At 44.6% G+C, this 55,161-nt stretch carries 62 protein-coding genes, 1 tRNA gene, 1 other RNA gene, 1 pseudogene and 1 riboswitch (1 of these 66 only partly in view); of the genes and pseudogenes, 63 read left to right on the top strand and 2 right to left on the bottom strand.

Annotated elements, in window-relative coordinates; all coding sequences use genetic code 11:
* Window positions 1-285: the 3' portion of an anaerobic ribonucleoside-triphosphate reductase activating protein gene (gene nrdG / locus HZY94_RS00405; RefSeq protein WP_179924492.1), read on the top strand. 273 nt of this gene lie to the left of the window's left edge; only the last 285 of its 558 coding nucleotides appear in the window; the start codon falls outside the window, past its left edge; its stop codon occupies window positions 283-285.
* Between the two features lie 225 nt (window positions 286-510).
* Here the strand turns inward: nrdG and ssrA are convergent.
* Window positions 511-858: a transfer-messenger RNA gene (gene ssrA, locus HZY94_RS00400) on the bottom strand.
* A 131-nt stretch (window positions 859-989) separates the two neighbouring features.
* On the opposite strand from ssrA, the gene HZY94_RS00395 reads away from it, so the two are divergent.
* The 56 genes and pseudogenes from HZY94_RS00395 (at window position 990) to HZY94_RS00120 (ending at window position 47,539) form a co-directional block, all read left to right on the top strand.
* Window positions 990-1,077, top strand: a tRNA-Ser gene (locus HZY94_RS00395).
* Between the two features lie 272 nt (window positions 1,078-1,349).
* Window positions 1,350-2,669, top strand: coding sequence for a haloacid dehalogenase-like hydrolase (locus HZY94_RS00390; RefSeq protein ID WP_160333224.1), 1,320 nt, complete (start codon window positions 1,350-1,352; stop codon window positions 2,667-2,669).
* A 15-nt stretch (window positions 2,670-2,684) separates the two neighbouring features.
* Complete coding sequence (locus tag HZY94_RS00385; protein ID WP_160333223.1) at window positions 2,685-3,122, top strand: EutP/PduV family microcompartment system protein; 438 nt, start codon at window positions 2,685-2,687, stop codon at window positions 3,120-3,122.
* Window positions 3,119-4,216 (top strand): threonine-phosphate decarboxylase CobD, encoded by a 1,098-nt coding sequence (gene cobD, locus HZY94_RS00380; protein ID WP_160333222.1) that lies wholly within the window; start codon window positions 3,119-3,121, stop codon window positions 4,214-4,216. Before HZY94_RS00385 ends, cobD begins: the two co-directional genes overlap by 4 nt.
* Window positions 4,197-5,054: a kinase gene (locus HZY94_RS00375; RefSeq protein WP_179924491.1), complete on the top strand. Its 858-nt coding sequence runs from the start codon at window positions 4,197-4,199 to the stop codon at window positions 5,052-5,054. The genes cobD and HZY94_RS00375 overlap by 20 nt, the downstream gene beginning before the upstream one ends.
* The gene (locus HZY94_RS00370) at window positions 5,051-6,154 is read left to right on the top strand and encodes a nicotinate-nucleotide--dimethylbenzimidazole phosphoribosyltransferase (RefSeq protein ID WP_160333220.1); all 1,104 of its coding nucleotides are present in this window, start codon (window positions 5,051-5,053) and stop codon (window positions 6,152-6,154) included. Before HZY94_RS00375 ends, HZY94_RS00370 begins: the two co-directional genes overlap by 4 nt.
* The gene (locus HZY94_RS00365; RefSeq protein ID WP_160333219.1) at window positions 6,118-6,714 is read left to right on the top strand and encodes a cob(I)yrinic acid a,c-diamide adenosyltransferase; all 597 of its coding nucleotides are present in this window, start codon (window positions 6,118-6,120) and stop codon (window positions 6,712-6,714) included. Before HZY94_RS00370 ends, HZY94_RS00365 begins: the two co-directional genes overlap by 37 nt.
* A 232-nt stretch (window positions 6,715-6,946) precedes the next feature.
* Window positions 6,947-8,086, top strand: a complete 1,140-nt coding sequence (locus HZY94_RS00360) for a 1-propanol dehydrogenase PduQ (protein ID WP_160333218.1) — start codon at window positions 6,947-6,949, stop codon at window positions 8,084-8,086.
* 17 nt (window positions 8,087-8,103) lie between these two features.
* Window positions 8,104-8,448: a BMC domain-containing protein gene (locus tag HZY94_RS00355; RefSeq protein WP_160333217.1), complete on the top strand. Its 345-nt coding sequence runs from the start codon at window positions 8,104-8,106 to the stop codon at window positions 8,446-8,448.
* A gap of 18 nt (window positions 8,449-8,466) precedes the next feature.
* Window positions 8,467-9,042, top strand: coding sequence for an ANTAR domain-containing response regulator (locus tag HZY94_RS00350; protein WP_179924490.1), 576 nt, complete (start codon window positions 8,467-8,469; stop codon window positions 9,040-9,042).
* Window positions 9,032-10,438, top strand: a complete 1,407-nt coding sequence (locus HZY94_RS00345; RefSeq protein WP_179924489.1) for a histidine kinase N-terminal domain-containing protein — start codon at window positions 9,032-9,034, stop codon at window positions 10,436-10,438. The genes HZY94_RS00350 and HZY94_RS00345 overlap by 11 nt, the downstream gene beginning before the upstream one ends.
* Window positions 10,439-10,536: 98 nt before the next feature.
* Window positions 10,537-11,973 (top strand): ethanolamine ammonia-lyase reactivating factor EutA, encoded by a 1,437-nt coding sequence (gene eutA / locus HZY94_RS00340; protein ID WP_160331954.1) that lies wholly within the window; start codon window positions 10,537-10,539, stop codon window positions 11,971-11,973.
* A gap of 14 nt (window positions 11,974-11,987) precedes the next feature.
* A complete protein-coding gene (locus HZY94_RS00335) occupies window positions 11,988-13,358 on the top strand; it encodes an ethanolamine ammonia-lyase subunit EutB (protein WP_160331953.1) in 1,371 nt (456 codons plus the stop codon).
* 15 nt (window positions 13,359-13,373) lie between these two features.
* Entirely contained in the window at window positions 13,374-14,279 is a 906-nt protein-coding gene (eutC, locus tag HZY94_RS00330) for an ethanolamine ammonia-lyase subunit EutC (RefSeq protein WP_160331952.1), read from the top strand.
* A 13-nt stretch (window positions 14,280-14,292) separates the two neighbouring features.
* Window positions 14,293-14,946, top strand: a complete 654-nt coding sequence (gene eutL / locus HZY94_RS00325) for an ethanolamine utilization microcompartment protein EutL (RefSeq protein WP_179924488.1) — start codon at window positions 14,293-14,295, stop codon at window positions 14,944-14,946.
* Between the two features lie 18 nt (window positions 14,947-14,964).
* Entirely contained in the window at window positions 14,965-15,459 is a 495-nt protein-coding gene (locus HZY94_RS00320) for a BMC domain-containing protein (protein WP_160331950.1), read from the top strand.
* Between the two features lie 6 nt (window positions 15,460-15,465).
* Window positions 15,466-16,959 carry an acetaldehyde dehydrogenase (acetylating) gene (locus HZY94_RS00315; RefSeq protein WP_160331949.1) on the top strand — a complete coding sequence of 498 codons (1,494 nt, stop codon included), beginning with the start codon at window positions 15,466-15,468 and terminating at the stop codon, window positions 16,957-16,959.
* Between the two features lie 18 nt (window positions 16,960-16,977).
* Complete coding sequence (locus tag HZY94_RS00310) at window positions 16,978-17,265, top strand: BMC domain-containing protein (protein ID WP_160331948.1); 288 nt, start codon at window positions 16,978-16,980, stop codon at window positions 17,263-17,265.
* 16 nt (window positions 17,266-17,281) lie between these two features.
* A complete protein-coding gene (locus tag HZY94_RS00305; RefSeq protein WP_160331947.1) occupies window positions 17,282-17,554 on the top strand; it encodes a BMC domain-containing protein in 273 nt (90 codons plus the stop codon).
* Window positions 17,555-17,592: 38 nt separating this feature from the next.
* Window positions 17,593-18,192, top strand: a complete 600-nt coding sequence (locus HZY94_RS00300) for a hypothetical protein (protein WP_160331946.1) — start codon at window positions 17,593-17,595, stop codon at window positions 18,190-18,192.
* Between the two features lie 13 nt (window positions 18,193-18,205).
* Window positions 18,206-18,835, top strand: coding sequence for an ethanolamine utilization phosphate acetyltransferase EutD (gene eutD / locus HZY94_RS00295; RefSeq protein WP_160331945.1), 630 nt, complete (start codon window positions 18,206-18,208; stop codon window positions 18,833-18,835).
* Between the two features lie 10 nt (window positions 18,836-18,845).
* The gene (locus tag HZY94_RS00290; RefSeq protein ID WP_160331944.1) at window positions 18,846-19,442 is read left to right on the top strand and encodes a hypothetical protein; all 597 of its coding nucleotides are present in this window, start codon (window positions 18,846-18,848) and stop codon (window positions 19,440-19,442) included.
* A gap of 9 nt (window positions 19,443-19,451) precedes the next feature.
* Entirely contained in the window at window positions 19,452-19,736 is a 285-nt protein-coding gene (locus HZY94_RS00285) for a EutN/CcmL family microcompartment protein (RefSeq protein WP_179924487.1), read from the top strand.
* A gap of 89 nt (window positions 19,737-19,825) precedes the next feature.
* A complete protein-coding gene (locus tag HZY94_RS00280) occupies window positions 19,826-20,959 on the top strand; it encodes an ethanolamine utilization protein EutH (RefSeq protein ID WP_179924486.1) in 1,134 nt (377 codons plus the stop codon).
* A complete protein-coding gene (locus HZY94_RS00275; protein ID WP_160331941.1) occupies window positions 20,932-21,384 on the top strand; it encodes a cupin domain-containing protein in 453 nt (150 codons plus the stop codon). Before HZY94_RS00280 ends, HZY94_RS00275 begins: the two co-directional genes overlap by 28 nt.
* A gap of 160 nt (window positions 21,385-21,544) precedes the next feature.
* Window positions 21,545-22,900 (top strand): cobyrinate a,c-diamide synthase, encoded by a 1,356-nt coding sequence (locus HZY94_RS00270; RefSeq protein ID WP_179924485.1) that lies wholly within the window; start codon window positions 21,545-21,547, stop codon window positions 22,898-22,900.
* A gap of 1 nt (window position 22,901) precedes the next feature.
* A complete protein-coding gene (gene cbiB / locus HZY94_RS00265; RefSeq protein ID WP_179924484.1) occupies window positions 22,902-23,840 on the top strand; it encodes an adenosylcobinamide-phosphate synthase CbiB in 939 nt (312 codons plus the stop codon).
* A 33-nt stretch (window positions 23,841-23,873) separates the two neighbouring features.
* Window positions 23,874-24,548: a precorrin-8X methylmutase gene (locus tag HZY94_RS00260; protein WP_179924483.1), complete on the top strand. Its 675-nt coding sequence runs from the start codon at window positions 23,874-23,876 to the stop codon at window positions 24,546-24,548.
* Window positions 24,514-25,188 (top strand): precorrin-8X methylmutase, encoded by a 675-nt coding sequence (locus HZY94_RS00255; RefSeq protein WP_228064515.1) that lies wholly within the window; start codon window positions 24,514-24,516, stop codon window positions 25,186-25,188. Before HZY94_RS00260 ends, HZY94_RS00255 begins: the two co-directional genes overlap by 35 nt.
* 3 nt (window positions 25,189-25,191) lie before the next feature.
* Window positions 25,192-26,337, top strand: coding sequence for a cobalt-precorrin-5B (C(1))-methyltransferase CbiD (cbiD, locus tag HZY94_RS00250; protein ID WP_179924482.1), 1,146 nt, complete (start codon window positions 25,192-25,194; stop codon window positions 26,335-26,337).
* The gene (locus tag HZY94_RS00245) at window positions 26,328-26,987 is read left to right on the top strand and encodes a cobalt-precorrin-7 (C(5))-methyltransferase (protein WP_179924481.1); all 660 of its coding nucleotides are present in this window, start codon (window positions 26,328-26,330) and stop codon (window positions 26,985-26,987) included. Before cbiD ends, HZY94_RS00245 begins: the two co-directional genes overlap by 10 nt.
* Window positions 26,932-27,489 carry a decarboxylating cobalt-precorrin-6B (C(15))-methyltransferase gene (locus tag HZY94_RS00240; RefSeq protein ID WP_160331934.1) on the top strand — a complete coding sequence of 186 codons (558 nt, stop codon included), beginning with the start codon at window positions 26,932-26,934 and terminating at the stop codon, window positions 27,487-27,489. Before HZY94_RS00245 ends, HZY94_RS00240 begins: the two co-directional genes overlap by 56 nt.
* Window positions 27,490-27,497: 8 nt before the next feature.
* Window positions 27,498-28,271: a cobalt-precorrin-4 methyltransferase gene (locus HZY94_RS00235; RefSeq protein WP_160331933.1), complete on the top strand. Its 774-nt coding sequence runs from the start codon at window positions 27,498-27,500 to the stop codon at window positions 28,269-28,271.
* Window positions 28,258-29,322: a cobalt-precorrin 5A hydrolase gene (locus tag HZY94_RS00230; protein ID WP_160331932.1), complete on the top strand. Its 1,065-nt coding sequence runs from the start codon at window positions 28,258-28,260 to the stop codon at window positions 29,320-29,322. The genes HZY94_RS00235 and HZY94_RS00230 overlap by 14 nt, the downstream gene beginning before the upstream one ends.
* 71 nt (window positions 29,323-29,393) lie before the next feature.
* Window positions 29,394-30,119, top strand: coding sequence for a precorrin-3B C(17)-methyltransferase (gene cobJ, locus HZY94_RS00225; protein ID WP_160331931.1), 726 nt, complete (start codon window positions 29,394-29,396; stop codon window positions 30,117-30,119).
* On the top strand, window positions 30,116-30,874 hold the full coding sequence (gene cobK, locus HZY94_RS00220) for a precorrin-6A reductase (RefSeq protein ID WP_179924480.1): 759 nt from the start codon (window positions 30,116-30,118) through the stop codon (window positions 30,872-30,874). The genes cobJ and cobK overlap by 4 nt, the downstream gene beginning before the upstream one ends.
* A gap of 3 nt (window positions 30,875-30,877) precedes the next feature.
* On the top strand, window positions 30,878-32,317 hold the full coding sequence (gene cobA, locus HZY94_RS00215) for a uroporphyrinogen-III C-methyltransferase (RefSeq protein ID WP_179924479.1): 1,440 nt from the start codon (window positions 30,878-30,880) through the stop codon (window positions 32,315-32,317).
* Complete coding sequence (locus HZY94_RS00210) at window positions 32,314-33,084, top strand: sirohydrochlorin cobaltochelatase (protein ID WP_160331928.1); 771 nt, start codon at window positions 32,314-32,316, stop codon at window positions 33,082-33,084. Before cobA ends, HZY94_RS00210 begins: the two co-directional genes overlap by 4 nt.
* A 3-nt stretch (window positions 33,085-33,087) precedes the next feature.
* Window positions 33,088-33,789 carry a cobalt-factor II C(20)-methyltransferase gene (locus HZY94_RS00205; RefSeq protein WP_160331927.1) on the top strand — a complete coding sequence of 234 codons (702 nt, stop codon included), beginning with the start codon at window positions 33,088-33,090 and terminating at the stop codon, window positions 33,787-33,789.
* 4 nt (window positions 33,790-33,793) lie between these two features.
* A complete protein-coding gene (locus HZY94_RS00200; RefSeq protein WP_179924495.1) occupies window positions 33,794-34,531 on the top strand; it encodes an energy-coupling factor ABC transporter permease in 738 nt (245 codons plus the stop codon).
* Window positions 34,528-34,812 (top strand): energy-coupling factor ABC transporter substrate-binding protein, encoded by a 285-nt coding sequence (locus HZY94_RS00195; RefSeq protein ID WP_160331925.1) that lies wholly within the window; start codon window positions 34,528-34,530, stop codon window positions 34,810-34,812. The genes HZY94_RS00200 and HZY94_RS00195 overlap by 4 nt, the downstream gene beginning before the upstream one ends.
* A 21-nt stretch (window positions 34,813-34,833) precedes the next feature.
* The gene (locus HZY94_RS00190; RefSeq protein WP_179924478.1) at window positions 34,834-35,535 is read left to right on the top strand and encodes a CbiQ family ECF transporter T component; all 702 of its coding nucleotides are present in this window, start codon (window positions 34,834-34,836) and stop codon (window positions 35,533-35,535) included.
* Window positions 35,513-36,316 carry an energy-coupling factor ABC transporter ATP-binding protein gene (locus HZY94_RS00185; protein WP_160331923.1) on the top strand — a complete coding sequence of 268 codons (804 nt, stop codon included), beginning with the start codon at window positions 35,513-35,515 and terminating at the stop codon, window positions 36,314-36,316. The genes HZY94_RS00190 and HZY94_RS00185 overlap by 23 nt, the downstream gene beginning before the upstream one ends.
* Entirely contained in the window at window positions 36,317-37,807 is a 1,491-nt protein-coding gene (locus tag HZY94_RS00180) for a cobyric acid synthase (RefSeq protein ID WP_160331922.1), read from the top strand. It begins immediately after the preceding gene.
* Window positions 37,804-38,388 (top strand): cob(I)yrinic acid a,c-diamide adenosyltransferase, encoded by a 585-nt coding sequence (locus HZY94_RS00175; protein WP_160331921.1) that lies wholly within the window; start codon window positions 37,804-37,806, stop codon window positions 38,386-38,388. The genes HZY94_RS00180 and HZY94_RS00175 overlap by 4 nt, the downstream gene beginning before the upstream one ends.
* Window positions 38,388-38,870, top strand: a complete 483-nt coding sequence (locus HZY94_RS00170; protein WP_160331920.1) for a precorrin-2 dehydrogenase/sirohydrochlorin ferrochelatase family protein — start codon at window positions 38,388-38,390, stop codon at window positions 38,868-38,870. The genes HZY94_RS00175 and HZY94_RS00170 overlap by 1 nt, the downstream gene beginning before the upstream one ends.
* Window positions 38,830-40,062 carry a glutamyl-tRNA reductase gene (hemA, locus tag HZY94_RS00165; RefSeq protein ID WP_179924477.1) on the top strand — a complete coding sequence of 411 codons (1,233 nt, stop codon included), beginning with the start codon at window positions 38,830-38,832 and terminating at the stop codon, window positions 40,060-40,062. Before HZY94_RS00170 ends, hemA begins: the two co-directional genes overlap by 41 nt.
* A complete protein-coding gene (gene hemC / locus HZY94_RS00160) occupies window positions 40,059-40,991 on the top strand; it encodes a hydroxymethylbilane synthase (RefSeq protein WP_179924476.1) in 933 nt (310 codons plus the stop codon). The genes hemA and hemC overlap by 4 nt, the downstream gene beginning before the upstream one ends.
* Window positions 40,966-41,697 (top strand): uroporphyrinogen-III synthase, encoded by a 732-nt coding sequence (locus HZY94_RS00155; protein WP_160331917.1) that lies wholly within the window; start codon window positions 40,966-40,968, stop codon window positions 41,695-41,697. The genes hemC and HZY94_RS00155 overlap by 26 nt, the downstream gene beginning before the upstream one ends.
* The gene (gene hemB / locus HZY94_RS00150) at window positions 41,687-42,679 is read left to right on the top strand and encodes a porphobilinogen synthase (protein ID WP_160331957.1); all 993 of its coding nucleotides are present in this window, start codon (window positions 41,687-41,689) and stop codon (window positions 42,677-42,679) included. The genes HZY94_RS00155 and hemB overlap by 11 nt, the downstream gene beginning before the upstream one ends.
* The gene (hemL, locus tag HZY94_RS00145) at window positions 42,660-43,958 is read left to right on the top strand and encodes a glutamate-1-semialdehyde 2,1-aminomutase (RefSeq protein WP_179924474.1); all 1,299 of its coding nucleotides are present in this window, start codon (window positions 42,660-42,662) and stop codon (window positions 43,956-43,958) included. Before hemB ends, hemL begins: the two co-directional genes overlap by 20 nt.
* A pseudogene (locus HZY94_RS00140) lies at window positions 43,946-44,509 on the top strand (bifunctional adenosylcobinamide kinase/adenosylcobinamide-phosphate guanylyltransferase). Before hemL ends, HZY94_RS00140 begins: the two are co-directional and overlap by 13 nt.
* On the top strand, window positions 44,506-45,228 hold the full coding sequence (gene cobS / locus HZY94_RS00135; protein ID WP_160331914.1) for an adenosylcobinamide-GDP ribazoletransferase: 723 nt from the start codon (window positions 44,506-44,508) through the stop codon (window positions 45,226-45,228). The pseudogene HZY94_RS00140 and the gene cobS overlap by 4 nt, the downstream one beginning before the upstream one ends.
* A complete protein-coding gene (locus HZY94_RS00130) occupies window positions 45,225-45,797 on the top strand; it encodes a histidine phosphatase family protein (protein WP_160331913.1) in 573 nt (190 codons plus the stop codon). Before cobS ends, HZY94_RS00130 begins: the two co-directional genes overlap by 4 nt.
* A gap of 85 nt (window positions 45,798-45,882) precedes the next feature.
* Window positions 45,883-46,977: an NADH-dependent flavin oxidoreductase gene (locus HZY94_RS00125; protein ID WP_160331912.1), complete on the top strand. Its 1,095-nt coding sequence runs from the start codon at window positions 45,883-45,885 to the stop codon at window positions 46,975-46,977.
* Window positions 46,978-46,981: 4 nt separating this feature from the next.
* A complete protein-coding gene (locus HZY94_RS00120; RefSeq protein WP_160331911.1) occupies window positions 46,982-47,539 on the top strand; it encodes a flavin reductase family protein in 558 nt (185 codons plus the stop codon).
* Window positions 47,540-47,664: 125 nt separating this feature from the next.
* Window positions 47,665-47,813: riboswitch (adenosylcobalamin (AdoCbl) riboswitch) on the top strand.
* A gap of 325 nt (window positions 47,814-48,138) precedes the next feature.
* Here the strand turns inward: HZY94_RS00120 and HZY94_RS00115 are convergent.
* A complete protein-coding gene (locus tag HZY94_RS00115) occupies window positions 48,139-48,309 on the bottom strand; it encodes a DUF3042 family protein (RefSeq protein ID WP_160331910.1) in 171 nt (56 codons plus the stop codon).
* A gap of 249 nt (window positions 48,310-48,558) precedes the next feature.
* Here HZY94_RS00115 and miaA point away from each other — a divergent pair, with 249 nt between their 5' ends.
* The 6 genes from miaA to HZY94_RS00085 all read left to right on the top strand — a co-directional run.
* Window positions 48,559-49,443, top strand: a complete 885-nt coding sequence (gene miaA, locus HZY94_RS00110; protein WP_160331909.1) for a tRNA (adenosine(37)-N6)-dimethylallyltransferase MiaA — start codon at window positions 48,559-48,561, stop codon at window positions 49,441-49,443.
* Window positions 49,436-50,674: a GTPase HflX gene (gene hflX, locus HZY94_RS00105; RefSeq protein WP_179924473.1), complete on the top strand. Its 1,239-nt coding sequence runs from the start codon at window positions 49,436-49,438 to the stop codon at window positions 50,672-50,674. The genes miaA and hflX overlap by 8 nt, the downstream gene beginning before the upstream one ends.
* Entirely contained in the window at window positions 50,667-51,320 is a 654-nt protein-coding gene (locus tag HZY94_RS00100) for a cystathionine beta-lyase (RefSeq protein WP_179924472.1), read from the top strand. Before hflX ends, HZY94_RS00100 begins: the two co-directional genes overlap by 8 nt.
* Window positions 51,302-52,231: a ribonuclease Z gene (gene rnz, locus HZY94_RS00095; RefSeq protein ID WP_179924471.1), complete on the top strand. Its 930-nt coding sequence runs from the start codon at window positions 51,302-51,304 to the stop codon at window positions 52,229-52,231. The genes HZY94_RS00100 and rnz overlap by 19 nt, the downstream gene beginning before the upstream one ends.
* A 14-nt stretch (window positions 52,232-52,245) precedes the next feature.
* Window positions 52,246-54,480, top strand: a complete 2,235-nt coding sequence (gene recJ, locus HZY94_RS00090; RefSeq protein ID WP_179924470.1) for a single-stranded-DNA-specific exonuclease RecJ — start codon at window positions 52,246-52,248, stop codon at window positions 54,478-54,480.
* 182 nt (window positions 54,481-54,662) lie between these two features.
* On the top strand, window positions 54,663-55,161 hold a 499-nt coding region (locus HZY94_RS00085; protein WP_179924469.1), incomplete at its 3' end, for a transposase.

The raw sequence follows: 55,161 nt of genomic DNA, 5'->3' as shown, positions 1-55,161 counted from the left end.
TTAAACACCGGAACCCTTCTTCCTTTGGTTCAAAAAATCCGTCAAGAATTGCCGACCAAGGACATCTGGTCCTGGACAGGTTACACCTGGGAGGAGCTGATGCTGGAGACAGCGGATAAGCGTAAACTGTTGGAGCAGCTGGATATCCTGGTGGATGGTCGCTATGATGCTACCAAAAGGGATCTGAGCCTTCAATTTCGAGGCTCTTCCAATCAACGGATTATCGATGTCCCCAAATCCCTCAAAGCCAAGCAGGTGATTCTCTGGGAAAACTTGCAACACTAAAAGTCCGCGAATGAACTGACCGCCCCAAATCCAGGGCGGTTTCTTAGTTTTCTAGAATTTAAATAAAACGGCGGAGTTTTTATTTTAGGGTCGGGTTTAGGGTCGGACTTTTCTAAAAAGTTATAGAAAGTTATAAGAAGGAATTGGGAAGGAAAATAGAAAAAACCTTGATTTCTCAAGGTTTTCATGAAGTTATAAGAAGTTTTAGAAACTTATAAGAAGGTAAGATGGAGCCGGTGGGAGTCGAACCCACGTCCAAACACCTGCCAACATATTTGTCTACAACCATAGGCTATGTCTTAATTTAACAATTCTTCCACACATAGCTCAAGTGAAAGGATTGCGAGCCTATTCGTCTCTTATGAAGGTACTAGGCTGACCTTCATCGTAGCTTGTTAATAATAAGACCGCAGTTTAACACAAGCAATCAAACCTTGGTCACGCCTGCTGGTTTTTAGGCAGCTAGAGCGTAAGAAGTGTTATTTTTTGCAGTTATATTTAACTGGCATTTTTACATCTGCCGATGAGTCGCAAAATATGCCTCATAATGCCTGTCGAATCCGTAACGACCCCTTACATTACTTGGACTAGTATATCACTCTTTAACCTGAAAAGCTAGAAAAAACTGTAAAAGTCTCTCAAAATTTTTTCAAAAATACTTGCACCTGGTTGAAAATGTGGTATACTAATTAAGTCAGTGATATGGAAGATTACTCAAGAGGCTTAAGAGGCCGTGTTGGAAACGCGGTAGGCGTGTAACAGCGTGCGTGGGTTCGAATCCCATGTCTTCCGTCAGTTTTAAGGGATTTTGATCCCTTTTTTAGTGCTTTATGGAAATTCTGAGAAACGTTGATTGAGTAGCGTTTCTTTTTTCTTCTAGTAATAAGCGCCATGTCCCTCTCAAAAATATCTTGACAAGAGCTGTGGGCTGGAGTATAATGTAAATGCTTACAAAATATAAGGGATGGCAAGGAAGCCGACTTGAATCGCAATGGAGCGGATACAGATTCAAGGGCTTTCCCTGCCATTTTTTGCTATAGAGAGGATATTTGGAGGTTCGTTTCATGCGAAAATACGGTATGTTAGTGGTTTGTGGTCTGGCTCTCACCTTGGGAGCTTGCCAGTCACAGGAAAAAGAGGCAGCTAAACCAAAGGGGGCTGAGATGAGTCTGCAGCAGAAGGAGAAAAAGGAAGATTCGATTTTACTAGAAGGAAATTGGAAGCCGGAGATTCATCAACGCTTGCAGAAATTGATTGAGGAGTATGGGGTAAAGAGTTCCGCTTATGACAAAGATCAAAAACCTTATGCGGTCTTTGATTGGGACAACACCACCGTTATCAATGATATCGGTGAGGCTACCTTAACTTATCAAATTGAGCATTTGGCTTTTAAAATGACTCCGGATGCATTTGAAGCAGCTATTCGGAAGGATGTTCCTTTAGAGACTTTTGGTGAGGAACTGCGGAACAAGGAAGGGCAGGATGTATCTATCGAAGAAATTGCTGCTGATTTACGTTCCGATTATGAGTATCTTTATAGCCAGTATAAAGGATTTGAGGGCGATAAATCCTTGGAGGCTGTGAAAAAATCCAACGAGTACAAGGATTTCAGTAGTAAACTGCGTTACTTATATGAAGCCATTGGCGATACTTTTAGTTCGGATATTAGTTATCCTTGGGTAACTTATTTATATGCTGGGATGACCTCCGAGGAAGTTCAAGAGTTGGCCAAAAAATCGATAGAGGTAGCCCATGGGGAAGAATTGACCAAGGAAACCTGGACTAGCCCTGAGAGCCTCAAGGGGCAGGCTGGTCAGGTTAGTGTTGACTTTAAACGAGGCGTTCGCTCGGTTCCAGAGATGCAGAACCTTTATCAAACCCTGATGGCCAATGGAATCGATGTCTATGTCAATTCGGCTTCTTATATCGATGTGATTATTCCTTATGCGACTTCTAAAGAATTAGGCTATGGAGTACCAGAGGATCATGTTTATGCCATGCGTTTGGCAAAAGATGAAGAAGGGAAAATTCAAGCCCAATTGGATGAAAACTATCCGCAAACGCAAGGGGAAGGAAAAACCGAAACCATAAACAACTTTATGGCAGTTCACCATGGAGGCCAAGCGCCACTCCTAATTGGTGGTGACAGTAATGGGGACTATGCCATGTTGAAGGATTTCCCAGATCTGCAGGTCGGCTTGATCTTTAACCTCTTACGAGATCCAGAAAAGGGCATTGGGCTCTTGGCAACCGAAGCAATCAATACCATGGATCAAGAAGAACGTCTCTACTATTTGCAGGGACGGGATGAAAATAAGGGTGTTTTGCGAAAGAGCTCAGAAACCGTTAAGCTGTCAGAAAAAGAGGCACGCTTGCAAAAGTAGAGAGGAGACGGAGTGATGAAAAAAGTAATGTTTGTGGGGCCCGTGGGAGTTGGGAAAACAACCTTGACACAACGGTTACATGGATTGAGTCTGGATTATCAGAAGACACAAACAATCCAATTTCATGACTCCATTATTGATACTCCAGGAGAATTTCTGCAATACCGGAAATTTTATAACGCCCTTAGTGTCACAGCCATGGAGGCAGATGTCATTGGCTTGCTGTGTGCAGCGGATAGCCGCCAACAATTTTTCCCCGAAGGTTTTGGAGCCTTGTTTTCTAAGGAAGTTGTCGGGATTATTACCAAGATGGATCGGGTATCTTCCGTTGAGGAAGCCGACTTTGCAAGACGGCAGTTGGTGGGAGCGGGAGCTAGTCAGATTTTTGAGATCTCCTCGGTAGAGGATCAGGGCTTGGAGCCTTTGAAAAGGTATTTGGAGGGAGAAGTATGATCAAGGCGGTTGAGCATGGTGGAAATTTAGCACATCTAGCTGCTCTTGCAGGCTATGAACCCACAGACTGTATTGATTTTAGTGCCAATATCAATCCGCTGGGCTTATCAAGGGCAGTGAGAAATCATCTCATTCGAGAATTGGATCATTTAACTGTTTATCCCGATGTAAAGCAGCGTCAAGCTCGAGACTACCTAGCAACTTATCATGGCTTAGAACCTGAGAATTTCCTCTTATGTAATGGTGCTGTGGAAGCTTTTTATGATTTTGCTCGTTGGTTGCAACCGAAACGGGCCTGGATTCTTGAGCCGACGTTCCTAGAATACCGTAAAGCTTTTGCAAGTACTGGAGCTCAGATTCAATCAATCCCTCTCAAAGAGCCGGCATTTACTTGGACATTTGAGAGTCTTCGTTTAGACTTGGCCGCTGTTCAAGAAGGGGATGTAGTGGTTCTTTGCAATCCGAATAACCCCACGGGTACTCAGTCCTCGAGGTCGGAGTTAGAAGAGTTGGTAATGTGGTTGGGAAGAAGAGGAGCCTGGTGCCTTCTCGATGAAGCCTTTATTGATTTTATTGAGGAAGAAGATGCTAGTTTACTTCCCCTTCTTCAGAAATTGGAGAAGTTGGTCATTGTACGTTCGCTGACAAAGTTTTTTGCGTTGCCTGGATTACGTCTGGGTTACATGGCAACAGGCCATGCTACCTGTTTAGAAGAAATTAGGCAACAAAGGCCACCTTGGACAGTGAATCATTTAGCGGCTAGTGCTTTACCGGTTTTATTGGCGGATACAGACTACCAGCGGAGAACGTACGAGTGGTTGGCTAAAGAGCAGGCCTATCTATACCAAGGGCTTAAAGCCTTCCCTTCTCTATCTGTCCACAGACCAACTGCCAACTTCATTTTTTTCCGGTACAAAGGCCAGAGAGATTTGCGCCAACGATTGTGGGAGCAGAAACTGTTGATACGTTCCTGCTGGAATTATCCAGGTTTAGGAGAAAACTACTACCGCGTCGGCATTCGGAGTCACCTAGAAAATCGGCGACTGTTAGAAGTTTTGGGGGAGGTTCTCGAAAATGAGAAGGGTGATAGCTAGTTGCCCGGGCTCTTGTGGAGAAATTTTTCAGAGCTTATACCAAGGGCAAGAGATTCTTGTTTCTCTAGGAGTGAATCTCTATAGTTGGGTTTTGTGCCAGGAATCTCCAACGGGTCAGTGTCTATGGCCTCGTCAACAAGAATTGGTGCAGCTAGGGACTTGGGGGGATTTGATCCCCGCTCATATGCAACGATTCAGTCAGTTACCAGTTGCTAAAGGGTGTGCGAGTAGTACGGCAGATTTGTTAGCTGTAGCCCAAGCTCAATTCTTATGGCGAGCAGACGAGGCCAGTGCTGGTAAATTAACGTCACTTTGTTGTCAAATTGAAGCCAGCGATTCTGTAGCTTTTGAGTCCTGGACGGTTATCCAGCCCCTGACAGGTAGGGTTTTCTGGCAGACAGATTGGAAACCAGATTTCTGGATTTTGATGTTGGAGCCTAAAGAGGAGGTAGTGACCGGTCAAATGATCAGAATGAGTCAGGATGTAAGTTATTCCCAAGAAGCGTCAGAACGACTCTTGGATGAGTTTCAAAAGGCCTGTCAGAATCAAGATTTATCAGCTCTAGGGCAAGTAGCCATTCACAGTGCCCTGCTGAACGACCAACGGCTTCCGAAGCCATTTTTGAGTGATTTGATATCTTTTGTAGAGGAATGGGGTTTGCTTGGTTTAAATGTGGCTCATAGTGGCAGTGTCCTTGGCCTTTGGATTTCGAAAGAGGAGACAGCTAGGATTCCTTTGTTAGAGGCAGCGCTAGATAGACTTCCTCTGACTTCCTACTATCAGAAAAGATCCTTACTGCAACCAGTTTATACTGGAGTAAGGGGAGAGATGTTATGAAATTGGAAGCAATCATTGAATCGATTAGACCCCTGGATCAAAAACAGATTACTCGGGCTCAAGCCTTTTGTGATCAATTAGCCAAGCCTTTAGGAGCTTTTGGCAGGCTGGAAGATATCTATGTCCGTTTATCAGCTATTCTTGGTCCACCTGTTTCCCTTTCTCCCAAGGTAACAGTCGTATATGTGGCGGATAATGGTGTAGTGGAGGAAGGGGTGTCTTCAAATCCTCAATCGACAACTTACCAAGTGGCCTGTAATATTTTACAGGGTAAGAGTGGCTTGTGTGGCCTGTCCAAATATGCTGGCTCAGATGTCCATCTCTTGGATTTGGGATGTTGTCAGCCAATTACAGGTTCTGATCACAGGAAACTTTGTTCAGGGACTGCTAATTTTTTAAAGGGACCGGCCATGAGTCGAGAAGTTGCTATAGCAGCCATTTTGGCTGGGTATGAGGAAACGGTTGCTTTGATTGATCAAGGTTATCAGGTTATTGGAACCGGTGAGATGGGAATCGGGAATACAACGACTTCTGTAGCGGTTATAGCAGCTATTTTAGGGGGAGACCCGGTTCCTTTGGTAGGTTATGGAGCTGGACTGGATCAACAGGGCTTGGCACGAAAAACAGAGGTCATTCTACAAGCCTTACAACAACATACTCCTTTTACAGATGTTTTGGATGTAGTTGCAAAAGTAGGGTCTTTAGATATTTTGGGAATGGCAGGTAGCTTTTTAGCCTGTGCTCAAAAGAAAAAAGTTGCGGTGGTTGATGGCCTCATTTCGATTACAGGCTTGTTAGTGGCCAGTCGCTTACAGCCTACTGTTTTGGATTATGTTTTTTTATCCAATGCTTCACCGGAGCCAGCTTTTGCTTATGTTTGCGAGGACTTGGGACTTGTGGCCTACTTTGATTTAGGCTTACGTCTTGGAGAGGGTTCTGCATGCCCCTTAATGTTTTCCTTAATGGATGCTGCAGTGACTGCCTTGGAAAGTTTTCCAACCTTTGATGAAGCAGGATTGTCTCAATCCGACTATATTGATATTAGAAAGATAGGTGATGAGAAATGCAACTCTATACAAAAACAGGCGACAAAGGCTTGACCAAATTGGTTGGAGGTCAGACGATCGCCAAGGATTCGGATCGTGTCAATGCCTACGGAACAATTGATGAACTAAACTCCTGGTTAGGCTATATGATTAGCCAAATGGATCAAGGCGACGAGTTAGGAGAGGAACTACTTCAGCTCCAACATTATCTCTTTGATTGTGGGTCTGATCTATCAACACCGGAAGGTGTTTATCCTTATAAGGTGGATGAAAGTCTAGTTCACTGGTTGGAGGAGCGGATTGATACCTATGCACCGCTTCCACCAGCTCTGGAGACCTTTATTCTGCCAGGGGGAGATCCGATTGCAGCCATGGCCCACGTGGCTCGGACGATTGCAAGACGAGCTGAGCGGGAAATTGTGGCGACTTCTTGGGCGGCAGACATTAACCATCAGGTTCTGATTTTTGTCAACCGTTTATCTGATTATTTCTTCGCTTTGGCACGCTTGATTAATTACCGTTCAGCTGCTCAGGATATTCCCTACGAACGCGGTGTGAAAGTTTTTCATAATATTACTAAGGAAGACATTGAGCGTTGGGCAGACCGTAATTAGTTTTTTTAGAGAAAAAGCAAAGTGGTGGATGGGTAAGGAAAAAGCCGTGTCCCTAAGTAAATAGGAAATGTCAATCTATTTTTTCTTGTTGTGAAACCGCTTTTATGATATACTGACCCTAGGTACAACGAGGTACAGAGTCAATTAGCAATGGAACTACAGAAAGATTTAGGACAAAGTCGTCTTAGTTCACTTCTTGTGGTTGATGTTATGTACAGGAAGGAGAGCCCAAGTGTATCGTATTTTTTACAAAACGGAGCTCTTTATTGGCAGTGGTTCATTGGAACAATTAAAGACTTATCAAAATCAGGCTATCTTTATTGTTGCTGATCCATTTTTAGTTCAAACAGGTCAATTGGAGGAGTTGGTAGAAACGTATCTGGATTCTTCCAATGAAATTCAAATTTTTAGTGAGATTGTTCCGGATCCTCCGATTGAGGTTGTTGTTCAAGGGATTCAGGCGGCTCAAGGGAAGGTTCCTCAAACCATGATTGCTATCGGTGGCGGTTCAGCGATTGATGCTGCTAAGGCCATCTACTATTTTGCAAAAGAGCAGGGATTGTTTGAAGACTTGTGTTTTGTCGCGATTCCGACAACCAGCGGAACAGGTTCAGAAGTGACGGATTTTTCAGTCATTACAGATACTGATCTGGGTCAAAAGTACCCTCTGGTTAGTCGCGATTTACTACCAGATGTGGCCATTTTGGATGCGAATTTAGTCAAGTCCTTGCCAAGTTCAATCACTGCGGACACTGGGATGGATGTTCTAACACATGCTTTTGAAGCCTATGTGTCAACCCAGGCCAGCGATTTTTCTGATGCTCTTGCCGAGAAGGCGGTTCAACTGGTTTTTGAGTATTTGCCCAAAGCTTATCGCAATGGTCAGGACTCAGAAGCTAGGGAGAAACTGCATGCAGCATCGACTCTGGCAGGAATGGCCTTTAATACAGCCTCTTTGGGAATTAACCATAGTTTAGCACATGCGGCAGGAGCGCGGTTTCATATTCCTCATGGTCGGCTGAACAGTATCTTGATGCCAGCTGTTATCCGCTATAATGCTGGTTACCAGCATGGCAAGATTGCGCCAGATTGTTTAGCAACAGCCAAGCGTTATCAACGCTTAGCTCAATTATTAGGGTATTCTGCTAGCAATCCTGGCCAAGGGGTCCGGCAGTTAACGGAAGCTGTCAACCGTCTCCAGGGACGGCTGAAATTGCCGAAAACCTTGTCTCAATATGGGGTTCTGTCCAGTCTTTTTCAAGAATGTCGGGAGGAATTAGCCAAGGCTGCTCTGGTCGATAAATGTAGTTTGACCAATCCAAGGCAAGCCGATGTGGCTGGTTTGTTAGCAATTTTGGATGCTAGTTTCTAAGATAGGGGGACAGATAGATGGCAGAAAAACAGCGGATGATTCAAGAGTATGTACCTGGGAAACAGGTGACCTTGGCTCATCTCATTGCGAATCCAGATAGTGCTATTTTTGAAAAGTTGGGCTTATCCAGTGATAAACGAGGGGCGATTGGTATTTTAACCATCACACCGAGTGAAGCTGCGATTATTGCTGTTGATTTAGCGAGCAAGGCAGCAGGGATTGAGATTGGTTTTGTAGATCGTTTTAGTGGTTCTGTGGTGGTGACGGGCGATGTTTCTTCGGTCGAAGCTGCCCTACAAGCTGTTCTAAGTGGTCTGGAAGAAATTTTAGGATTTTCCAGTACTGTGGTGACGAGAACCTAATCAGAAAAGAGGGGTAGTATGAAAGGGAGAATACTCATTGTCGATGATGATCCGATTGTAAGGCTGGATATTCGCCATCTCTTGGAAATAGCCAACTACGAGGTCGTGGCTGAAGCTTCGGATGGTTTTGAAGCGATTGAATACTGCCAAAAATACCGGCCGGATTTAGTGATGATGGATATTCAATTGCCCTTGTTGGATGGTTTGACAGCCACTAAGAAAATCATGGATGATCGGCTAGCGCTTAGCGTTATTTTGCTATCCGGCTTTAGCGATGACTCTTACATTCAAAAAGCGAAGTCGTATGGGGCGGGTGCTTACCTGGTCAAACCTTTACAGTCTCGCTCTTTAATCCCAATGATTGAAGTCTGTATTGAGAAGGGGAGAAAGGACCTTTCACTTTCTCAGGAAATGGAAAAACTATCGAAAAAAATTGGGGATCGGATTATTATTGAAAAGGCCAAGGGGTTATTAATGGCGCGGAACCATCTGACAGAACCGGAAGCCTTTAAGCAAATTCGGACAATCAGTATGCAAAAGCGGGTTCCGATGGCGGAGATTGCAAAATTATTGGTGCTACACGATGAGTTATAGGGAAAAAATAGAACAATTGTGTCGGGAGCAGACGGACTTAGATCCAGAAGCCATTTGTTACCTGCTCGACAAAGCTGCGGAAATGGAGCTGGGGACCTCTCATCGTCAGGAAGATGTCTTCATTGATGTTCAAACCATTTATCAAACCAATGAAGCCATGGTCATCTACCATCGGAAGCCTTTAGAGGGGCCTAGTCTCTATACCCATGAGGTTGTGGGCGAGGTAGCCAATTTGGAGAATGAGCCCGGCGTCATTCGGACCCTACAGACAGGTCAAGCCTCAATTGGTTTGTCAGCCCTGTCCCAAGAAGGCTTGGTCATTTATCAGACTGTTTACCCGATTACCTGGCAGGGACAAACGATTGGGGCTTTAATTGTAGAGGCTGTGAACCGGCAGTTTAGTTCACCAATCCTTTTTCAGAATCGCTCGCTCTTTTTAGATTCAACGGTATCGAATCTAGCGCAAGATTTTCAGTTGTTTGATTGTTTGTCTGATGGCGTTTTTATCTTTAATCAAGGAGGCCACCTGGTGTATGCCAATCCTGCGGGTCAGTGTATTTATCGTGAGCAGCTGGCTTACCGGGATTCGATTTATGGCATGCATTATGACAACCTTGTCCTTGATTCGGTGTCATTTATGGACTTCTTATCTCAAAAGAATGTATCTGTGACCTCGGTGGATTATGGCCACTACAGTTTCCAGATTAAACGTCAGTTTTTAGCCGATCGCGCCTGTTATTTAATGGAGTATCGCGATAATACAGAACAAGCTTTACTGCAACGAAAAAATCAGGAGCAACGGATGGCTTTGCGTGAAGCCAATCATCGTGTGAAGAACAATTTGCAGACCCTGGTTTCTTTGCTGAGGTTGCAAGCCTATCAAAGTGAAAGTTCAGAAGTCCAGTCAGCCTTAGAAGAAGGCGTGCAACGGATTTTATCGGTTGTCAGTATTCATGATTTGCTGGCAGCAGATGGAGGTGGTTCGGCTGGGTTAGAATTCTTATTGAAACGAGTTGTTGAATCGGTTCAGCGCTCTTTTTGGGGAAGTGAGTCTGTCCAGGTGGACTATTTATTAGAATCACGTATTTCTCTGGAAAGTAGTCGTGCAACAGCCCTGGCTTTAGTGGTTAATGAATTGGTTCAAAATTCCTTTAAACACGCTTTCAAAAAAACCGATCAGGCAAAAAGAATCCGCTTGCAATTATCGGAAAAAGACGGTATAATAAGACTGTTAGTAGCCGATAATGGAAACGGTTATAAAATTCAAGGTGACGGAAGTCACCATCGTCTAGGTTTAACTCTTGTGCAACGATTTGTTCAAGGGAAGTTATCTGGAAAACTAAAAAGTCGTTCCGGTCCAAGGGGGACAGAAACGACGATTACTTTTAAATACTAATCTCGCTACGACGTTGTGGATGAGAAAGCAATGACGCTTGAAGAAGAGGTTCCAAATAGGGAACGCTTCTTTGAGCGTCTTTTTTTTGGAGGTTTTTCATGTCTGAAAAAATCCTAAGTGTGGGATTGGATCTGGGGACTGCAACAACGCAACTGGTTCTGTCAGAGCTAACTGTTGAAAATATTGCATCTGTCTTTACAATCCCACGTGTCTATATAACGAATAAAACAGTTTTGTACAAGAGTGACATTTTGTTTACGCCTATTTCGGATCAGCTCTTGATTGAGGTTGATCAGATTAAGGATTTTGTCCAAAGAGAGTACCAAAAGGCGGGTATCCAAAAAGAAGCCATTCAAATGGGGGCTGTCATTATCACTGGCGAAACCGCTCGGAAAGAGAATGCCGCTCAAGTCTTACAGGCACTCAGCGGTTATGCTGGGGATTTTGTTGTGGCAACAGCAGGTCCGGATCTGGAAAGTATTATTGCTGGCAAGGGAGCAGGCAGTCATCAGTATTCTCAGGAGCATCATACATCGATTGTTAATATCGATATTGGCGGCGGCACATCTAATCTGGCCTTGTTTCGAGAAGGAGACCTCCAGGATACAGCCTGCTTTGATATCGGCGGTCGCTTGATCAAGCTTGATCCAAGTAGTCACCGCCTGACCTATATTGCTCCTAAGCTGCAGCAAATTATTCAGCAGGAAGGGCTGCAGTTGGAGCTTGGTAAAACAGTCAATCCTTCAGATTTGAACCGTTTGGTTCAGATTCTAACAGAGGTCCTAGAAATGGCTGTGGGGTTAGAGGGAACTTGTCCTTACTACGATTTACTGGTCACCAACCATGCCTTGAAATTGGATCAAGTTATTAGCTGTGTTTCTTTTTCTGGCGGAGTTGCAGACGCAATTTTGGCAGCTGATCAGGGTTTGGATGACTATCTGTACGGAGATATCGGTATTCTTTTGGGGCGCTCCTTGGCCCATTCGCGTATTTTCAAAGAGCGAACGGTGATTCAGGCGAGCGAGACAATCCGGGCTACGGTTGTAGGAGCAGGGAGCCATACAACAGATGTCAGTGGCAGCACCATTACCTATATTGAAAATACCCTACCTCTTCGTAATATTCCAGTCCTCAAGTTGTCGGCAGAAGATGAAGAGCTCGAGAGTTCCCGCTTGGCCCAAATTATTAAAGATAAACTGCATTGGTTTTCTTTGGAGAATGAGGTCCAGCAAGTGGCTCTGGCCCTAGAAGGGCAACGCAGTCCGTCATTTGTAAAAATTGAAGAGTATGCGGATGCCATTATTGCTGGGATGGCTGAGACCCTGGCTAAAGGTCTCCCCTTAGTCGTTGTTTTAAGGGAAGATATGGCTAAGGTTTTAGGCCAGAGTCTCTTTGTACGCCTGCCAGCTGATTATCCCTTCGTTTGTATTGATTCGGTGGATGTCCAAAACGGAGATTACATCGATATTGGCAACCCGATTGTAGCGGGTTCAGTTTTACCAGTGGTTGTTAAGACGCTGGTCTTTGATTCCTAAGGAGGAAGCCATTCATGATTTTGAAAACAAAATTATTTGGACGTGTCTATGAATTTTCTTCTGTAAAAGAAGTATTGGCTAAGGCCAATGAATATAAGTCTGGAGACCAACTAGCAGGCGTTGCGGCAACATCTGCTGAGGAGCGAGTGGCAGCCAAGGTTGTATTGGCACAATTAAAGTTATCAGACTTGTTCAACAATCCAGTTGTCCCTTATGAGGAAGATGAAGTTACACGCATTATTATTGATGATGTCAATCTTCGAACCTATGAAAAAATTAAAAATTGGACGGTCGAAGAGCTCCGTGAATGGATTTTGGATAATCGGACAACCAATACCGATATCCAATGGTTATCACGGGGATTGACTTCAGAAATGGTAGCTGCCGTTGCTAAATTGATGACCAATTTGGACTTGATCCTTGGTGCTCAAAAAATTGTTATTACCAAGACGGCCAATACCACGATTGGCCGTCCGGGAACCTTTTCTTCGCGTTTACAACCCAACCATACAACCGATGATCCAGATGGGATTATGGCTTCAACTATGGAAGGATTTGCCTACGGTTGTGGAGATGCTCTTCTAGGATTGAATCCTGTAGATGACTCTGTTGAAAGTACCAAACGTGTTTTGCACAAGTTTAACGACTTTATTGAGGAGTATCAAATCCCAACCCAGCACTGTGTACTAGCCCATGTAACCACTCAGATTGAAGCTATGAACCAGGGGGCACCAACCGGTCTTGTTTTCCAATCGATTGCGGGATCTGAAAAGGGAAATACAGCCTTTGGTTTTGATGCGAAGACTATTCAAGAAGCACGCGATACGGCCCTAAAAGTCGGGACTGCAGCTGGACCAAATGTCATGTACTTTGAAACAGGTCAAGGTTCGGAGTTGTCTTCTGATGCCCACTATGATGCTGACCAAGTGACCATGGAAGCTCGTTGTTATGGTTTTGCCAAACGCTTTGATCCGTTCTTGGTTAACACAGTGGTTGGTTTTATTGGTCCAGAGTATCTCTACGATTCAAAACAGGTTATTCGGGCTGGCTTGGAAGATCATTTCATGGGTAAATTGTCAGGTATTTCTATGGGCTGTGATATTTGTTACACCAACCATATGAAGGCCGATCAAAACGATGCAGAAAATCTTCTAGTCCTTCTAGGGGCTGCGGGCGTCAACTATATCATGGCTATTCCTCATGGTGATGATATCATGCTCAACTATCAAACAACCGGTTATCATGAAACAGCTGCGATGAGGGACTTGCTTGGCAAACGTCCAATCAAAGAGTTTGAAGAGTGGATGGAAAAGATGGGCTTGATGAAGGATGGTCGCCTAACAGATATTGGTGGCGACGGCTCTGTCTTTATGCAACCACAATAGAAGGAGGATAGTCTAGTGGATGAATTGCAATTAAAAGAAATGATTCGGTCAATGCTGAGTGAAATGACCACAAGTCCTGTGGCACCTGTGACAGAATCAGTGGAAGAAAGTCCAGTGGCTCAAGCGAGTCCTCATTTTGAAGAGAGTTCCATTGAGGACGGAATGATCCCGGATATCACGGAAGTGGATATTCAAGAGCAGTTTTTAATTCCTCATGCCTTAAACGAGGAAGCTTATCGGAAGATTAAAAAGTTTACCCCTGCTCGGTTGGGATTGTGGCGGGCTGGTTCCCGCTACAAGACACAGTCAGTTCTGCGCTTTCGAGCAGACCATGCTGCTGCTCAGGATGCAGTCTTCTCTTACGTTTCAGATGATTTTGTAGAAAAAATGGGGATGATCCCTGTCCATACAACTGCCCAGAGTAAGGATGAGTACCTAACAAGACCCGATTTAGGGCGGATTTTCCCAGAAGATCAGCAAGCCATTATTAAAGATCGGTGTCGACCACAAGCTAAGGTGCAAATCATTGTAGGGGATGGTCTCAGTTCCTCGGCCATCGAAGCCAATTTGGCAGACTTCTTGCCTGCCTTGAAGCAGGGATTGAAGGTTTTTGGTTTGGATTTTGCAGAAGTCTTGTTTATCAAACATGCGCGGGTTGGCGCGATGGATCATGTCGCAGAGCTCACGGGGGCTGAAGTTGTTTGTATGTTGGTCGGTGAACGGCCAGGGCTGGTAACTGCTGAATCAATGAGTGCTTATTTGGCTTATAAGCCAACCATGGGCATGCCGGAAGCTCGACGGACCGTTTTGTCAAATATCCATCGTGGAGGAACGCCAGCGGTTGAAGCAGGAGCCTATGTCGCTGAGTTGATTAAGAAGATTTTGGACAATAAAAAGTCTGGTGTAGACTTGAAATCTTAAGGAGGAAGGAATCGTGAAGAAAGAACGTTTAACAGCAACTGTCCTCAGTTCGCTCCTAATTTCAAATGTGGATGCAGGCTTGGCTGCTTCACTAGACTTGAAACCGCATCACCGGAGTCTGGGGATTGTGACCTCCGATTCAGATGATGTGACCTATGTAGCCTTAGATGAAGCTACAAAAGCTGTTGATGTAGAGATTGTCTATGCTCGGAGTATGTATGCCGGAGCCGGAAATGCATCCACAAAACTGGCTGGTGAGGTCATTGGAATTGTCGCTGGCCCAAATCCTGAAGAGGTGCGCAGCGCCTTGGATGTCATTGTTTATGAAATTGAAAATGGAGCAGCCTTTATCAGTGCGAATGAGGATAACAGTATTCCTTATTTTGCTCACTGTATCGCGCGGGCAGGTTCCTACCTTTCAGCCGCAGCCAATGCTCCAGAAGGAACCGCGATTGCCTATCTCATTGCTCCACCAGCAGAAGCCATGGTTGGTTTGGCTGCGGCTTTAAAAGCTGCAGATGTACAAATTGGAGCCTTCTATGGACCACCAAGTGAGACCAACTTTGCCGGGGGGTTGTTGGTCGGTTCTCAGTCAGCCTGTCGCGCAGCCTGTGATGCTTTTGCACGCACGGTTGAATCCATTGCCGATGATTCGCGGACATACTAAGGATAGAAGGTGATGGAGATGGCGGGTAGAGCACTTGGTTTAATTGAGGTCAAGGGCTTCTTAGGAGCGGTAGTGGCGGCGGATATTGCTTTAAAGGCAGCCAATATCTCGTTAATTAATATCGAGACTGTTAAGTCAGGGATGAAAACAGTTCAGCTAACGGGCGATGTTGGGGCGGTTCGAGCAGCCGTTGAAGCAGCACGCGAAGCTTTGGAGCAACAGCCTTACTATCTGACCAGCCATGTCATTGCACGGTTAGATGAGCAAACTGAGCAGTTGATGACAAAAGCTTCAGAAGAAGGGATTGCTATTGAGCCAGTCCTTGATGACGATAGCTGGACTCCTGTAATAAGTCCCAAATATGACTTGGCCCAGTTACAGAAACTAAAGGTTGTGAAATTACGAAGTCTTGCTTACAAGGAAAAGGGGATTGGGCTCAGCAAGAAGGACATTAAATTTGCCAATAAGCAACAATTGCTAGAAGCCTTGATGCAGATAGTAGAAGAGGAGTAGGATCGGATGTATATTGAAGATAGGGATCTGGTTTCAATCCAAGAAGTGCGGAACCACATTCGGAAGGCTAAAAAAGCCCAGAAAATCTTGGCCCAGATGAGTCAAGAGCAAATAGATACGATTGTTAAAGTTGTAGCCAAAGCCTGTTACGAACAACGTGTTCATCTGGCTAAAATGGCAGCAGAGGAAACTGGTTTTGGCCGCTGGGAGGATAAGGTACTCAAGAATGCCCTAGCCTCCCAGGGAATTTATGAAGAAATCAAAGACATGCGTACGGTTGGGATTCTCAGAGAGGATACTGTCAACAAGGTAACAGAAGTCGCTGTTCCGGTCGGTGTTGTAGCGGGGCTGATTCCGTCAACCAACCCAACCTCAACGGTGATCTATAAAGCTCTGATTGCCTTAAAAGCAGGAAATAGTATTGTCTTCTCACCCCATCCCAATGCTTTAAAAAGTATTGAGGAAACGGTTGAGATTATTAATAAAGCGGCTTTGGCTGCAGGCTGTCCGGAAGGGGCGGTTAGTTGTATTCACCGGGTGTCTATTGGTGCTACCAATGAACTCATGCGGCATAAGGACACTAATCTAATCTTGGCTACCGGTGGCAATGCCATGGTTCGAGCAGCTTATTCCTCTGGAACCCCTGCTATCGGAGTTGGCCCAGGAAATGGCCCAGCCTTTATTGAAAAAACAGCAGATATTCCACGAGCAGTCCAACAGATTTTGGATTCGAAAACTTTCGATAATGGTGTTATCTGTGCTTCCGAGCAGTCGATTATCGTTGAGGAAGTCAGCAAGGCTCAAGTGATTGAAGAGTTTAAACGGCAGGGGGCCTACTTTGTACCGGAAGAGGATGCGCGTAAGTTGGGAGCTTTTGTCATCCAACCCAATGGTATGATGAATCCGCGGATGGTTGGAAAACCTGCTGTGGAAATTGGAAAGGCTGCGGGGATTGACGTTCCTAATGATGCGCGTGTCTTGATTGCAGAAGAGACCGGGGTTGGGAAAGGCCACCCGTACTCCTATGAAAAACTCGGGCCAGTCCTTGGTTTTTATACCGTCAAGGATTGGAAAGAAGCTTGTGACTTGAGCTTGAAGATCCTCCATCATGAGGGAGTTGGTCATACCTTGAGCTTACATACTCAAGATGAAACGATTATTCGAGAATTTTCTTTGAAAAAACCAGTTTCTCGCCTCTTGGTCAATACAGGATCTGCCCTGGGTGGTGTCGGAGCTACAACGGGACTGTTCCCAGCCTTCACCTTAGGCTGTGGGGCTGTTGGAGGCAGTGCAACTTCTGATAATGTCAGCCCTGCAAACCTGTTCAACATTCGGCGCATTGCCTATGGGACAAAAGAATTGGCGGACTTACGGAAAGCCGAGCGCCAAGTTGCAGAGGTTAAGGAAGCTTGTTGTCAGGTAGATACCAGTCTAGCTGGTGAGGAATTGCTCGATGAACTCGTAACACGTGTTTTGGCCCAATTAAGTAAAAATCTTTAACGATAAAGGAGAAATCAGATGAACGCAAATGCACTTGGAATGGTAGAAACAAAAGGCTTAGTCGGCGCAATCGAAGCCGCAGATGCCATGGTTAAGGCTGCTAACGTAACGCTAGTTGGGAAAGAACAGGTTGGCGCAGGTTTGGTAACCGTTATGGTTCGAGGCGATGTTGGCGCGGTTAAGGCAGCGACAGATGCGGGGGCTGCAGCAGCCGAAAATGTTGGCGAATTGGTATCCGTTCATGTAATTCCACGCCCTCACTCAGAAGTAGAAGTTATTTTACCCCAATCAAAAACAGCTGAATAAGTAAAGGAGAAATCAAATGAACGCAAATGCACTTGGAATGGTAGAAACAAAAGGCTTGGTTGGCGCGATTGAAGCAGCCGATGCCATGGTTAAGGCTGCTAACGTGACACTTGTTGGCAAAGAGCAGGTTGGTGCCGGCTTGGTAACCGTTATGGTTCGGGGCGATGTTGGCGCGGTTAAGGCAGCGACAGATGCAGGCGCTGCAGCAGCCGAAAATGTTGGCGAATTGGTATCCGTTCATGTAATTCCACGCCCGCATGCGGAAGTAGAAGTTATTTTACCCAAGTAACTCGGGAGCTTGTAGCCAAAGCTTGAGGGAGTATTAAGATGCCAGTATATACAGAAGCTAAAATTCGTAAAATCCTAAAGGAGCTGGCTCTCTCTCGAGATGGTCAGCTGGAGTTAAGGAAGGAAGATCGTTTGACACCGGCTGCTAAGAGTTTTCTGAAAGAGCGGAACATCCAGATTTTCCTACAGGAGCAGGAATTGCCTTTGGAATCCTCTGAAAAGGTGGCTCTAGAGCCTGAGCATTTTTTGTATCGAATCGAGCCCTTATTGGTTCAGATTTTGTTCGTCCAAAAGTCGCTGTATGAGGCTTACGAAGACAGCCGTCTCCAGCAATTAGAGAAGTATCGACTCATCTTGACGCAAATGTATCAAGGTCACCTCCTAGATGATTTAGCTGATTATGGGAATGGTCTAAATCTTGATTTGGGGGAAGCGATTCTCAATCAAGGATTGGACAAAGCTCATCTCCTAACCGATTTTCGCTTGGATCGGTGGCAATTGGAGTTGTACCAGCTCTATAGTCTCTTTCGTCAAGTAAGGATTGATTTGGAAAATGACGGAAAGGGTGAGGTTGCTCATCGCTTAGCTCACCTCTTGCGGAATTTGGAAGAATTGCTTTGGCAATTGGTGGAAGATTAAAGAGGAGGAAACCGTGGTATTTGAATCATTAGTAGAAAAAGTTGTGTCGCGTATCCAGGAGGAACTGGATACGACCTTTGAAGTAGAGGCTAGTGGCCGCCATATCCATTTAAGTCAGGAAGCACTTGATCACTTATTTGGTCCGGGCTATCAGCTGACCAAGGCCAAAGATTTATCACAGCCGGGTCAGTATGCTTGCGAGGAGAGACTGACACTGGTTGGTCCCAGAGGTTCCTTCCAAAATGTTGTGATTCTTGGTCCTGTACGATCGGCTAGTCAGGTTGAAGTATCGGCAACTGATTGTTTAACTTTGGGTGTTAAAGCTCCCATTCGTGAGAGTGGGGACATCAATGGAAGTCCAGGTTTTGTCCTCGTGAATGGCACCCGCTCACTTTCGGTTGACCAGGGGCTCATTGTTGCTAAGCGGCATGTTCATATGACGCCAGAAGACGCAGCCAAAGCAGGTGTCTCCAATCATGAAATTGTCCAAGTTCAGGTTTACGGCGAACGCCCCTTAATTTTTGACGATGTTGTGATTCGGGTAAGTCCTCAGTTTGCAACCTATATGCATATTGACTATGATGAAGCCAATGCGGCAGGCTTTAAGAAGGGCATGCGGGGGCGGATTTTGAAGAAAAACTAAGGGGGAACTGATGAAAGATATGGAGAAACTGGTTCAGGAGTTGACCACCCGTATTTTAGATAAGATTCAAGCAGAAGAATCCTTACCAAGGGCTTGTGTCCGAGGAACAGATGAATTGCGGGAAAAGGTTGCCCAGGCAGGTTTTCGTTTAGTGGAAACCAGTCATGAAGCGGATGACTGGTTGATTCAAGACTTGCCCTTGGCCTCCTTACTTCGTTTATCCCAGCTTGTTCCCCAGCCAGGCCTAGAGGAGGAAATCTTTTACCGGATGTTGGCAGGGAAATCCGTTTTTATAGTGGATTGGTTTCAAGAACTGGAATCTAACTCGTCTATCCCAAGAGTTCTAGCTCAAAAGATCAAGGAAGCACAACGCCTATTGATTTCCTATGGGATTCGGGGTGGTAGTCTCAGTCATTATTTGAGCCAGTCAAGTCCTAAGGGTCAGGAAAGCACTTCTCATTCGTCCAAAAAGCAACTCATCACGGAAAAGAAACTACGTGACATGAATCTGCAGGACGGAGCTGTCTTTAAGCTTGAACCGGGAACGATTGTGACCGCCTTGGCTCGGGACTTCTTGAAGCGCCATCATATTTTGCTGGAAGAGTGAGGAAGTCTTATGTTTGTTGGAAAGGTCAGAGGAAGTTTGTGGGCCACTAGGAAGGAAGAGAGCTTAAATGGCTTGAAGTTCCTAGTGGTGGAACGTCAACTAGAAGGAAAGCAAGCTGCGACAAACCTTGTGATTGCAGCAGATACCATTGGGGCTGGCGAAGGAGACCAGGTTCTCGTAACAACGGGAAGTTCTGCACGTATCGGTCTGAGTCGAGAAGGGATTCCTATCGACATGTTGATTGTCGGAATTATTGATAAAATTTCCCTGGAAGCGGATACTTCAACAGGGTAAAAGAGTTGAGTGGGGTGAGCGTCTGATGTTTTGAGTAGGAATCTTAACAGGCACTCACTCTTCGATTTTAAAGGAAAAATGAGGATAATATGAGTATCAATGAGATCATCATTTATATCATGGTCCTGTTTATGATTGCCGGTGCCATTGATAAGTGTATCGGAGGTAAATTAGGACTTAGTGAGCAGTTCGAAGAAGGGATTATGGCCATGGGAGCCTTGGCGCTCTCCATGGCTGGGATTATGGTTGTAGCACCGCTCTTAGCAAATTTGTTAAAACCGATTGTTGTTCCTCTGTATGGTTTGGTGGGGGCCGACCCATCCCTATTTGCAACCACCTTTATTGCCAATGATATGGGAGGAGCTCCGCTAGCGCTGAGCCTCGCCCAGGATCCAGCTGTAGGGCAATTTGCTGCCTATGTTCTGGGGTCGATGATGGGGCCGACAATCGTCTTTACGATTCCAGTCGCCTTGGGAATTATCGAAAAAGACGACCGACCACTATTGGCCCGAGGAATTCTGTATGGTCTTGTAACAGTGCCGATTGGCTGCTTGTTAGGAGGTCTTTTGGTTCCAGGCCTAACGATTGGGACACTGTTTGTCAGCCTTATCCCGATTATTCTAGTGTCTGGTCTTATCTTCCTAGGTCTTTCCCTGGCTCCTGAAAAAATGATTAAGGGATTTGAAGTTTTTGGACAAATCATTGTCATGATTGCGACCCTAGGTCTGGCTTTTGGTGCTGCCCAACTCCTAACCGGGAATGAGTGGCTGGTCAGCCTGTATCCTGAGGGGACCGATATTTTGAAAGAAGCCTTTGAAGTTGTCGGAACGATCGCGGTAACGCTGGCAGGAGCTTTTGGCTTGGTAGCTATTTTTACGAAAGTTGCCAATAAACCTTTATCCGCAATTGGAAAATCGTTGGGGATGAATGAAGTGGCAGCGGCAGGTCTCGTCGCTTCACTGGCTAACAATATCGCCATGTTCCAGATGTTGAAGGACATGGATCGACGTGGGAAAATCATCAACGTTGCCTTTGCGGTATCCGCCTCCTTTGTAATCGGAGACCATCTAGGTTTTACCGCCGGTCAAAGTCCAGAGATGATTGTTCCAATGATGGTTGGAAAATTAGTAGGGGGAATAACAGCAGTTCTTTTGGCTTATTTCCTCACAAAAAAGAAGTGTAAAGGAGACCTAGAATGGGTGAAGTTGAACGCCACCAACTAGAAGAGTTGGTTCGCAAAATTCTGCTAGAGGAATTAGGAACAAAAGTGGGTGCTAAAAAGGTTAGCAAGGCAGGCGTAGCTTCCATCGCCTTAACAAGCCTGGATGTACGTCCAGAGGATCGTCTGGATACGGGCAATCCCAAAGATCAGGTCTATACAAGAGACCTCCTAACCCTAGAGGAAAGTCCTCGCCTGGGTCTGGGTCTGATGACCATGGAGAAGACCACCTTCCCTTGGCATTTAGACTATGATGAAATTGACTATATCATTGAGGGTCGCTTAGACATCCTTGTCGGCGACGAGGTCATGAGTGCCGGCCCCGGGGAAGTGCTCTTTATTCCTAAGGGAAGTGATATTCAGTTCTCTGTTGCGGACAAAGCGCGTTTTATCTACGTGACCTATCCGGCAGATTGGCAAAATTCTTAATTTAGTGATTGACATGAAAGCGGTTTTATATTAGAATAAAGATAACATGAGATTCTGATTGGAACCTCACCACAGCGTTGTGGAGATCAATAGTGGAGAGCAAAGGTGCTACAAAAAATGATTTTTTTGTAGCACCTTTTTTTCTTCTGGGGGAGTTGCGATGAAACAATTTCTTTTAGCAGGTACTTCAAGTGGAGTTGGCAAAACGACCGTTACTTTAGCTGTACTCCAGGCACTAATTTTAAAAGGGTATAAGGTGCAACCTTATAAGGTAGGACCAGATTATATTGATACAGCTTACCATAGTCGGATTAGTCAGCGGGCTTCTCGGAATTTAGATATGTTTATGATTCCAGATGTAGAGGCTTTAAGAGGGACCTATCAGGAGGGGTGGTTACAGGCTGATATTGCTTTAGTTGAAGGCGTTATGGGACTGTTTGATGGTCTAGGAACGGATCGAGATTGTGCGTCATCAGCTGCTGTGGCTAAGAGATTAGGGATTCCAGTCATTTTGATTGTGGATGGAAAGTCGACTTCTACTTCAGCAGCAGCTGTTGTGAAGGGATTTGCTGAATTCGATCCAGATGTCGCAATTGTTGGCGTCATTATCAATCGTGTTGCTTCTCAGCAGCATTTCGAGTTGATTAAGGGAGCGATTGAACGTTATACCAATGTAGAAGTTTTTGGCTATTTAAAAAAAGAGGACTCTTTTATACTCCCATCTCGCCATCTAGGCTTAGTTCCTCAGGAAGAGATGGCAGAATTAGATCAACTCTTTCTAGATTTAGGACGACGGGCTCTGGAGACCATTGCTATCGATCGAATATTGGCTTGCTGTGATTCAGACATTCGCCCTGCTTCCCTTCCTTTTTCAACTTCTGTTTCTTTGCCCTTGCGTTTGGGATATGCCAAGGATGAAGCTTTCCACTTTTACTATGCTGATAATTTGAGCTGGCTCGAAAAGGTAGGGGCTACTCTAGTTCCATTTAGTCCTTTAAGAGATACCCGTTTGCCAGAAGCTGATGCTTATTATTTTGGAGGTGGTTTTCCAGAAGTTTTTGCAGACCAGCTAGCGGAGAATGTTTCTTTTCGTCAATCTGTTTTAGAAGCTCATCAAGCAGGAAAACCAATCTATGCTGAGTGCGGTGGTCTTATGTATTTAGGGGAGTTTTTGGAAGTCGAAGGAGCTTTGCATTCCATGGTCGGAATTTTTCAGGGAGTCAGTCGAATGACAAAGCGGTTGAAACGCTTTGGGTATTGTCGAGCAGTCTGCAAGGAGGATACCTTATTTGGGCCGAAGGGAACGATTGTTTTAGGTTATGAATTCCACCATTCTATTTTTGAGACGCAGGAGCAACCAGTATTACATTTGGAAAAATGGCGAGATGGCGAGAGGGTGGCAAGCTGGGAAGGGGGATATCAAAAAGGGAATAGTTTTGCAAGCTACCTGCATGTTCATTTTTATCAGTCAGAAAATTTGTTCTACCAATGGCTTCATCGTTTAAGGAGGGATTGAGATGCAACTAATGGCGATTCTGGTTGCTGTTGCCCTAGATATGTGTTTAGGAGATCCCTATCACTGGCCTCATCCTGTTAAATGGATGGGGAACTGGATTTCTTACTGCCTCGGCTGGTCATTAAGAAAGACTCATCCTCATGTGTTTGGTGCTCTGCTCTGGATTTCTACTGTCGGGGGAACTTATTTGGTAGCTTGCCTTGGACTATTTTTGGCGCAAAGAGTCCATGCTTGGCTCTATTGGCTAGTTTGGATTTATCTATCCTATACCTGCTTGGCTGCTAAAAGTTTGGAGTTAGAGGCTCGGAAAGTTCAGTTCGCTTTAGAGCAGGGTGGATTAGTGGCTGGGCGTCAACAAGTAGGAATGATTGTAGGACGAGAGACTCAAAATTTATCGGAGGAAGAGATTCTTAAAGCTACAGTGGAAACTGTTGTTGAAAATACCTCAGATGGAATCGTAGCTCCATTAATGGCTTTGTTTTTAGGAGGTCCTATACTGGCTCTTGTATACAAGGCAGTGAATACTTTAGACTCTATGGTTGGCTATAAAACCGAGGCCTATCAAACAATTGGTTATGTAGCCGCTCGGATGGATGACTTAGCTAACTTGATTCCTGCACGTTTAACGTGGTTTCTGTTAATTGCTTCATCGGTTCTTCTTCGTTTGAATTCAAAAGAGGCTTTAAGAATCGGTTGGAGGGACCGCTATCAGCATGCTAGTCCAAATAGTGCTTTTACAGAAGCTCCACTGGCCGGAGCGCTTGGTATCCAACTCGGAGGTGGTCATTTTTATCATGGAGAATGGATTGATAAGCCTAAGATTGGAGACGAATTACGTCCTATTTCACGTCGAGATATCACTCTTTCCATTAAACTGATGTATCTAGTAGAATTTTTTGTACTCCTATTAGGAATTTTATACAAGGTCTATATCGGTTGATTCAGTAATGGAAGAATTAGGGGAGGAAATTACATGTCTTATATAAAAAATCCATCTTCGATTGAAAAGCGAAGTTTTCAAATCATTCAATCAGAGATTAGGGATCAGTATCCTGATTATCAGTTTCAATCGGAGATGGAGGAGTCTATTATTAAACGTTGCATTCACACAACGGGAGATTTTGATTATTTGCAAACCTTGGAATTCCATCAAGATGCTATAGAGAGTATTCTGTCTGTGTTTCAAGAAAAAGGAACGATCCTATTTGATTCCCCCATTTCTTTGAATGGGATTAATAAACGAGTTTTAGATAAGATGGGGGTGACCTATGTCTGTCTTGTTCCACAAGGCTGTGGTTTGAAGTCTGGAAAAACAAGGGCCCAGCAAGCGATTGATTTAGCCAAGGAGATTGCCGGCCCAAAACTGTTTGCTTTTGGAGAAAGTACAGAGGGATTGACTTATTTATTAGAAAACATGAATGCGGGTGAACTTGATGCTGCGGCTATCTTAGCTTTACCAGTTGGATTTCTAGACGTTCTAGAAGTTAAGGAGGCTGTCCGTCAATCAAGTCTTCCCAGTATTGTGAATGCAGGTTATAAAGGTGGGGCAACCCTGGTCGTTGCTGTGCTGAATGCCATTTTGTATCAAGCAGGGCAGGTGGAAACAGAGGACTATGTCCGCTATTCTACAAAGCAAAATCAGGAGTGAGGGATTAGAGATGGGCTACCATAAATCGACAAAGGACAAAGATCAACTATTATGGATTGAGCAACGATTAGCAGAAGAGTATCCTGAGCTGGAGGAGTTAGAGGAGACTTTTCAGTGGATGTTAAAACGGGTTTTACTCGTGACAGCAGATTTTGATTATTTAGAAACGATTCAGTCTTCTAATCAAGCTATTGAAGCAATTCAAGAGGTTTTTCGAAAAAAGGGGACGATTTTTACAGATACGACGATGGTTTTGGGTGGTTTTCGGACTTCCTTATTGGATAAGTTGGGTGTTCAGTACCGTTGTTTAGTAAATAACCCAGAGATTTTTAAAGAGGCCAAAGAGAAGGGGATTACGCGTTCTATGGCCGCTGTTGAGCATGCAGCTGCTCTCCCAGGCCCCAAGCTATTTGTGTTTGGAAATGCACCAACATCTATTTTTAAAGTTTTGGAGCTAGTAGATCAAGGACAATTGGATCCGGTACCTGTAATTGGTGTCCCTGTAGGCTTTGTGGGGGCTGCTGAGTCGAAAGCACAATTACATGCTAGCTCTTTACCCGCTATTGTTGCTCTTGGTAGAAAAGGAGGAAGTACAGTAGCAGCTGCAATTGTAAATGCATTAGCAGAAAGAATGGGGTAGAGAATGGTGGGAGGAATAGATCAAAGTTCTGACTATGCATATGTCAATGGAAAGAAACTCAGGAAAGGTTACACGACCGGGACTTGTGCAACAGCAGCTAGTGTAGCAGCTGCGCAGATGATTTTGGAACAAGATTTGGTAGAGCGTGTTTTGGTTCGTACTGCTTCCGGTCAGGATGTTTGGATGCAAGTGGAGGATGCTTGGTTTGACGGAGATAGAGCACGGGCAGCTATCCGAAAGGATGGCGGAGACGATGCTGATGCGACTCATGGTCTGCTTATCTACGCCTATTTTCGGCTAGATAGGAAAAATACACCTATCACCATTGAGGGTGGTATCGGTGTAGGGAGAATTACGCAGAAAGGGATGCCTCTAGCTGTTGGTATGGCTGCTATTAATCCGACCCCACGAAGAATGATTGAAGAATCGCTACGTTCATTATTGGGTTCAGATTTTGGGGGTCATGTGGAAATTGTTGTGCCTGAGGGAGAAGAGGTTGCAAAACTGACCTATAATTCTCGACTGGGAATTGAGGGTGGGATTTCGATACTGGGGACTACTGGTATCGTCAATCCGATGTCAGAGGATAGTTGGAAGGCAGCTATTAGTCTAGAACTTTCAATGTTGTATCAACAGGGACATCGGTCAGTTGTACTGGTCCCTGGGAATTACGGAGAAGCTTTTGTTCGCGAGCATTTTTCAATTTCTCCTCATTTGATTGTCAATATGAGTAATTTTGTAGGCCATATTCTGAAGGAGGTTCAAAGAATTGGTTTTACGAAGGTTTTGCTTGTGGGGCATATGGGAAAATTTGTCAAGATTGCAGCAGGAGTTTTTTCAACTCATAGCAAAGACGCTGATGCTCGTATGGAGACACTGGTTGCTAATTTGGCCCTGCTGGGAGCTCCTTTGCCTTTGTTAAGGGATATTGATGCCTGTTTAACAACAGAGGCTGCTGGAGATTTGATTGAGCAGGCAGGCTACCAGTATCTGTATCAGGTTCTGGTTGACAAGATTCAACAACGTTGTCTCCGACTTGTTAAAAATCGGAAGCCAGAGGTCCAGATTGATGTTGTTCTCTTTGCTTCTCGGACAGGATATCTCGCCTCAACGGAGCCTTTGGAATACTTACAAAAGGAGTGGCAATGATTGATGTTATTGGAATTGGTCCCGGGAATCCGGACTTGGGGCTTCTATCACAGGATCGACTATTTCAGCAGGCTGATAAAATTATTGGAAGCAAGCGGCATCTAGCGGTTGTCCCCGATATTTATCGACACAAAGAATTAATAGCTCCCAAGAAATTGGCAGATTTAGCAGTACTTCTTAGTAAAGAAATGCCGCAGCAAAATCTAGTCTATCTGGTTTCGGGAGATCCCTTAATCTACGGTCTTGGAAAGTGGTTGTCGGAGAAGTTTCCTACAAGTGTTCGCATTTGGCCAGGTATTAGTTCGATTCAGTATTTGGCTAGTCGCATTTCTTTACCCTTGAATGATAGTTATATTACGAGCAGCCATGCGAAAAATCCCGATTATGATCGTATTTTTGCTCTTGAGAAAGTTTTTATGGTAACCGATCAAAAAATCGGACCCTATCAACTAGCTCAGGAATCTTTGATGAGAGGTTGTCAAAAGTACTTTATCATTGGAGAAAATTTAAGCTATCCCGAAGAAAGGATTGAAATCTATAGCGCTGAAGAAGTTGAAGACCGTACGTATGACATGAATGTGGTGGTGATTATTAATGAAAGATTCTCTATTTTTACGGGACAAGGTGCCAATGACAAAAGCGGATGTTAGGGCGGTCTCGATTGATAAGTTGGACTTACGGACAGCCAAACGTTTCTTGGATGTCGGTGCTGGGACGGGGAGCATCTCTATCCAGGCTGCCTTGGAATATCCGCAATTAGAAGTCGTTGCGATTGAGCGAAAAATAGAAGCGGTTCAGTTGATTCAAAAAAATCGAACTCATTTTGAATGTGAGAACCTTGAAGTGATTTCAGGTTTAGCACCTGTGGATCTATCGGGTTATTTTGATGCAATCTTTGTTGGAGGCACTGGTGGACAGATGGCGGATATTTTTTCCTGGTGTCATGGCTTATTACATCCAGGTGGCCGATTGGTTTTAAATTTTATCTTATTGGAAAATGCTTTAGAAGCCTATCAAATTGCAGACTCCATGTCGTGGGTAGATGTAGAATTTGTATCGATTCAATCAAGTCAGTGGACTGGACTGGGATCGGGACATTATTTTAAACCACAAAATCCCACCTTTATTCTATCCTGCAAAAAAGAAAGTTGAGGAGAGTCATGACAAAAGTACACTTTGTAGGAGCCGGTCCTGGTGATGTTGAATTAATCACTTTGAAGGGCTACCGTCAGTTGAGTCAAGCGGATGTGGTCATCTATGCTGGTTCTCTTGTAAATCCAAAATTGCTAGATTACTGCAAGGATGGCGTTCAAATCTACGATAGTGCTGGTATGGATTTGATGGAGATTATTGACGCCATGGAGAAAGGTGTCCGTGAGGGCAAGAAAGTGGTACGTCTACAGACCGGAGATTTCTCTATCTATGGTTCTATTCGTGAACAAACGGAGGAAATGAAAAAGAGAGGAATTGATTTTGACTGTACTCCAGGTGTTAGTTCCTTTTTAGGGGCAGCATCTAGTATAGGGACAGAGTATACCGTTCCAGAGGTATCGCAAAGTGTTATTATCACCCGAATGGCCGGTAGAACACCAGTGCCGGAGAAGGAATCTTTGAGAAGTTATGCCCAGCATCAGACTTCTATGGCGATCTTTTTATCCGTTCAAGGGATTGAGACGGTAGTTGAGGAATTGGTTCAAGGAGGCTATCCTCGAACAACTCCTGCAGTTGTAATTTATAAAGCAACCTGGCCAGAAGAAAAGGTGGTCAAGGGAACCTTAGAAACAATTGCAGATCAGGTACGGGAGGCTGGAATTCGAAAGACTGCGTTAATTCTCGTAGGAGATTTTCTTGGTCAAGAATTTTACTATTCTAAACTTTACCATAAACAGTTTGCACATGAATTTCGTAAAGGACAAATAGATGATGAATCCTAGGTCACGAGTGGCGATAGTCGCTTTGACGCAGCAGGGAAAAGAGACAGCCTTTCGTCTCGCTTCTGTATTGCCACAATCGAGTTCGATTATAGTTCCTCAACGGTTGTGGGAAGAAGGGGTGTATCTCTTGGAAGGCGGAGCCAAGGCAGGACTTGCAAGACTCTTTCAAGAGGTTGATGTCCTTATCTGCATTATGGCTACAGGGATTGTGGTCCGTTCACTGGCTTCTGTCATCAAAGATAAGACGGAAGATCCCGCTGTTCTTGTTTTAGATGAGAAAGCAGAACATGTGATTAGTCTTATAAGTGGTCATTTAGGAGGAGCCAATGCTTGGGCTCGGACGATTGGGCGACTCCTTGGGGCAGATCCAGTTATCACAACGGCTACAGATGTCCAAGGAGTTACTGCCTTAGACCTATTAGCCAAGTCTCTAAATGCTTGGACACCGGCCCTTCGCCCCTACATTGTTCCCTTTAATCGTTGGCTAGCACAGGGTCAGTCGATTGCTTGTTACCAAGAAAAAGATTGGCTAGAAAATCTTCCTGGATTAGAGATGGTTGATCGCGAGGAGATAGATAAACTAAAGGATGAAAATCTCCCATTGATTATTTTGACCTTAAAGCCGCAAGAGTACTCAGAAAGGGAAAAACAGGTTTGTCTTTGCCCGAAGCCTTATTTAGTAGGGGTTGGGGCACGTAAGGATTTAGATCCAGCAATTTTTGAAGAGGGATTTCACACATTTTGCCGACTACAAGGAATTGATCCAAGAGAAGTAGCTCGTCTTGTAAGTATTGATGTTAAAAAAGAGGAAAAGGCTATTTGTCAATTAGCAGAACGCTTGCAAATTCCTTTTGAAACGTATTCGAAAGAGCAACTGCAGTTGGTGGCTGCTAACTATCCCCAATCAGAATTTGTAAGGCAAACGGTTGGTGTCGGTAGTGTGGCTCTTGCTAGTGCAGATCTTGCGAGTCATGGGCGAGTCTTGAGTCAGCGTTTTGCTTTCCAGGGAGCTACCTTTGCGCTTGCTGATGCCAAAGCTTTTGATTGCTGACAATACTGCTAAAGCACATAAAGTCCTCTTATTTTTTGAATCGGTAAAACTCATAAAGGAGAAGTAGATAGATGTTATATGTAATTGGTTTAGGACCAGGCAAGAAGGAATTGATGTCTCAAGAAGCCTTGGAAGCCTTGGAAAAGTCTGAAATTATTGTTGGTTATGCAACCTATATGCGCCTGATTCAGGATCTATTAGAAGGCAAAGAAAAAGTATCAACAGGAATGCGTAAAGAGGTAGACCGCTGTCAAAAGGCTATTGATTTAGCACTAGAAACAGGGAAGACTGTAGCTGTTGTTTCCAGTGGAGATGCTGGGGTCTATGGGATGGCAGGATTGATTTTAGAATTGTTGGATGAAGACTCTGACTTGGAGGTTCGAGTCATTCCGGGTATTACAGCGAGCTTAGGGGCAGCTGCCTTACTAGGCGCTCCTTTGATGAACGATTTTTGCCATATTAGTCTTAGTGACTTGATGACCCCTTGGGAGATGATTGAGCGGCGTCTAAAAGCAGCTGCTGACGGGGATTTTGTAGTCTGTCTTTATAACCCTAGAAGTAAGGGACGCCCTGATCATCTGGCTAGAGCTTTAAGTATTTTGGAATCGGGTAAAGCGGGTGCGACCATTGTTGGCATTGGGAAGGATGTTGGCCGGAAAGAGGAAGAGATGATTGTGACCAGACTTGATGAGGTGGATGAGACTTTGGTAGATATGACCTCGATTGTGATTGTTGGGAATAAAGAAACCTATGTTAAAAATGGCCGTATGATCACTCCTCGGGGGTACCGGCTATGACCTACTTACTATTAGGTGGGACCTCTGATAGTCAATCGATTTTAGCCCTCTTTGCTAGTTTAAATCTACCGGTCATTACTTCGGTTGTCACGGATTATGGGAGGCATTTAGCTTCTCAATATGGACAGCCTGTTATTCAGGGGCGTATGACAGCTGAACAAATGCTAGCTTTGGTGAAGGATAGGGGAATTCGGGGGATTTTAGATGCTACTCATCCCTTTGCAGACTTGGTTTCTAAAGAAGCTATACGAGCCGCAGATCTAGCTCAAATTCCCTATTTAAGGTTTGAGCGACCAACTACAACTGACTTATCTGGTGCCAAAGTAGTCCATTCAACACAGGAAGCGATTGCTTGGATTCGGGAGCAGGGATTTACCAGTGTTTACTTGGGGACTGGTAGTAAGACGCTTGACCAATTTGTAGCTGGTCTGCCAAATGTACGTTTCCAAGCGCGTGTCCTTCCTACTTCAGAAGTAGTAGCTCATTGTGAGAGTTTGGGGTTAGTAGCAGATCAGATTGATGCTTTAAAGGCTCCTTTTTCCAAAGAATGTAACCGAGAATTGTGGAAGCGAGCGAAAGCTCAGGTATTTGTTTCTAAGGAGAGCGGAGCAGTTGGCGGAATTCGGGAGAAGATTGATACTTGCTTGGAACTGGGAATAGCATGTCTGATTATTGCTCGTCCGCTTGTGAATTATCCCAATCAGGTATCGACATTGGAGGAGTTGGAAGATTATTTAGGTGCGGAAAGGATGTAGGCCATGCAGAAAGATTTCCAAGGTTGTGTTAGCTTAGTGGGGGCTGGTCCCGGAGATTTGGAACTTTTGACCCTAAAAGGAAGACGATGTCTCGAAGGTGCAGATGTGGTGGTCTATGATCGTTTGGTAAATCCTGCTCTTCTGGATTACGTACCAAGGAGCTGTCGTAGGATTTTTGTTGGTAAGGAAGTGGGACAGAAAACAATCTCTCAGGAGGAGATCGAGGGCATTCTCATCCAAGAAGCTAAGGCTGGTAAGAAGGTTGTCCGGTTAAAGAGTGGAGATCCGTATATTTTTGGTCGTGGAGGAGAGGAGGCTATGAGGTTGAAAGCTGAGGGAATTGCGTTTGAAGTGATTCCTGGTTTGACTTCAGCAATGGCGGGACTCACTTATTCAGGGATTCCAATGACCTATCGAGATCGGGCAACCAGCTTCCATGTATTTACAGCCCACCTTCAAGATGAGGAGCAAGCGCTCAACTGGGAAGCAATTGCGGCCTTAAAAGGGACTCTTGTTTTTCTAATGGGGTTGGGAAGATTGGAAACTATTGTTGGGGAGTTGGTAGCAAGAAATTATCCTCTATCAACACCTGTAGCGGTTATTGAATGGGCGACACATCCCCAGCAACGATCTTTAATAGGGACATTAGAAACAATCCTCGCTCTTGTGAAGGAAGCACATTACCAAACTCCATGTCTGATTGTAGTAGGGGATGTGGTTAACTTTAGCCAAGACTTGAATACCTATGAATCACTGCCCTTAAAAGGACAATCAATCCTAATTCAAGAAGGAGCTTCTCGTTTATCTGAATTATTAAGAAGTTACGGAGCACAGGTGAGGAGTTTCCCTAGAAGAAAAAATATGAAAAAATTACCTTCGTTCGTATCGGACTCCTCGTCGGAAATCTTAGCTTTTGCTGATGTTGGAAGCTGGCAACTTTTTGTGGAGGATTTGAGGCAAGAAGCTAGAGATATTCGTTCACTTGCAGAGAACAAAATCTGGGCTTTGGGTCACCTAGTTCAGAGTTTTATGGAAGAGCGAGGACTTTATCCAGACTCTCAGAGCCCGTATCTATGTGATCCTCAATTAGTAAAAAATAAGGATTATCAAATTTATTGTTCATTAGATCAGCAGAAAGAGTTGGCAGATTATTACGGTCAGGAGAGACTTTGTGTAACGCATGGTTGGGAAGTGGCACCTATGGACGAGGATGACTATTTCTCCGGATCTTCTGCGGTCTGTTTGCAAAATAGCCGAGCAGCACGCGACTTTATCGGGCTTGCAACTGCTCATTGTAATATCCCTGTTTTTGTAATGGGGCAGCGAACCCGTACCTTAATGGAGGAAGCTGGCTACAAGAATATCGTATCTTCTGAGCGACCGGATTTTCAGAGTTTGGTGGAGACTTTATTTGTATATAGTGAAGAGGGGAGCGCTAAATGAAGAAAGCAATTGCTGTGGTTAGCTTTGGTACTAGCTACCGAGAAACACGAATAAAAACGATTCAAGCTTGTGAAGAGCGGATTCAAGCTCAATTTCCTCAAGAAATGGTTTATTCAGCCTATACATCGGGCATGGTTCGGAAGAAGATTGAAAGACTGGAGGGGATTCGAATTCCGTCTGTTGCAGAACTTCTTTTGGAGTTGTTAGAAACAGGTATTCAAGAGGTTTTTATTCAGCCGCTACATATCATACCTGGCTCGGAATACCATAAAATTTTGACAGACAGCCAACCTTATATAGAACAATTTAAAAAACTGGTGGTAGGTGATCCTCTCTTAGTTAGGGAAGAAGATTTTCGCCATGTTGCTGAGGAATTGATAGCCGCCTATCATACAGATTCGTGTGAAGAAGTGACTCTATTTATGGGGCATGGCAGTTCGCATAGCTCTTTTACGTCCTATGCGGCTATGGATCATTTTTTTCAAGGTTCTTCTTTAACATTGGCTTGTGTTGAAAGTTACCCAGATTTTGAGCAAATTATAGCCAATTGGAAACGAGAGGGAGTGGTTCACAGAGTTCGCCTAGTTCCCTTTATGTTGGTGGCAGGGGACCATGCCCAAAATGACTTGGCAGGAGAAGAAGATTCCTGGGCTAGTCGTCTAAGAGAAGAGGGATTTGAAGTTGAGATTGATTTGACGGGGCTTGGAGAAAGACCGTGGATTCAAAATCTTTTTGTGGAGCATATTCAACGTAGAAGGAAGGGATGACTTATGGCAAAGTTTTATGGTATAGGTGTTGGACCAGGAGATAGTGATCTCGTGACAGTGAAGGCTGTTCAGTGCTTGGCGAATCTTGATATTCTCTACACACCAGAGTCCAGAAAAAATGGGAAAAGTTTAGCATTGAGTATTGTGGAACCACACTTGTCCCCACAGCTATGTATTAAACAACGGCATTTTCCGATGATTTCTTCCTTTCAAGAAAAGAATAATCAATGGTCCGCTATTGCGCGTGAAATTATTAGTGATGTAAAGGACGGGTGGAATGTAGGGTTTGTGACCTTAGGTGATCCGATGGTTTACAGTACTTATAGCTATCTGTTAGAGAGGATCGGAACAGACATTGAAACAGAGACCTTATCTGGGATTCCTTCTTTTATCCAGTTGGCGGCGACTTTGCAGTTACCCTTAACAATGGATGACCAGTCCTTAGCTGTGATCCCTGCTACAGCATCGGAGGACACCTTGGAGCAGGCCTTGCTTCTTCACGATACAGTTGTCATTATGAAGGTTGCGAATCATATGGATCGTGTTCGGTCTTTATTGGAACGTTTGGATTTATTGGAGACTAGTCATTTGGTTAGTAAAGTGGCTATGGAGGATCAAGAAATCAAAAGCCCACTGTCTTCTGTACATGATTTAGCTGGTTTAAGTTATTTCAGTACAGTTTTAGTTACAAAGAGGAGTCATTAATATGTTGAGAAACTATCGCAAGAAACAAGTCCTTGCTGTGCCTGTTCTCGTTTGTTTACTGACCTTACTTAGTCAAGAGAATGTGTCTGCTATGCATATTATGGAAGGTTACCTTCCCCCTATTTGGTCATTGATTTGGTTTATTGTGTTTCTTCCTTTCTTTCTATTGGGGATTAAAGAAATTCGCAGGGTTATTCATCGGGATCCATCTGCCAAGACTATGCTAGCTTTATCTGGGGCTTTTGTCTTTGTTCTTTCGTCTTTAAAAATTCCATCAGTAACTGGTTCTAGTTCACATCCGACTGGAGTTGGTCTCGGAACAGCCTTGTTTGGTCCGTCTGTGATTAGTGTGTTAGGGAGCATTTGCCTTCTATTTCAGGCCTTGCTCCTAGCCCATGGTGGGATAACGACTTTGGGAGCCAATGCTTTTTCAATGGCCGTTGCAGGTCCATTTGTCGGTTTTGCTAGTTATCGTGTGGCAAGACGTCTTCATTTGTCACAACAAGTCTCATTATTTCTTTGTGCAGCCTTTGCAGACTTGGCAACATATATTACAACATCTGTTCAGTTGGCTTTAGTTTTTCCAGATCCGGTGAGCGGCTTTGGAGGTTCTTTGGTCAAGTTTTTAGGAGTTTTTTTGATGACTCAGATTCCGATAGCGATTGTTGAAGGATTATTGACTGTGGTTTTCTATAACCTGCTATCAGATAGTTTGCCTGTATTTAAGGAGGTTTTTAGATGAAAGGAAAATCTAGCTTATTGTTGTTAGCAGGAGTTGTCACATTGATTTTACTAGCGTTTTATCTAGCTCCTAGAGGAGTGGAGTTCGGTGGTACGGATGCAGCTGCTGAAAGTTTGATTACAGAAATTTATTCAGACTATCAACCTTGGTTTCAGCCAATCTTTGAACCCGCTGGATCGGAGGTGGAAAGTCTCTTGTTTACATTACAGGGGAGTTTTGGTGCAGCAGTTATTTTTTATATTCTAGGCTATTATCGGGGGAAGAAGCAGGTAGCTGAGTAGCGAGAGAAAGGAGATGAGCAGATGCTTCCAATTGATTATTATGCGTACCAAAATCGTTGGCGTCACCTAGATGGACGGTTGAAGTTTTTGCTTTTTCTTCTGTTTCTCATAATCAGCTTTTCGGGAATTTGGAGTTTGCAAGTCGCACTTTTTATCACTGTTTTCTGGCTAACCTTTTACCTAGCTCGAATTCCGTTTGCAATTTACGTGAGACTTTACTTTTATCCGACTATTTTTATTCTTCTTAGTCTCGCCACCTTATTACTATCGGTGTCGACAACTCCCCTTTCGTATTGGGTAGGTTGGTCATTTGGTAGTCTACATATCGGGATTCTCCCATCAGCTCCTCAGCAAGTCATTCGGTTAGGTCTTAGAATCTATGCTTGCTTGGCAGCAACCTATTTCTTTGTATTGACGACGCCCTTTGGACAAATTTTAAAAGGGTTGCATCGAAGTCCTATTCCAAGGGAGTTACTGGACCTTATTTTATTGATGTATCGCTTCCTTTTTTTACTGATGGGAGATTTTATCAGTGCTCAAGAATCTTTAGTATTAAAGTTTGCCTTTAGTAAGAAGGGGAAGCGGATTAAGGGGTTAGCCTATTTGGCCAATAGTGTGTTTCTGAGGTTGGTAGATCATCAAAAACAGCTTGAAGAAATTTTGGAATTACGATTTGATGCGATGGATAAGGAGGGAACAGATGTTGGAGATTCGAGATATTAGTTTTGCTTATGAGAAAGGCAAGCCAATGTTAAAAAAGGTCTCCATGGCTTTTCAGAGAGGAGAGATTACGGGGATTCTAGGTGCCAATGGTTCTGGTAAATCAACCTTGATGAAAGTGATCATGCGTTTACTTCTTCCCCAGCAGGGAGAGATTTTCTATGAGAATCGAGCAGTAGGAAAGAAGAAAAAGTCCTTATTGACTTACCGGCAAGCAGTCAATCTTGTTTTTCAAAATCCAGAACAACAGCTCTTTTTTAGCCTTGTTCGAGATGATGTAGCGATGGCTTTGGAAAATCTTGGATTTTCGGATGAAGAAATTGCAAGGCGCGTTCAAGGTGCTTTAGGACGTATGGGGATTTTGGAGCTTGCAGATGCGCCCATTCAATACCTCAGTTATGGTCAGAAGAAGCGAGTGGCGATTGCGGATGTTCTAGCACTTCAACCCCACTATTTGTTACTTGATGAACCGACAGCTGGCTTGGATCCATCTGGAAGAGAGAAAATGCTACAGACCATGAAAGAGTTAGCTTCTCAGGGAGTTGGGATCATTTTATCCAGTCATGATATGGATTTAATGTACGAAGCTTGTGATTACGCCTATCTCTTACGAGAGGGAGAGCTGATTTCTGAAGGAACTAAGGATGTTTTCTTTCAGCAGGAGGAATTGCTAAGAACAGCTGGTTTAGAGAGTCCTTGGATTGTTCAAATGCATCAGATGATTGGGACACCCTTGGTGTCTTCACGCTCAGACTTTATTCAGTTTTTACAGAGGAGGATGTAGATGACAGATGCAGTTATGCTACAAGGGACAGCATCAGATGCCGGAAAAAGCGTATTAGCAGCTGGTCTTTGTCGAATTTTCAAGCAAGATGGTCTGGCCGTTGTGCCCTTTAAATCGCAAAATATGGCATTAAATTCTTTTATTACCTCGTTAGGAGATGAAATGGGACGCGCTCAAGTCACTCAGGCTGAAGCAGCAGGGTTAGAGCCTGATGTACGGATGAATCCTGTTCTGCTCAAGCCGAGTTCCGATCACCGATCTCAAGTTATTTTTTTAGGAAAGATTTTAGGAGAAATGGATGCGACTTCCTACCATCAGTTTAAGCCAGCTTTGCTAGAAGACATTCTTCAAATTTATCAGGAATTAGGGGAAGAATACGATGCTATTGTCGTTGAAGGAGCTGGCAGTCCAGCTGAAATTAATTTAAAAGATAAGGATATCGTGAACATGGGCTTAGCAAGGGCTGTGGGATGTCCGGTAATCTTGGTAGCAGATATTGATAAGGGGGGAGTTTTTGCTTCAATCTATGGAACCATTGCCTTGCTGGAACCAGAGGAAAGAGCATTGGTAAAAGGAATTATCATTAATAAATTCAGAGGGGATGTGGCCTTACTTCAACCAGGGATAGATATGATTGAAGAGCTCACAGGAGTACCCGTTTTAGGAGTCGTTCCTTATTTACAAGTTGCGATTGATCCGGAGGATAGTGTGGCCCTGTCTCAGAAATCAAGAACAGTAGATAAGACAAAGGATTTAGATATTGCTGTGATTGGATTGAAGCGTCTGTCTAATTTTACAGACTTTCAAGCATTGGAGAATGAAGTAGATGTTTCTCTTCGGTATGTTTGGTCAGCTACCGAACTCGGTACTCCAGATGTAATTATTCTCCCTGGTAGCAAGGACACCATTGGGGACTGTCTCTATTTACAGGAAGAAGGGATAGACCAAGCGATTTCCAGAGCTGTTCACACAGGAAGTCGTCTATTTGGGATTTGTGGGGGTTATCAATTACTGGGACGTCGCCTTTTGGATCCGGATGGCGTTGAGTCCCAATTGGGAGAAATTGCTGGTTTGGGTTTCCTAGACATAGAGACAGTTTTTAGGAAGAGTAAAAGAACCAAGCAAGTTCAAGCAAGGCAGGGATCTTATTGTTTATCGGGTTATGAAATTCATATGGGAGAGACGAAAATTCTTGGACAGGAAGAAGCTTTTGCAGTTATTGAAGATGAGGGAGGTAGGCATTTAGATGGAGCTGTTTCTCGAGATGGTCACATTCAAGGTACTTATCTACATGGTATTTTTGATAACCAAGAATGGACACGCGCTTATCTAAATCAGATTCGATCAGAGAAAGGATTGGCTCCTCTTCCAATTTCTGGACTGAGTATGGCAGAAAGGAAGGAGCAAGCCTATAATCAACTGGCAGACCAATTGCGCTCGTCGTTAGATATGAAAAGGATCTATCAGATTTTGAAAGGAGAAGGGGGATGAGAATTTATACGAAATATGGAGATGGAGGGGCAACCCGTCTTTACGGAGGTGTTCGTGTTTCAAAATCCGATCCTAGAGTTGAGGCTTACGGAACAATGGATGAGCTAAATTCTCTTCTTGGTTTGGTAATAGCTTTAGTTCGTGAGCAAGGAGGGTTCCCGAGCTTAATCGAAGAAGGGAGCCTTATCCAACAAGAATTATTTGATTGTGGTAGCGATCTAGCCACAGCTAACCAATCGCGGCCATACAAGCAACTTCCTCACTCAGAGATTTGGTTAGAAGAAAAAATAGATGATTATCTGGCACAAACCCCTTCGGTTCAACAATTTGTGTTACCGGGTGGTCACATCTTGTCAGCCTACTATCACCAGTTACGGACCTTGACGCGTCGTTTGGAGCGAAGAATTGTTGCCTTGATGGAAATAGATTCAGATATAAACCGAGTTAATTTGCATTATGTAAATCGGTTGTCAGATTATTTCTTTGTCGTTGCTCGCTATTTGAATCACAAGCTAGGAGAGGCAGATCAGCTCTATGAACGCAGCCCTTCTGTTTTTAAAAACAAAAAAAGAGGTTCATAATGTATCCCATCATGCTAAATTTAAAAGGAAAACAAGCAGTCATCGTGGGTGGGGGACAGGTTGCCGCTAGAAAAATTCGCAGTCTCCTAGAAGAAGGAGCCAGTGTACAGGTTATTAGTCCGAGTTTGGATCCTCAAATTCCACAGGAGCAGATTGACTGGGTGGCTCGTCCCTATCAAACAGGAGATTTAGCGAAGGCTCATCTTGTTTTTGCTTGCACCGATCAGGTTTCTGTGAATCACCAAGTTAGACAGGATGCCCCCTTAGGCGTCATGGTCAATAATAGCGGAGATAAATCAGATTCTGATTTCTACAATGTAGCTCAAATTCGGGCTACAGGTCTAACGATTACAGTATCAACGGAAGGTCACTCCCCCGCTCAGGCTAAACAGATGCGGGAGGAAATCGCCAGGTATTTGAAAATGAGAGAGGGAGACCTAGATGTATGTACTCTATCTGGGGCTACGTCACCAAGAGACTAGTCTCGAAGTCTTGGAGCAAGTTCATTTTAAAGAAGAAGACATTCAGTTAGCGCTAACTGCTTTAAAACGGGAAAAGAGTGTCTTAGAAGCTGCTATTTTATCAACTTGTAATCGGACTGAGCTTTATTTAGTTGTTGATCAGCTTCATACCGGGCGCTATTATGGCAAACAATTTCTAGCCAGATGGTTTGACCTGGATTTGGCATTATTGGAAACTCATTTACAAATTTTGGAGGATTTATCTGCCGTTCATCAGCTGTTACGGGTAGCGACAGGTTTGGAGTCTCGGATATTGGGTGAATATCAAATTCTAAACCAGGTCAAACAAGCTTTTTTTCTAGCACAGGAAACTGGAACGAGTGGGGTTATCTTAAATGAGTTGTTTCGCCGTGTTTTGACATTCGCGAAACGGATGCATCATCAATACCGTATTAACGAACGTCCCCTATCTATCAGCTTGACAGCTATGCAACTACTAGAGTTTTTAAAACCGTCTGCTCAAACGATTCTAATCATTGGCTTGGGTGAGATTGGTCAATTATTGGTTAAGTATGCTTTGAAACGTCCCTTTACAACAGTTCGTTTGTTAAATCGAACCTTATCTAAGATGGAACCTTATCAAAGAGATCCCCGTGTCCAGATTTATTCTTGGGAGCAAATGAAAGAAGCTCTCTTTGGTGTAGATGTTGTTTTTTCGGCGGCGGCTACCGGACAGCGCTATTTGAACAGGGAGATAGTGGCTTCAACAAGTCTGGTTTTTGATCTTTGTTTACCTAGAACTTGTGAAACAGGAATTGGTGAGCGGTTACTAACGATTGAAGATATTCAGGGACGATTGGATGAACATTATGAGAAACGTCAAGAAATTGCAATGGGGATTGCCCAGGAGGTTGAAGCGGAGGTTCTCTATTTTAATCAATGGCGACAACAACTGGGGATTATCCCGTTGATTCAAGAGATTCGAGAGTATGCTCTAGGAATACAAGAAGCGAGTTTCGCAAGTTTGGAAAGAAAATTACCTGAACTAACGGATAGGCAGAGAAAAGTTATTCAAAAACACATGAAGGGAATTAGTAATCAGTTGATTAAAAATTCAATCCTGCAATTGAAGGAGCGCTCTATCGGAGATCAGGCATCTCATGATATTGCGGTAATTCGCTCTGTGTTTGGATTCAGTGAGGAAGAGTTATGAGAACAATACGAGTAGGAAGTCGTAAAAGCTTATTGGCCATTCGTCAGACCAATCTTGTTTTGGATCAGCTACGCCAATTGCATCCAGATCGGATATTTGAGGTCGTTCCTTATACAACCAAAGGAGATCAATTGCAAGATGTTCCATTATCTGTCATTGGTGGAAAGGGAATTTTTGTAACAGATATTGAAACTGCTATTCAGCAAGGGAAAATCGATATGGCTGTTCATAGTATGAAGGATCTTCCAGCTATATTGGCTCCTGGATGCACTATCGGTGCAGTCTCGCCAAGAGAGGATGTACGTGATTGCTTGGTTTTTTCGAACCCAAATTGGAGTTTGGCTAATCTTCCTTCGGGATCCATTGTGGGAACTAGTAGTCTTAGGAGGACTCTACAATTGCAAAGGCAAAGGCCAGATTTGGTTTATCGGTCGATTCGTGGAAATATTGATAGTAGGATTGAAAAAGTTAAAGAGGGACAGTACCAAGCTGTTGTATTAGCGATGGCAGGTCTAAAACGTTTAGGCTGGCAAGGAGGTCGGGATATTTTTTTGGAACCACTTTCTTTGGATATTTGCCTTCCGGCTGTAGCTCAGGCTGCTCTGGCCATCGAATGTCGTCAAGAAGATACGGAAATTTTAGACCTATTAGCTACGTTTAATGATAAACAAGTCGCTCAATGCGTTGCGATTGAACGCCAATTTTTATCTTTACTGCAGGCAGATTGTACATTTCCGATTTCGGCTTTAGCTCAGACAAAAGGAGATGGTTACGTGTTGCAAACGATGCTAGCCTCTCCAAAGGGAGAGTGTCATTATGCCCAAGTTGAAGGGAAGCAAGTGAATACCTTGGCATCGGAGGCTTTTACTAAACTAAAGGAAGCAGGGTTAAGGGGATTGCCAAATGTTGAAAATTCTAATTACCCGTGAACAGAGACCGAGCGAGTCATTGTGTAGGGATTATCAAGCCCTAGGTTATGAACTTCTTCACGTTCCTTTGTTGGAGTTTCATTCACTCCCTCTGCCTGGCTCTCTATTATCAGGTCAGGATAAGGATAAGGCTGAGTGGTTACTCTTAACTAGTGCGGTGACTGTTTCCTTTTTAAACACTCTTCCCTATTTCCCTAATAAGATAGCGGTGATTGGATCTCAGACAGCTCAGGCAGCAAGGAAAGCTGGTCTAAGAATACATTTTCAGTCTTCTCAACCGTATGGAAAAGCTTTTATTAAGGAATGGCTAGAGACTTATCCGGTGCCTCAGACTATCCTATTTCCCCAGTCAAACCTTGCCAAGGGAAGTTTAGGTCGAGAGTTGGAGGCGGCAGGTCATCATGTGTTTACCTGGTCTCTATATGAGACCAGACCTCATCAAGCGGGGCAAAGGACTTTGGCCAACTTACTGGCTTCAGACATAGAGGAATCGATTCTTACCTTTGCTAGTCCCTCTGCTTGGTCTGCCTTTTTGGCTTCTGGAGCTGTATTGGAACCGGAGCGACATCGGATAGCAGCTATTGGTCAGACAACTGCGGATGCTATCCGGAAGGCGGGCTACAGGATTAGCTATCTTCCAGATTATCCTTCTTTAGAGAAGATGTTAGCAACAATTGTTCAAGAACAGGAGGGAAATTATGTTTAAAAGACAACGAAGATTAAGGCGCAATCCCTTTTTACGGGACCTCGTGAGAGAAACCGATGTATCCTTGGATGATTTTATCTATCCTTTATTTGTAAAAGAAGGCTTGGAGCAGCCGATGGAGATTCCGTCTATGCCGGGAATCTATCAATTTCCTATCAAAGACCTCGTGGAGGAAGTGGGTAGGTGTATGAGCCTGGGACTTAAGGCTTTTATTCTATTTGGGATTCCTCAAAATAAGGATGAACGAGGAAGTCAGGCTTATGCCCCGACAGGAATTGTCCAAGAAACTCTGCAAGCTATTAAAAAATCACATCCAGAAGCACTGTTAATTGCGGATACTTGCTTGTGTGAGTTTACAGACCATGGTCATTGTGGACTGTTAAAGGAAGATGATGTTGATAATGACTCCTCTTTAGAGCTTTTAACGCAAGTAGCCGTTAGCCAAGCACAGGCTGGAGCCGATGTGATTGCTCCATCAAATGCGATGGATGGATTTGTGACGACAATTCGTCGAGGGTTAGATGCTGCTGGTTTTGACCAGGTTCCGATTATGGCTTATTCGGTAAAATTTGCATCGAGTTTTTATGGTCCCTTTCGTGAAGCGGCTGAGGGAGCTCCGCAGTTCGGTGATCGGAAGTCGTATCAGATGGATAGTGCCAATCGGAGGGAGGCTTTGCGAGAAGCTTTGGCAGACGAGGATGAGCAAGCGGATTTCCTCATGGTCAAGCCAGCCCTTGCCTATCTAGATATTATTCGAGAAATTCGTGGGACGAGCTTACTGCCTCTAGTAGCCTACAATGTCAGTGGTGAGTATGCAATGATTAAGGCGGCTGGGGAGAAAGGTTGGTTAAATCCAATTTTGACCCGAGACGAGTCCTTGTTGGCTATGAAGCGGGCTGGAGCGGATCTCATTATTACTTATTTCGCCAAAGAAATTGCGCTAGAAAGATGGAAGGATAGAGATGGGAAAGCAGTCAAGTGAATATTTTCAGGAAGCTAAAAAACTATTTCCGGGCGGTGTTAATAGCCCTGTTCGAGCTTTTAAGGCTGTTGGAGGTCAGCCTCTGTTTATTGAATCGGGTTCTGGATCTCGATTGAGGGATGTGGACGGAAATACTTATATTGATTATGTATTATCCTGGGGTCCCTTGGTTTTAGGACATGCAGTAGACAGTGTTCAATCGGCAGTTCGGGAAGCTGTGAATCTGGGAAGTAGCTTTGGAGCTCCGAGTCCACGGGAATTAGCTTTGGGACAGGAATTACAGCGGCGCCTTCCTTTTCTAGAGAAGATGCGTTTTGTAAACTCTGGAACAGAAGCAACGATGAGTGCTATCCGCCTAGCTCGTGCTGTAACGGGTCGTGAAAATATCATCAAATTCGAAGGCTGTTATCACGGTCATAGTGATTCCTTCTTAATCGGTGCAGGATCTGGCGTTGCGAGTTTGGGACTGGCGGATTCAGCTGGCCTCCCAGCGGCTCTCATACCAGAGACTCTTGTTCTTCCTTATAATGATTCGGAAGCTGTGAAAGCGATTTTTCAGCACCATGCTTCAGAAATTGCAGGAGTGATTGTCGAAGCAGTAGCTGGGAACATGGGATTGATTCCAGCAGATCGTGCTTTTTTGGAAACAATTGCTCTGCTTTGCGAGGAGCATTCGAGTTTATTTATTGTTGATGAGGTTATGACTGGTTTTCGTGCTGCCTACGGGGGTGCTTGTGAGTTATATCAACTGCAACCAGATCTTGTTTGTTTGGGGAAAGTCATTGGCGGAGGTTTCCCAGTGGCAGCCTTTGGTGGAAAGGCTTGCTATATGGATCAGATAGCTCCTCTAGGTCCCGTATATCAGGCAGGAACTCTTTCGGGAAATCCAATTGCGATGGCAGCTGGTTTAGCAACCCTGTTGGGATTAGGAGTAAATGCTTTTGCGGAGATGGAGGCTAGGACAACTCGCCTATGTCAGGGAATTCAAGGCTTAGCTAAGAAGTATCAACTTCCAGTCCAGGTCCAATGGCGTGGAAGTATGTTTTCTCTTTTCTTTGCGGATAAACCAGTCCAAAACTTTAAGGATGCTCAGTCAGCGAATTATGAGCAATTTGCTAATTTTCATCAGCTTTTACTTACTAAGGGCATTTATTGGGCCCCTTCACAATATGAAAGTAATTTTTTGTCCTTAGCGCATACAGATAGGGATATTGAGCAGACTCTCCAAGTTATTGAAGAGGTCTTTCGGAAAATCGGAGGCAGAGTATGGGAAAGCTAGTCTTAGTCTTGGGAGGAATTCGAAGCGGGAAATCCAAGTTTGCTGAGCAAGAGCTACTGGCGCAGAGCGTACCGGTTTGTTATTTGGCAACCGGTTTGTTATTATCGCCGGATGAGGAATGGAATCAGCGAGTCGAGGCTCATCGCAATCGTCGACCTGCTCATTGGGGGACACATGAGGGTTATTAGAATTTAGCTGAGGTTATCTATCAACGTTCGGAACAGTTGTTTCTATTAGACTCAGCGACTATGCTGACTAGTAATTTGCTTTTTGATTTTCTTCAAGAGAAGGAGGTAGAACAATTGTCTCCATCAACGAAGGAAGAGTTGGAACTTCGCTTAGAGAGGGAGTGGTCAACTATTTTGAAGGCTTCTTCAACTGCGTCTCAAGAACTTTGGATTGTTAGCGATGAGGTTGGACTCGGCTTACAAGCATCGACCTATCTTGGTCGTTTATTCCAGGATATTCAAGGAAAACGAAATCAACAGTTAGCAAGGGAGGCGGACGAAGTTTACTGGGTCGTCAGTGGGCTCGTCCAACGTTTGAAATGATTCGATCATTATTAATATATACGCAATTTTTTACAAGAATTCCCGTCCCCTTGACTATCGACTTGTCCTACATTCGAACGGGGGTTCCTTTTTTGAGTCTCTTTGGATTGTTACTTGGGTGTTTATGGAGTAGTCTTTTTCTTCTGCTCACCAGTGTTTTACCTTCTAGTTTGTCCTTGGTTGTACTCTTGTTTTTTGATGTTTTATTAACAGGAGGTTTTCACATGGATGCTTTAGCGGATACAGCGGATGGTCTTTTTTCTTCTCGTAAGCCAGAGCGTATGCTGGAAATTATGAAGGATAGCCGTATGGGGACAAATGGGGTTCTCGCTCTGATTTTCTTTTATCTTCTTTTTGTTGCAGCCTTTTGGGAGCAAAAATTCATAGATTGGCAAGTCCTATTAATGCTCGCTACAATCTCCAAGGCCGGCTTGGCAATCCAGGTCTGGAAGCTGAGGGATGCGCGTGCCCACACTGGATCTGGAAATTTTTTCCAAGGGGCAAAGGGACACCACATTGTTTTGGCACAAGCTTTGCCAATTGGACTCTCCTTTTATTTTTTTCAAAATAAGGGACTGATTGCTTATGCAAGTTTCTTAGTAGGGGCTCTTCTTTATCGGCGCTTTGTCTATCGAAAGATTGGAGGACAAACAGGGGATACCTTGGGAGCCTATGCCTTATTGGGGCAATTGTGTTATTTATTGGGATTGGTGATATGAAAACATTGTATTTACTGAGGCATGGGGAAACTATTTGCAACCGGGAAAGGCGTTTTTATGGTAGTTTGGAGAGCGAACTAACAGACCAAGGCAGAAAGCAGGCTAGGCAACAGCGGAAGTTGATGGAGTCGTTTGAGCCGGAGGTGATTTATACGAGCGGTCTAAAGAGAGCCCAGGAGACCGCGACCATTGCTTTTCCAAAGCGAGAGTTGCTGAAGAGGGATGTTTTTAATGAGAAAGGGTTTGGACTTTGGGAGGGATTAACTGCTGATGAAATTGAAGATCGGGATCCAGTGAATTGGGTTCGTTGGCTAGAAGCCCCATTTGATTATTGCCCTCCTCAAGCGGAATCTTTTAGCGACTTTAAGACTAGAGTTCAATCAGGGTTAGTGGAGATTTTGGCTAGGGAGGAGGCTACCATTGTTCTTGTAGCTCATCTAGGCGTTCTTCGTTTGCTAATCCAAAACCTAACGGACCCTCATCGTTCCTTTTGGGATATTGAGGTCCCTCAAGGGCGAGTTTTAGTGCTTGAGGAGAGTCTAGTTGGTTGGCGGGAAAAGCTATTGTAGTGTTTTAAGGTGGGTGAGTAGGACTATCTTTATATTATATTGCTTTGTCATAAGCTTCGCGGAGTCACTGTAAAGGAGTAGTAGGATGAATAAACTGGAAGATATGTATCAATTTAAGGTAGGTTTGACCACCCAAAATCGGTTGGTATTAGCCCCCTTGACCATTAGTTCTAGCTTACCGGGAGGCTATGTCTCCTCGGCAGATATTGCCTTTTATCGGCGTCGGGCAGGTTCTGCAGGGATGTTGATAACCGGAAGTGCCTATGTTTGTGAAGATGGTCAAGCTTTTCGGGGCAGTTTTAGTGCAGCTGAGGATGATAAGATTCCTGGTTTACGGAATCTGGCAAGTGCCATGAAGTCTAAAGGAAATTTGGCGATTCTCCAACTCTATCATGGAGGCCGGATGGTGCCTCCCGATTTAGTAGTCGGTGACCGCCCTCTAGCTCCGAGTGCCGTGATCGCCGAACACGGTCAAGTCTTAGAACCCAAAGCAGCTACACGCAAGGAAGTTGAAGAATTACTGGAAGCTTTTTTGGCGGCGATCAGCCGAGCGATTCAGGCGGGCTTCGATGGGGTTGAGCTCCATGGCGCCAATACCTACCTGATTCAACAGTTTTTATCCCCCCATTCTAACCGTCGCACAGACCAGTGGGGTGGAACAGAACATAACCGCAGGCGCTTTGCCAAAACACTGGTCAAGAAGGCTAAAGTCCTGATTGCAGCGCAGGCAGACCGGCCTTTCCTCCTTGGCTATCGTCTTTCACCAGAAGAAATTGAAGAGCCCGGTTTGTCTCTGTTTGATAGCCTTCAACTTTTGGAGCAGCTAATCCCGTTAGGGCTGGACTATGTCCACCTCTCCCTGGCTCAAGCCCAGCAAGCATCTTTGCGAAATCCACAGACTACAGAGTCGGTAGTGGAGCAGATTTCTCAGAAATTAGCAGGGCGTTTGCCGATTATTGCTGTCGGGGGGATTCAGCAGACTTCTCAAGTAGACGAGCTTCTCCAAATTGCCGATTTTGTGGCTATGGGACGCCAGTTATTGGTTGATCCAGATTGGTTGACCAAGGTAACTACTGATCAGGAAGCCATGGTATCTAGGGGTTGCCAAGAAGCGGACTGGGAGGGATTAGCTCTTCCTTTAGCATTTGCGACAGCAATGGGAAGCTATTTAGAGGGATAGATTTATGAAAGAAACAATTGATACACGCAAACTTTATTTTGGTTTTCCAACATTTTTCTTAGGCTATAAAGATCGTATCCACGGCTACAACATTTCTACTTGTAGTTCGATCTATTCCTTGGGGAACATGCTTGTTTGTGCCATGAGAACTAAGAGTAATGCCATTCAAGAGATCAGTCAGACAGGAGTTTTTTCTGTTTCTGTTCCTCAGATGGATTTAGTGAGGGAGATCGAAATCGCGGGTTTTAATTCCCATAAGGATAAATTTAACTTAACCGGCTTAACTTACAGTTTGGGAGAAGCTGATGTCCCACTCGTGGATGCTTGTCCCTTGGTTATTGAATGTCAGGTTGTCGAAATGGTTCCTTGTGGAGCATTAACCAATGTAATTGCGAAAGTTACGCGAAGAGCACTTGATTCGGACTTTATTACAGAAGATGGCAATTTCAGGAAAGAAACTTTTGATCCTATCAGCTATATTGGAGATGGAGCGGGTCGGCTGTATAAATCTTTTTCAGGAGAGGAAATTGAGATGGGGAGTCTTATTGTTAAGGAACGCTAGATTTTTATGATTTCCTTCTTGGTATAAAGCAGCAAGAGGATCACCGTCAAAACAAACAGGCTCACTTCTAAAAACTTTTATCCTTGCCTAAAAAAGACTAAATGTGGTAAAATTTAAGTAGTAGAAATTGATGTTTGTACTTTTAGGTGCGATGGAAGTTTGGTGCAATTCCAACACGGTCCCGCCACTGTGAAGGGCTTCTAGCTCTAAGTCAGATCTTTCGGCCTAAATTTTAGTAGATTTCGAATCTCGATGTAAGATTTCGATATCTTCCTGAAGCTGATTACCGGCTCTTTGTTGAGTTAGGTTAAGTTTGAAACCGTCTTTACTATCTAGGGTTTCTTCATCAGGATAAGACTTTCTACGATCAGAGTACCTATCATTTTCTAGGGAGAAGGTCTAGCTTGTTTTCAGATTGAAGCAGACTAGTCAATAATCCCGGCTGCTTGAGCAGCTCCTTTGGAAAACAGACAAAGCAAGGATGCTTTTGTTTAGGGGTACAACGACGTAGTCCAGTTTTCTAAGTTGACATTTAACCCTGGGTTTTGGCCTGGGGTTTTTCGGTTAGCAAAAAAAGAGGTTGGATTCCAACCTCTTTTTTAGTGTGATACGCGTTTGCGGGCAGCTTTTTTACGGTTTTCTTCGATAAATGCTGCTTTTTGCTCTTCTGGTTCGATGATTGTTTTGTGGACTGCGTAGACTGCTCCGGCAACTGCAGCGGCAGTTCCGAGAATTCCTGTTACAAGTCCTTTACCAAAATTGTTTGCCATAAGTGGTTCTCCTTTTCTGTACTCTATTGATAGGATATAGAAAATAGGAGAAATTTTCAAGAGAAAACCGTATTTTTATCATTGATTGTCTGAAGTTATGATTCTGGGATGGAGTTTGAGGGGGATCTGAAGACATCCCTTGCACTCGTCTTGTTCGTTCAAGATTGTTTTAGCTTATCTATTCTTATTTTTGAGGAATCGTGTTAAAATGATAGGTATAGAAAACGGAAGAATTTTTCAAGGAAAACGATGAAAACCAAGTTAATTGTTATTATGGGACCCACTGCGGTCGGGAAGTCTGCTTTGGGGATTGAGCTAGCTTCGAAATACCAGGGGGAGATTATTTCAGGCGATAGTCAACAGGTTTACCGTGGCTTAGATATTGGCACGGCCAAGGTTAGCCCAGCGGAACAAGCCCTGGTCCCCCATCATTTGTTGGATGTCAGAGAAGTCGATCAAGGGTATTCGGCTTTTGATTTTGTTCAGGAAGCCCAAGCTAAGATTCAAGAAATTAGAGCTAGAGGGGCTCTTCCTATCCTAGTGGGAGGGACGGGCCTCTATCTTCAAAGTCTACTGGAAGGTTACCACTTGGGGGGAGACTTGGATCAGACGGCTTTGTTGGCCTATCGGCAAGAATTAGAAGCCTTGGACACGGAGACCCTGTATGGTCTGGTGGCGGAGAAGGACCTTGAGATTCGGGAACCCAATCGTCGGCGGGCTATGCGAGCCTTGGAATTGGCGAAGTTTGGGCAAGATCTAAGAAATCAGGAGCAGGATTTTGAGCCGCTCCTAATTGCCTTGGATGACGAGCGTGAGTTGCTTTACCAGCGGATTAACCAGCGGGTGGATGTCATGGTGGAGCAGGGCTTGCTGGAGGAGGCCAAGTGGCTTTATGACCATCATCCGCAAGCACAGGCAGCCCGTGGCATTGGCTACAAGGAGCTGTTCCCCTATTTTGCCGGGGAGGCTAGTTTGGAAACGGCCTTGGAGACAGTCAAGAAAAACACGCGCCGCTTTGCCAAGCGGCAATTAACCTGGTTCCGGAATCGTATGGAACCGCACTTCTTTGTCGTTTCAAACCCAACCTTTAAACAGGATCTTGAGGCAGTCGTTGAGGAATTTTTACATGATTAATACGAAAAAAGAACAAGAGCGGGTGCTTTTAATTGGGGTCGAGCTGCCCAAAATGGACCATTTTCTCATGTCCATGGAAGAGTTAGCCCGCCTGGCCCACACGGCTGGCGCCCAGGTTGTCCGGGAAATCGTGCAAAAACGGGAGCGGGTGGATGCTCGCAGCTTAATTGGAAGTGGTAAGGTCCAAGAGGTTAAAGATTGGATTGAGGCTGAGGAAATTGACAGTGTTGTGGTTAATAACCGGCTGACACCCCGCCAAAATACCTATCTGGAAAGCCAGTGGGGTGTTAAAGTGATTGATCGGATGCAGCTGATCTTAGATATCTTTGCGTTGCGAGCTCGGTCCTATGAGGGCAAACTGCAGGTGCACCTAGCCCAATTGCAGTACCTGTTGCCGCGCTTGGTTGGTCAAGGGATTCTCTTGAGTCGCCAAGGGGGAGGAATCGGCTCCCGTGGACCCGGGGAAAGTCAATTGGAATTAAACCGCCGGGCTGTCCGCAATCAAATTGTTGATATTGAGCGGCAGTTAAAGGCTGTTGAGAAAAATCGCAGTCGGATTCGGGAGAAACGCCTAGCCAGTCCCGATTTGCAAATTGGCCTGATTGGCTACACCAATGCTGGAAAATCGACCATCATGAATCTATTAGGGGAGACGCCCCAGTATGAGGCCGATGAACTTTTTGCGACCCTAGATGCGACAACCAAGAAAATCCACCTGGATCAAAATCTAGCGGCAACCCTGACAGATACTGTTGGGTTTATCCAGGACCTACCAACTGAATTGGTGGCCAGCTTTAAGTCTACCCTAGAGGAGAGTCGGCATGTGGATTTGTTGCTGCATGTGATTGACGCCAGTGATCCCTACCATGAGCAGGAGGAAGAAACGGTATTGGCCCTGATTCAGGAATTGGAAATGGACCAGATTCCACGTTTGACCCTTTATAATAAGTTGGACAGAGTCGACCATTTTGTTCCCACCCTTAACCCGTCTCGGCAGTTCTCAGCCCATTCTCCTTCTGCCAAAGAAGATCTAAAAGCCATCATCATTGAAGGACTAAAGGAACTCTGGGAGCCTTTTGAGCTCCACCTATCCTTGGCCAAGCAATACCGCTTGCATGAATTAGAAGCCTTGGCCTTAATAGATCGACTGGACTATGACCAAGAGGGATTAACCGTGGCGGGTTGGATCGCAACAAAAAATAAATGGAGATTAGAAACCTTTTATGAATGAATGGATTGATCGGGCGATTGCTCTGGGCGGCTACACCGCCCTGGATCGCAAGTACCTGGAACACGTTTTAAGGGGCAAAAACCCACAAGAAATGCTAGCCTGGATTACGCCTCCGCCCAGTGTCTTAAATGCTTATTTTGCAGAACTCTATCAGAAAAAGGGGCCTCAGGAGGCTATGGACTACCTGCTGGAAATGAGTCAGGCTTTTGAACTGTTCCAAAAAGATCCCTCTTTCGAGGAAGTTAAACCTTTTATCCGCTTGAATTTGTCTGGCAAAGCCTACGGTTTAGCCCTGCTAGATGCGAGCGGATTGGGGCAGATTTTTGCCCAGGTAGAGGAGCCGGTGACACCAGCCCTGCTGTGGGAGCTGGCCCTGATTTTTCCAGAGCATTTGCTGGCGACTTACCAAGGTCGCATCATTCTACGTCCTTATAAAGCAGGAGAGGTGCAAAGGGAAGAGGCTTTGAGTCCTTTAACCGATCGACTGTTCTTACAAGATGGGACCCAGAAATGGGTCTCTTACAGCCAAGAAGATTTAATCCAAGAATTAGCAAAACAGGAAGTTGAGACCCTCCTCTGGTATGGCTCCAAGGAACGTCAGCTTGCAGTAGTGATAGAGGAGGAAGCATGGAATTACAATTTTTAGGGACTAGTGCCGGTCAGCCCTCAAAGGCGCGCAATGTTTCGAGTCTCGCCTTGAAACTGTTAGATGAAATTAATGAAGTCTGGTTGTTTGACTGTGGCGAGGGGACTCAGAATCAAATTCTGCACACCAGCATTCGTCCCCGCAAGGTCAGCAAGATTTTTATTACCCACTTGCACGGGGACCATATTTTTGGCCTGCCGGGCTTTTTGTCTAGTCGGGCCTTTCAAGCCAATGAAGAGCAGACCAATCTAGACATCTACGGTCCTGTAGGCATTCGCAACTTTGTGCTCAACAGCCTCCGCCTGTCTGGTTCTCGCCTGCCCTATCGCATTCATTTTCATGAATTTGACCATGATAGGCTGGGCTTGGTTATGGAGACCGATCAATTTAAGGTTTATGCCGAAGCCCTCGACCACAGTATTTTCTGCGTTGGTTACCGGGTGATCCAGAAAGATTTAGAAGGAACTTTGGACGCGGAAGCCTTGAAGGAGGCCGGTGTTCCGTTTGGGCCTTTATTTGGAAAAATTAAAAAAGGGGAAGATATTACCCTGCCAGACGGCCGCCTCATCCAAGCCAAGGACTACCTTTCACCCCCTCGTCCTGGGAAGGTGATTACAATTCTTGGCGATACCCGAAAGACAAATGCCAGTGTTCGCTTAGGTGTAGGAGCAGACATTTTGGTTCATGAAGCGACCTATGGCAAGGGTGATGAAAAACTAGCCCGCAATCATGGTCATTCGACCAATATGGATGCAGCCAAAGTGGCTAAGGAAGCGGGAGCTAAGCGCCTCTTGCTTAACCACATTAGTCCACGCTTTTTGGCCAAAGATATTAGCCGGATGCGCGATGATGCCGCTAACATTTTCCCAAATGTTCATGTTGTCAAAGATTTGGAAGAAATTCCATTGTAAACTAGGGGATTCAGATGATTGAAGCAAAATACGATTGGCAATTTCAGCCCAAGGTAGAAGACCAGGACTTTATGGCGGCAGCTAAATCTTTCGGCTTGGAAGAATCGGTGGCGGATCTCTTGTTCCGGCGTGGGGTCCACAGCAAGGAAGACCTTGAGGCTTTCTTACAGCCATCTTTAGAGGACCTGGCCGATCCTTTTCTTTTTCAAGATATGGAAAAGGCAGTTGCTCGGATTGAGGCGGCCATCCAAAGAGGAGAGGCGATTCTGGTCTATGGTGATTATGATGCCGATGGAATGACCAGTGCTTCGATTATGAAGGAAGTGCTCGAGGAGCTGGGGGCGGAAGTTGAGGTCTACCTGCCTAATCGCTTTACGGACGGCTATGGCCCCAACAAAAGTGTTTATAAGTACTTCATTGAGAACCAGGGGATTTCCTTGATCATCACGGTTGATAATGGAGTAGCTGGTCATGAGGCGTTGGAGTATGCGGCCCAGCAAGGGGTGGATGTGATTGTAACGGACCACCATGCCCTACCAGAGGTCCTACCTCCTGCCTATGCCATTATTCACCCAGAATTACCCGATGATCCTTATCCTTTCCCCCATTTAGCAGGTGTGGGGGTTGCCTTCAAATTAGCCTGTGCCCTAGTCGGCGATGTAGTCCAGGATTTCCTCGATTTGGTGGCAATCGGGACGATTGCCGACATGGTACCCCTGGTTGGGGAGAATCGGATTCTGGTCTCTCAGGGACTGAAAATTCTCAAACAAACCCAACGTATCGGTCTGCAAGAACTAGCCCGGGTGGCTTCGCTAAAACTAGACGAGGCCAATGAAGAGACCGTTGGTTTTCAGCTGGCTCCGCGTTTGAATGCTCTGGGCCGTTTGGACGATCCCAATCCGGCCTTGGAGCTCTTGACTGGTTTTGATGATGAGTTGGCCCATGAGCTGGCGCGGATGATTGATGCGAAAAACACCGAACGCAAGGAGCTAGTTCAAGCGATCTATGAAGAGGCGCGGTCCCAGCTGGACCCTGAAGCCAGGGCCCAGGTTTTGGTGCAAGAGGGCTGGAATCCTGGAGTTCTAGGGATTGTAGCTGGTCGTCTGCTAGAAGAAACGGGCCAACCGATTGTTGTGTTGAGCAGTGATGGTCAAAGAGCCAAAGGCTCCGCTCGGAGCCCTGAAAGTGTCCACCTCTTTGAAGCCTTGGATCCCCACCGGGAGCTTTTTGTCGCCTTTGGCGGCCATGCGGGGGCTGCGGGGATGACCTTGGAATTGGAGCAAATCCCGACCCTGAAGGCTGTCTTGGAAGCTTATATTGACCAGCAGGGGGATATCTCTAGCCAGAAACCGGCCTATCAGGTGGACGAGATTTTGGATCTGCAGAGTCTTAGCCTCAAAACCCTGGAACAGTTCCAACAATTGGCTCCTTTTGGGATGGATAATCGCCAACCAGTCTTTTACATTTCGGACTTCCAGGTTGAGTCGGCTCGCAGCATGGGGCAGGGAAATGCCCACTTAAAATTGAAGATTTCACAAGGTCAGGCGGAATTTGAGGTTGTTGGTTTCGGTTATGGCAACCTAAGCTTGGAATTTTCACAGGCCAAGCAACTGGAGTTGCTGGTAACCCTAGCGGTCAACAAGTGGAATGGCCAAACCAGCCTGCAACTGATGATGGTGGATGCCCGAATTGAAGGTTTGCAGCTCTACAACATTCGCTCTGGTAAAATCTCCCTGCCAGACTCGGTTCCGGTTTTGGATTTTACAGAAGATTTTCCGGCTAATGTTCCAGCTGCCTCAGCCTATGTTCTTGATCAGTTACCGGAGTCAGTAGAACCCTTGGCGCGTTTTATTCGGGAGCGTCAACCGCAAGTGCTCTATTTTAAAAACAGCATTAAGGAAGCTTTTTATTTAACGGGAGTTGGAAGTAGGGATCAATTTGCCTTGCTTTATAAGACCATTCGTCAGTTTCCAGAATTTGATGTCCGGTACAAGCTTAACGATCTAGCCCTTTATTTAAAAATTCAGCGACCCTTACTGATCAAGATGTTACAAATTTTCCAAGAATTGGAATTTGTGACCATTGAAGATGGGGTGCTAAAGGAAAATCCAGCCGCAGCGAAACGGTCGATCGAGGATAGTAAGATTTATCAAGACTTGAAAGCCCTGGCTCGTTTCCAGGAGAAAATGGCTCTGGATCCTGTCGAAGACATCTATGACTACTTGTCCCAGTTTCCCTTGGAGGATTAGGCTTCGAGTTAGGTCTGGAATCATTCCCGTTGTTTCGAACCTCAGTTCTGACGGGGGATTACTGAACTGCAAAAAGAAAAATCGCCACGGTAAAGTAGCGATTTTTCCCTTTTGTGAGCCTCAATACAACGTCAAAGCGCTATAATAGTTAGTGTAAAAATCTCTATTAACGAGGTCTCACTATGAAAATTATAACACAACTCAATCTATTTGAAGATCAGGAATTTGGTGATTTAGAAAAAATTTTGATGGTATTAGATGCTCTACCTGAAACGGACTTGTTCAAGCAGTTAGAAGCAAAGCGGAAATATGGTCGTCGGGATTATTCTATCCAATCTTACTTCATCGCCTATATTGCTAAATTGATCCTTCAATTAGAGACTGACCAGCAATTGTTACGCCAATTGCGAATGAACAGTCAATTAAGGCAAATCTGTGGTTTTGAAACTCACAGTGTCCGTCTAAATTCGGGTGCAACAAAAATTGTCAATGCTCCCTCCAAGTCAGCCTATTCTCGTTTTGTCAAAGATTTAGAGGAAGTCTGTCCTGATATTGATGAGTGGATACAAACAGGAATTGCAGAACTCTATGAACTACTCCCTGATTTCGGTCAAGTACTCGCACTGGATGGAAAAATTATTGATTCTTATGCAACACCTAATGGTCGAAAGCAGAAAAAAG

It is taken from the genome of Streptococcus danieliae (assembly GCF_013415245.1).
In the GTDB taxonomy this organism is placed as follows: Bacteria; Bacillota; Bacilli; order Lactobacillales; family Streptococcaceae; genus Streptococcus; species Streptococcus danieliae_A.
Note: the sequence above shows the minus strand (reverse complement) of the source record. Positions and strands in the feature narration are given on the sequence as shown.

What these genes read in the sequence shown, in the direction of transcription:
- HZY94_RS00240 (WP_160331934.1), top strand. Translation starts at nt 26,932, where the DNA reads ATGAAAGATTCTCTATTTTTACGGGACAAGGTGCCAATGACAAAAGCG.
- hflX (WP_179924473.1), top strand. Translation starts at nt 49,436, where the DNA reads ATGATTAATACGAAAAAAGAACAAGAGCGGGTGCTTTTAATTGGGGTC.
- HZY94_RS00175 (WP_160331921.1), top strand. Translation starts at nt 37,804, where the DNA reads ATGAGAATTTATACGAAATATGGAGATGGAGGGGCAACCCGTCTTTAC.
- HZY94_RS00125 (WP_160331912.1), top strand. Translation starts at nt 45,883, where the DNA reads ATGAATAAACTGGAAGATATGTATCAATTTAAGGTAGGTTTGACCACC.
- HZY94_RS00355 (WP_160333217.1), top strand. Translation starts at nt 8,104, where the DNA reads ATGGCAGAAAAACAGCGGATGATTCAAGAGTATGTACCTGGGAAACAG.
- HZY94_RS00255 (WP_228064515.1), top strand. Translation starts at nt 24,514, where the DNA reads ATGTCCGCTATTCTACAAAGCAAAATCAGGAGTGAGGGATTAGAGATG.
- recJ (WP_179924470.1), top strand. Translation starts at nt 52,246, where the DNA reads ATGATTGAAGCAAAATACGATTGGCAATTTCAGCCCAAGGTAGAAGAC.
- HZY94_RS00210 (WP_160331928.1), top strand. Translation starts at nt 32,314, where the DNA reads ATGAAGAAAGCAATTGCTGTGGTTAGCTTTGGTACTAGCTACCGAGAA.
- HZY94_RS00365 (WP_160333219.1), top strand. Translation starts at nt 6,118, where the DNA reads ATGCAACTCTATACAAAAACAGGCGACAAAGGCTTGACCAAATTGGTT.
- cobA (WP_179924479.1), top strand. Translation starts at nt 30,878, where the DNA reads ATGCAGAAAGATTTCCAAGGTTGTGTTAGCTTAGTGGGGGCTGGTCCC.
- HZY94_RS00195 (WP_160331925.1), top strand. Translation starts at nt 34,528, where the DNA reads ATGAAAGGAAAATCTAGCTTATTGTTGTTAGCAGGAGTTGTCACATTG.
- HZY94_RS00130 (WP_160331913.1), top strand. Translation starts at nt 45,225, where the DNA reads ATGAAAACATTGTATTTACTGAGGCATGGGGAAACTATTTGCAACCGG.
- miaA (WP_160331909.1), top strand. Translation starts at nt 48,559, where the DNA reads ATGAAAACCAAGTTAATTGTTATTATGGGACCCACTGCGGTCGGGAAG.
- cobD (WP_160333222.1), top strand. Translation starts at nt 3,119, where the DNA reads ATGATCAAGGCGGTTGAGCATGGTGGAAATTTAGCACATCTAGCTGCT.
- HZY94_RS00290 (WP_160331944.1), top strand. Translation starts at nt 18,846, where the DNA reads ATGAAAGATATGGAGAAACTGGTTCAGGAGTTGACCACCCGTATTTTA.
- HZY94_RS00335 (WP_160331953.1), top strand. Translation starts at nt 11,988, where the DNA reads ATGATTTTGAAAACAAAATTATTTGGACGTGTCTATGAATTTTCTTCT.
- HZY94_RS00275 (WP_160331941.1), top strand. Translation starts at nt 20,932, where the DNA reads ATGGGTGAAGTTGAACGCCACCAACTAGAAGAGTTGGTTCGCAAAATT.
- cbiD (WP_179924482.1), top strand. Translation starts at nt 25,192, where the DNA reads ATGGTGGGAGGAATAGATCAAAGTTCTGACTATGCATATGTCAATGGA.
- HZY94_RS00180 (WP_160331922.1), top strand. Translation starts at nt 36,317, where the DNA reads ATGACAGATGCAGTTATGCTACAAGGGACAGCATCAGATGCCGGAAAA.
- HZY94_RS00375 (WP_179924491.1), top strand. Translation starts at nt 4,197, where the DNA reads ATGAGAAGGGTGATAGCTAGTTGCCCGGGCTCTTGTGGAGAAATTTTT.
- HZY94_RS00310 (WP_160331948.1), top strand. Translation starts at nt 16,978, where the DNA reads ATGAACGCAAATGCACTTGGAATGGTAGAAACAAAAGGCTTAGTCGGC.
- cobK (WP_179924480.1), top strand. Translation starts at nt 30,116, where the DNA reads ATGACCTACTTACTATTAGGTGGGACCTCTGATAGTCAATCGATTTTA.
- hemC (WP_179924476.1), top strand. Translation starts at nt 40,059, where the DNA reads ATGAGAACAATACGAGTAGGAAGTCGTAAAAGCTTATTGGCCATTCGT.
- HZY94_RS00350 (WP_179924490.1), top strand. Translation starts at nt 8,467, where the DNA reads ATGAAAGGGAGAATACTCATTGTCGATGATGATCCGATTGTAAGGCTG.
- HZY94_RS00260 (WP_179924483.1), top strand. Translation starts at nt 23,874, where the DNA reads ATGTCTTATATAAAAAATCCATCTTCGATTGAAAAGCGAAGTTTTCAA.
- HZY94_RS00285 (WP_179924487.1), top strand. Translation starts at nt 19,452, where the DNA reads ATGTTTGTTGGAAAGGTCAGAGGAAGTTTGTGGGCCACTAGGAAGGAA.
- HZY94_RS00185 (WP_160331923.1), top strand. Translation starts at nt 35,513, where the DNA reads ATGTTGGAGATTCGAGATATTAGTTTTGCTTATGAGAAAGGCAAGCCA.
- HZY94_RS00100 (WP_179924472.1), top strand. Translation starts at nt 50,667, where the DNA reads ATGAATGAATGGATTGATCGGGCGATTGCTCTGGGCGGCTACACCGCC.
- cobS (WP_160331914.1), top strand. Translation starts at nt 44,506, where the DNA reads ATGATTCGATCATTATTAATATATACGCAATTTTTTACAAGAATTCCC.
- HZY94_RS00390 (WP_160333224.1), top strand. Translation starts at nt 1,350, where the DNA reads ATGCGAAAATACGGTATGTTAGTGGTTTGTGGTCTGGCTCTCACCTTG.
- HZY94_RS00170 (WP_160331920.1), top strand. Translation starts at nt 38,388, where the DNA reads ATGTATCCCATCATGCTAAATTTAAAAGGAAAACAAGCAGTCATCGTG.
- hemL (WP_179924474.1), top strand. Translation starts at nt 42,660, where the DNA reads ATGGGAAAGCAGTCAAGTGAATATTTTCAGGAAGCTAAAAAACTATTT.
- HZY94_RS00345 (WP_179924489.1), top strand. Translation starts at nt 9,032, where the DNA reads ATGAGTTATAGGGAAAAAATAGAACAATTGTGTCGGGAGCAGACGGAC.
- HZY94_RS00320 (WP_160331950.1), top strand. Translation starts at nt 14,965, where the DNA reads ATGGCGGGTAGAGCACTTGGTTTAATTGAGGTCAAGGGCTTCTTAGGA.
- HZY94_RS00120 (WP_160331911.1), top strand. Translation starts at nt 46,982, where the DNA reads ATGAAAGAAACAATTGATACACGCAAACTTTATTTTGGTTTTCCAACA.
- HZY94_RS00205 (WP_160331927.1), top strand. Translation starts at nt 33,088, where the DNA reads ATGGCAAAGTTTTATGGTATAGGTGTTGGACCAGGAGATAGTGATCTC.
- HZY94_RS00315 (WP_160331949.1), top strand. Translation starts at nt 15,466, where the DNA reads ATGTATATTGAAGATAGGGATCTGGTTTCAATCCAAGAAGTGCGGAAC.
- HZY94_RS00230 (WP_160331932.1), top strand. Translation starts at nt 28,258, where the DNA reads ATGATGAATCCTAGGTCACGAGTGGCGATAGTCGCTTTGACGCAGCAG.
- HZY94_RS00300 (WP_160331946.1), top strand. Translation starts at nt 17,593, where the DNA reads ATGCCAGTATATACAGAAGCTAAAATTCGTAAAATCCTAAAGGAGCTG.
- HZY94_RS00305 (WP_160331947.1), top strand. Translation starts at nt 17,282, where the DNA reads ATGAACGCAAATGCACTTGGAATGGTAGAAACAAAAGGCTTGGTTGGC.
- rnz (WP_179924471.1), top strand. Translation starts at nt 51,302, where the DNA reads ATGGAATTACAATTTTTAGGGACTAGTGCCGGTCAGCCCTCAAAGGCG.
- HZY94_RS00190 (WP_179924478.1), top strand. Translation starts at nt 34,834, where the DNA reads ATGCTTCCAATTGATTATTATGCGTACCAAAATCGTTGGCGTCACCTA.
- HZY94_RS00270 (WP_179924485.1), top strand. Translation starts at nt 21,545, where the DNA reads ATGAAACAATTTCTTTTAGCAGGTACTTCAAGTGGAGTTGGCAAAACG.
- HZY94_RS00370 (WP_160333220.1), top strand. Translation starts at nt 5,051, where the DNA reads ATGAAATTGGAAGCAATCATTGAATCGATTAGACCCCTGGATCAAAAA.
- cbiB (WP_179924484.1), top strand. Translation starts at nt 22,902, where the DNA reads ATGCAACTAATGGCGATTCTGGTTGCTGTTGCCCTAGATATGTGTTTA.
- cobJ (WP_160331931.1), top strand. Translation starts at nt 29,394, where the DNA reads ATGTTATATGTAATTGGTTTAGGACCAGGCAAGAAGGAATTGATGTCT.
- HZY94_RS00385 (WP_160333223.1), top strand. Translation starts at nt 2,685, where the DNA reads ATGAAAAAAGTAATGTTTGTGGGGCCCGTGGGAGTTGGGAAAACAACC.
- hemA (WP_179924477.1), top strand. Translation starts at nt 38,830, where the DNA reads ATGTATGTACTCTATCTGGGGCTACGTCACCAAGAGACTAGTCTCGAA.
- eutA (WP_160331954.1), top strand. Translation starts at nt 10,537, where the DNA reads ATGTCTGAAAAAATCCTAAGTGTGGGATTGGATCTGGGGACTGCAACA.
- HZY94_RS00235 (WP_160331933.1), top strand. Translation starts at nt 27,498, where the DNA reads ATGACAAAAGTACACTTTGTAGGAGCCGGTCCTGGTGATGTTGAATTA.
- HZY94_RS00155 (WP_160331917.1), top strand. Translation starts at nt 40,966, where the DNA reads ATGTTGAAAATTCTAATTACCCGTGAACAGAGACCGAGCGAGTCATTG.
- HZY94_RS00115 (WP_160331910.1), bottom strand. Translation starts at nt 48,309, where the DNA reads ATGGCAAACAATTTTGGTAAAGGACTTGTAACAGGAATTCTCGGAACT.
- HZY94_RS00280 (WP_179924486.1), top strand. Translation starts at nt 19,826, where the DNA reads ATGAGTATCAATGAGATCATCATTTATATCATGGTCCTGTTTATGATT.